The organism is Agrobacterium sp. fls2-241-TYG-188a, from assembly GCF_030209845.1.
The window spans coordinates 1-56,965 of the sequence record NZ_JARVRD010000002.1; the positions used below are offsets into that span (position 1 = coordinate 1).

General features: G+C 58.1%; 52 protein-coding genes and 2 tRNA genes. 24 read left to right on the plus strand and 30 right to left on the minus strand.

The features are described from left to right. Positions 1–2,191 precede the first annotated feature (2,191 nt). The 4 genes from cysK to QRN85_RS06860 all read right to left on the minus strand — a co-directional run bounded on the left by cysK (position 2,192) and on the right by QRN85_RS06860 (position 5,539). The gene (cysK, locus tag QRN85_RS06845) at positions 2,192–3,160 is read right to left on the minus strand and encodes a cysteine synthase A (protein ID WP_284757255.1); all 969 of its coding nucleotides are present in this window, start codon (positions 3,158–3,160) and stop codon (positions 2,192–2,194) included. A gap of 141 nt (positions 3,161–3,301) precedes the next feature. Next, positions 3,302–3,919 carry a LysE family translocator gene (locus QRN85_RS06850; protein ID WP_284757256.1) on the minus strand — a complete coding sequence of 206 codons (618 nt, stop codon included), beginning with the start codon at positions 3,917–3,919 and terminating at the stop codon, positions 3,302–3,304. 191 nt (positions 3,920–4,110) lie between these two features. Continuing rightward, positions 4,111–4,716 carry an EF-hand domain-containing protein gene (locus QRN85_RS06855; RefSeq protein ID WP_284757257.1) on the minus strand — a complete coding sequence of 202 codons (606 nt, stop codon included), beginning with the start codon at positions 4,714–4,716 and terminating at the stop codon, positions 4,111–4,113. A 103-nt stretch (positions 4,717–4,819) separates the two neighbouring features. Next, positions 4,820–5,539 carry a pyrimidine 5'-nucleotidase gene (locus tag QRN85_RS06860; RefSeq protein WP_062587169.1) on the minus strand — a complete coding sequence of 240 codons (720 nt, stop codon included), beginning with the start codon at positions 5,537–5,539 and terminating at the stop codon, positions 4,820–4,822. 104 nt (positions 5,540–5,643) lie between these two features. Between QRN85_RS06860 and QRN85_RS06865 the strand changes: the two genes are divergently transcribed. Continuing rightward, the gene (locus QRN85_RS06865) at positions 5,644–6,546 is read left to right on the plus strand and encodes a DMT family transporter (protein ID WP_284757258.1); all 903 of its coding nucleotides are present in this window, start codon (positions 5,644–5,646) and stop codon (positions 6,544–6,546) included. Positions 6,547–6,597: 51 nt separating this feature from the next. Here QRN85_RS06865 and argB read toward each other — a convergent pair whose 3' ends face one another. Next, on the minus strand, positions 6,598–7,482 hold the full coding sequence (gene argB / locus QRN85_RS06870; protein ID WP_062586293.1) for an acetylglutamate kinase: 885 nt from the start codon (positions 7,480–7,482) through the stop codon (positions 6,598–6,600). Positions 7,483–7,718: 236 nt separating this feature from the next. Here argB and QRN85_RS06875 point away from each other — a divergent pair, with 236 nt between their 5' ends. After that, positions 7,719–8,096, plus strand: coding sequence for a hypothetical protein (locus QRN85_RS06875; RefSeq protein WP_062586295.1), 378 nt, complete (start codon positions 7,719–7,721; stop codon positions 8,094–8,096). Positions 8,097–8,173: 77 nt separating this feature from the next. Here the strand turns inward: QRN85_RS06875 and yihA are convergent, their stop codons facing one another. The 4 genes from yihA to rpmH are packed head-to-tail and all read right to left on the minus strand — an operon-like array spanning position 8,174 to position 11,207. Beyond that, positions 8,174–8,842, minus strand: a complete 669-nt coding sequence (gene yihA / locus QRN85_RS06880) for a ribosome biogenesis GTP-binding protein YihA/YsxC (protein ID WP_062586296.1) — start codon at positions 8,840–8,842, stop codon at positions 8,174–8,176. Then, positions 8,839–10,656 carry a membrane protein insertase YidC gene (gene yidC / locus QRN85_RS06885; protein ID WP_112962029.1) on the minus strand — a complete coding sequence of 606 codons (1,818 nt, stop codon included), beginning with the start codon at positions 10,654–10,656 and terminating at the stop codon, positions 8,839–8,841. The genes yihA and yidC overlap by 4 nt, the downstream gene beginning before the upstream one ends. After that, positions 10,656–11,039: a ribonuclease P protein component gene (rnpA, locus tag QRN85_RS06890; protein WP_284757259.1), complete on the minus strand. Its 384-nt coding sequence runs from the start codon at positions 11,037–11,039 to the stop codon at positions 10,656–10,658. Before rnpA ends, yidC begins: the two co-directional genes overlap by 1 nt. Positions 11,040–11,069: 30 nt before the next feature. Next, on the minus strand, positions 11,070–11,207 hold the full coding sequence (gene rpmH, locus QRN85_RS06895) for a 50S ribosomal protein L34 (RefSeq protein ID WP_010972613.1): 138 nt from the start codon (positions 11,205–11,207) through the stop codon (positions 11,070–11,072). A 374-nt stretch (positions 11,208–11,581) separates the two neighbouring features. Here rpmH and QRN85_RS06900 point away from each other — a divergent pair, with 374 nt between their 5' ends. The 3 genes from QRN85_RS06900 (at position 11,582) to QRN85_RS06910 (ending at position 15,566) form a co-directional block, all read left to right on the plus strand. Beyond that, positions 11,582–13,609 (plus strand): HAMP domain-containing methyl-accepting chemotaxis protein, encoded by a 2,028-nt coding sequence (locus QRN85_RS06900; protein WP_284757260.1) that lies wholly within the window; start codon positions 11,582–11,584, stop codon positions 13,607–13,609. Between the two features lie 237 nt (positions 13,610–13,846). After that, positions 13,847–15,253: an ATP-binding protein gene (locus QRN85_RS06905; RefSeq protein WP_502870771.1), complete on the plus strand. Its 1,407-nt coding sequence runs from the start codon at positions 13,847–13,849 to the stop codon at positions 15,251–15,253. Between the two features lie 236 nt (positions 15,254–15,489). Next, positions 15,490–15,566, plus strand: a tRNA-Arg gene (locus QRN85_RS06910). Positions 15,567–16,111: 545 nt separating this feature from the next. Here QRN85_RS06910 and QRN85_RS06915 read toward each other — a convergent pair. The 4 genes from QRN85_RS06915 to QRN85_RS06930 all read right to left on the minus strand — a co-directional run bounded on the left by QRN85_RS06915 (position 16,112) and on the right by QRN85_RS06930 (position 19,705). Beyond that, the gene (locus QRN85_RS06915; protein ID WP_284757261.1) at positions 16,112–17,167 is read right to left on the minus strand and encodes a glycosyltransferase family protein; all 1,056 of its coding nucleotides are present in this window, start codon (positions 17,165–17,167) and stop codon (positions 16,112–16,114) included. A 28-nt stretch (positions 17,168–17,195) separates the two neighbouring features. Further along, positions 17,196–18,104 carry a phosphotransferase gene (locus QRN85_RS06920; protein ID WP_113092836.1) on the minus strand — a complete coding sequence of 303 codons (909 nt, stop codon included), beginning with the start codon at positions 18,102–18,104 and terminating at the stop codon, positions 17,196–17,198. Continuing rightward, positions 18,104–18,748, minus strand: a complete 645-nt coding sequence (locus QRN85_RS06925; protein ID WP_284757262.1) for an HAD family hydrolase — start codon at positions 18,746–18,748, stop codon at positions 18,104–18,106. Before QRN85_RS06925 ends, QRN85_RS06920 begins: the two co-directional genes overlap by 1 nt. A 252-nt stretch (positions 18,749–19,000) precedes the next feature. Further along, positions 19,001–19,705, minus strand: coding sequence for a hypothetical protein (locus QRN85_RS06930; protein ID WP_156462004.1), 705 nt, complete (start codon positions 19,703–19,705; stop codon positions 19,001–19,003). Between the two features lie 301 nt (positions 19,706–20,006). Here QRN85_RS06930 and QRN85_RS06935 point away from each other — a divergent pair, with 301 nt between their 5' ends. The 5 genes from QRN85_RS06935 (at position 20,007) to QRN85_RS06955 (ending at position 25,647) form a co-directional block, all read left to right on the plus strand. After that, positions 20,007–21,338 carry an alpha/beta hydrolase gene (locus QRN85_RS06935; RefSeq protein ID WP_284757263.1) on the plus strand — a complete coding sequence of 444 codons (1,332 nt, stop codon included), beginning with the start codon at positions 20,007–20,009 and terminating at the stop codon, positions 21,336–21,338. Between the two features lie 71 nt (positions 21,339–21,409). Then, positions 21,410–22,447 (plus strand): 4-hydroxyproline epimerase, encoded by a 1,038-nt coding sequence (locus QRN85_RS06940; RefSeq protein WP_113171123.1) that lies wholly within the window; start codon positions 21,410–21,412, stop codon positions 22,445–22,447. A 369-nt stretch (positions 22,448–22,816) separates the two neighbouring features. Beyond that, a complete protein-coding gene (gene pyrC, locus QRN85_RS06945; protein WP_284757264.1) occupies positions 22,817–23,854 on the plus strand; it encodes a dihydroorotase in 1,038 nt (345 codons plus the stop codon). A gap of 71 nt (positions 23,855–23,925) precedes the next feature. Continuing rightward, on the plus strand, positions 23,926–24,624 hold the full coding sequence (locus tag QRN85_RS06950) for an orotate phosphoribosyltransferase (protein ID WP_113092842.1): 699 nt from the start codon (positions 23,926–23,928) through the stop codon (positions 24,622–24,624). A gap of 96 nt (positions 24,625–24,720) precedes the next feature. Then, on the plus strand, positions 24,721–25,647 hold the full coding sequence (locus tag QRN85_RS06955; RefSeq protein ID WP_284757265.1) for a carbohydrate kinase family protein: 927 nt from the start codon (positions 24,721–24,723) through the stop codon (positions 25,645–25,647). Positions 25,648–25,666: 19 nt separating this feature from the next. Here the strand turns inward: QRN85_RS06955 and QRN85_RS06960 are convergent, their stop codons facing one another. Beyond that, entirely contained in the window at positions 25,667–26,557 is an 891-nt protein-coding gene (locus QRN85_RS06960; RefSeq protein WP_284757266.1) for a LysR family transcriptional regulator, read from the minus strand. 88 nt (positions 26,558–26,645) lie between these two features. Between QRN85_RS06960 and QRN85_RS06965 the strand changes: the two genes are divergently transcribed. The 3 genes from QRN85_RS06965 to QRN85_RS06975 all read left to right on the plus strand — a co-directional run bounded on the left by QRN85_RS06965 (position 26,646) and on the right by QRN85_RS06975 (position 28,440). Beyond that, positions 26,646–27,572: a DMT family transporter gene (locus QRN85_RS06965; protein WP_284757267.1), complete on the plus strand. Its 927-nt coding sequence runs from the start codon at positions 26,646–26,648 to the stop codon at positions 27,570–27,572. A 132-nt stretch (positions 27,573–27,704) separates the two neighbouring features. Continuing rightward, complete coding sequence (locus QRN85_RS06970) at positions 27,705–27,962, plus strand: hypothetical protein (RefSeq protein WP_284757268.1); 258 nt, start codon at positions 27,705–27,707, stop codon at positions 27,960–27,962. A gap of 19 nt (positions 27,963–27,981) precedes the next feature. Continuing rightward, the gene (locus QRN85_RS06975; protein ID WP_284757269.1) at positions 27,982–28,440 is read left to right on the plus strand and encodes a hypothetical protein; all 459 of its coding nucleotides are present in this window, start codon (positions 27,982–27,984) and stop codon (positions 28,438–28,440) included. Here QRN85_RS06975 and QRN85_RS06980 read toward each other — a convergent pair. Further along, positions 28,437–29,072: a CatB-related O-acetyltransferase gene (locus tag QRN85_RS06980; protein ID WP_284758793.1), complete on the minus strand. Its 636-nt coding sequence runs from the start codon at positions 29,070–29,072 to the stop codon at positions 28,437–28,439. The genes QRN85_RS06975 and QRN85_RS06980 overlap by 4 nt on opposite strands. Before the next feature lie 283 nt (positions 29,073–29,355). Here QRN85_RS06980 and QRN85_RS06985 point away from each other — a divergent pair, with 283 nt between their 5' ends. Further along, on the plus strand, positions 29,356–30,708 hold the full coding sequence (locus QRN85_RS06985) for a dicarboxylate/amino acid:cation symporter (RefSeq protein WP_284757270.1): 1,353 nt from the start codon (positions 29,356–29,358) through the stop codon (positions 30,706–30,708). A gap of 212 nt (positions 30,709–30,920) precedes the next feature. Here the strand turns inward: QRN85_RS06985 and pgi are convergent, their stop codons facing one another. Together pgi and QRN85_RS06995 are read right to left on the minus strand one after the other, a co-directional pair. Further along, a complete protein-coding gene (gene pgi / locus QRN85_RS06990; RefSeq protein ID WP_284757271.1) occupies positions 30,921–32,546 on the minus strand; it encodes a glucose-6-phosphate isomerase in 1,626 nt (541 codons plus the stop codon). A 107-nt stretch (positions 32,547–32,653) separates the two neighbouring features. Then, positions 32,654–34,366 (minus strand): long-chain-fatty-acid--CoA ligase, encoded by a 1,713-nt coding sequence (locus tag QRN85_RS06995; RefSeq protein ID WP_284757272.1) that lies wholly within the window; start codon positions 34,364–34,366, stop codon positions 32,654–32,656. Between the two features lie 280 nt (positions 34,367–34,646). Here QRN85_RS06995 and QRN85_RS07000 point away from each other — a divergent pair, with 280 nt between their 5' ends. The 4 genes from QRN85_RS07000 to QRN85_RS07015 all read left to right on the plus strand — a co-directional run bounded on the left by QRN85_RS07000 (position 34,647) and on the right by QRN85_RS07015 (position 39,261). Beyond that, positions 34,647–35,699, plus strand: coding sequence for an ABC transporter ATP-binding protein (locus QRN85_RS07000; protein WP_284757273.1), 1,053 nt, complete (start codon positions 34,647–34,649; stop codon positions 35,697–35,699). A gap of 162 nt (positions 35,700–35,861) precedes the next feature. After that, positions 35,862–36,866: a Fe(3+) ABC transporter substrate-binding protein gene (locus tag QRN85_RS07005; protein WP_162238071.1), complete on the plus strand. Its 1,005-nt coding sequence runs from the start codon at positions 35,862–35,864 to the stop codon at positions 36,864–36,866. A gap of 231 nt (positions 36,867–37,097) precedes the next feature. Beyond that, positions 37,098–38,774: an ABC transporter permease gene (locus QRN85_RS07010; RefSeq protein ID WP_284757275.1), complete on the plus strand. Its 1,677-nt coding sequence runs from the start codon at positions 37,098–37,100 to the stop codon at positions 38,772–38,774. A gap of 94 nt (positions 38,775–38,868) precedes the next feature. Continuing rightward, positions 38,869–39,261: a PRC-barrel domain-containing protein gene (locus QRN85_RS07015; RefSeq protein ID WP_113100078.1), complete on the plus strand. Its 393-nt coding sequence runs from the start codon at positions 38,869–38,871 to the stop codon at positions 39,259–39,261. A 69-nt stretch (positions 39,262–39,330) separates the two neighbouring features. Here the strand turns inward: QRN85_RS07015 and QRN85_RS07020 are convergent, their stop codons facing one another. From QRN85_RS07020 to QRN85_RS07035, 4 genes are all read right to left on the minus strand, one after another. Next, positions 39,331–39,576: a DUF982 domain-containing protein gene (locus tag QRN85_RS07020; RefSeq protein WP_062586329.1), complete on the minus strand. Its 246-nt coding sequence runs from the start codon at positions 39,574–39,576 to the stop codon at positions 39,331–39,333. Positions 39,577–39,946: 370 nt separating this feature from the next. Continuing rightward, positions 39,947–41,167 (minus strand): SAM-dependent methyltransferase, encoded by a 1,221-nt coding sequence (locus QRN85_RS07025; RefSeq protein WP_284757276.1) that lies wholly within the window; start codon positions 41,165–41,167, stop codon positions 39,947–39,949. Beyond that, a complete protein-coding gene (locus tag QRN85_RS07030; protein WP_062586332.1) occupies positions 41,154–41,993 on the minus strand; it encodes a DUF1365 domain-containing protein in 840 nt (279 codons plus the stop codon). Before QRN85_RS07030 ends, QRN85_RS07025 begins: the two co-directional genes overlap by 14 nt. Further along, on the minus strand, positions 41,990–43,351 hold the full coding sequence (locus QRN85_RS07035; RefSeq protein ID WP_284757277.1) for an NAD(P)/FAD-dependent oxidoreductase: 1,362 nt from the start codon (positions 43,349–43,351) through the stop codon (positions 41,990–41,992). Before QRN85_RS07035 ends, QRN85_RS07030 begins: the two co-directional genes overlap by 4 nt. Before the next feature lie 225 nt (positions 43,352–43,576). Between QRN85_RS07035 and QRN85_RS07040 the strand changes: the two genes are divergently transcribed. From QRN85_RS07040 to QRN85_RS07050, 3 genes are read left to right on the plus strand one after another with little or no spacing between them, the layout of a single operon-like run. Continuing rightward, positions 43,577–44,146, plus strand: a complete 570-nt coding sequence (locus QRN85_RS07040; RefSeq protein ID WP_062586335.1) for a sigma-70 family RNA polymerase sigma factor — start codon at positions 43,577–43,579, stop codon at positions 44,144–44,146. Next, entirely contained in the window at positions 44,143–44,820 is a 678-nt protein-coding gene (locus QRN85_RS07045; protein ID WP_113219196.1) for a ChrR family anti-sigma-E factor, read from the plus strand. The genes QRN85_RS07040 and QRN85_RS07045 overlap by 4 nt, the downstream gene beginning before the upstream one ends. A 15-nt stretch (positions 44,821–44,835) precedes the next feature. Further along, positions 44,836–45,234, plus strand: coding sequence for a DUF2177 family protein (locus QRN85_RS07050; RefSeq protein WP_062586339.1), 399 nt, complete (start codon positions 44,836–44,838; stop codon positions 45,232–45,234). Here the strand turns inward: QRN85_RS07050 and QRN85_RS07055 are convergent. The 7 genes from QRN85_RS07055 to QRN85_RS07085 all read right to left on the minus strand — a co-directional run bounded on the left by QRN85_RS07055 (position 45,219) and on the right by QRN85_RS07085 (position 52,575). Next, entirely contained in the window at positions 45,219–46,601 is a 1,383-nt protein-coding gene (locus QRN85_RS07055) for an FGGY-family carbohydrate kinase (protein WP_284757278.1), read from the minus strand. The genes QRN85_RS07050 and QRN85_RS07055 overlap by 16 nt on opposite strands. Then, a complete protein-coding gene (rhaM, locus tag QRN85_RS07060; protein WP_284757279.1) occupies positions 46,598–46,921 on the minus strand; it encodes an L-rhamnose mutarotase in 324 nt (107 codons plus the stop codon). The genes QRN85_RS07055 and rhaM overlap by 4 nt, the downstream gene beginning before the upstream one ends. Positions 46,922–46,924: 3 nt before the next feature. Next, complete coding sequence (locus QRN85_RS07065; RefSeq protein WP_284757280.1) at positions 46,925–47,932, minus strand: ABC transporter permease; 1,008 nt, start codon at positions 47,930–47,932, stop codon at positions 46,925–46,927. Further along, positions 47,929–48,930 (minus strand): ABC transporter permease, encoded by a 1,002-nt coding sequence (locus tag QRN85_RS07070; protein WP_113100073.1) that lies wholly within the window; start codon positions 48,928–48,930, stop codon positions 47,929–47,931. Before QRN85_RS07070 ends, QRN85_RS07065 begins: the two co-directional genes overlap by 4 nt. Before the next feature lie 13 nt (positions 48,931–48,943). Then, the gene (locus QRN85_RS07075) at positions 48,944–50,440 is read right to left on the minus strand and encodes a sugar ABC transporter ATP-binding protein (protein ID WP_284758795.1); all 1,497 of its coding nucleotides are present in this window, start codon (positions 50,438–50,440) and stop codon (positions 48,944–48,946) included. Positions 50,441–50,687: 247 nt separating this feature from the next. After that, a complete protein-coding gene (gene rhaS, locus QRN85_RS07080) occupies positions 50,688–51,698 on the minus strand; it encodes a rhamnose ABC transporter substrate-binding protein (RefSeq protein ID WP_284757281.1) in 1,011 nt (336 codons plus the stop codon). Positions 51,699–51,744: 46 nt separating this feature from the next. Then, positions 51,745–52,575 carry a DeoR/GlpR family DNA-binding transcription regulator gene (locus tag QRN85_RS07085; protein ID WP_122070418.1) on the minus strand — a complete coding sequence of 277 codons (831 nt, stop codon included), beginning with the start codon at positions 52,573–52,575 and terminating at the stop codon, positions 51,745–51,747. Positions 52,576–52,777: 202 nt separating this feature from the next. On the opposite strand from QRN85_RS07085, the gene QRN85_RS07090 reads away from it, so the two are divergent. Then, positions 52,778–54,871, plus strand: coding sequence for a bifunctional rhamnulose-1-phosphate aldolase/short-chain dehydrogenase (locus QRN85_RS07090; protein ID WP_284757282.1), 2,094 nt, complete (start codon positions 52,778–52,780; stop codon positions 54,869–54,871). A 19-nt stretch (positions 54,872–54,890) separates the two neighbouring features. Here the strand turns inward: QRN85_RS07090 and QRN85_RS07095 are convergent, their stop codons facing one another. Beyond that, on the minus strand, positions 54,891–55,049 hold the full coding sequence (locus QRN85_RS07095) for a YqaE/Pmp3 family membrane protein (RefSeq protein ID WP_082469676.1): 159 nt from the start codon (positions 55,047–55,049) through the stop codon (positions 54,891–54,893). A 91-nt stretch (positions 55,050–55,140) separates the two neighbouring features. Here QRN85_RS07095 and rhaI point away from each other — a divergent pair, with 91 nt between their 5' ends. Together rhaI and QRN85_RS07105 are read left to right on the plus strand one after the other, a co-directional pair. Continuing rightward, a complete protein-coding gene (gene rhaI, locus QRN85_RS07100) occupies positions 55,141–56,433 on the plus strand; it encodes an L-rhamnose catabolism isomerase (RefSeq protein ID WP_284757283.1) in 1,293 nt (430 codons plus the stop codon). Between the two features lie 142 nt (positions 56,434–56,575). Then, entirely contained in the window at positions 56,576–56,743 is a 168-nt protein-coding gene (locus QRN85_RS07105; RefSeq protein ID WP_202905914.1) for a hypothetical protein, read from the plus strand. Between the two features lie 58 nt (positions 56,744–56,801). Here the strand turns inward: QRN85_RS07105 and QRN85_RS07110 are convergent. After that, positions 56,802–56,877, minus strand: a tRNA-Thr gene (locus QRN85_RS07110). Between the last annotated feature and the right edge of the window lie 88 nt (positions 56,878–56,965).

Here is a 56,965-nt window from a genome sequence, read left to right on the forward strand (position 1 = left end):
GCGCGCAGACGCGCGCCTGCTGGACCCCGGATCAAGTCCGGGGTGACGGAGGGTGCGGCGGGCGCGGCGGTGTTCGGTTGAGGTCGCCGTACTAGGCATTTGGCTATTTGCAGCAATGACCGCTCCTGCGCAATGACCCCTCTATGCCTTGTAGGGCGCCATCGGCAATCTTTCCGCGTCCCCGCTTCCTCTCAGCACCCGGATAACCCTCTGCCTCAATCAACCGCCACGGAATACTCTCGTCATCACCAAAGGCATCCACCTTCCGGTCTCCAAGGCCCGTCTCTATTACCGACCTGCCACCCGGTCTCCTATCGTCCGTCGCACCGGGACACTTGCCATCCATCAACGACCCGGCAACTCCCTTCCGTCGGCATCTTGAGGCACCACTTCTCCCCGTCATCCCGGACGTGATCCGGGATCCAGCCGCCTTGCGTCTGCAAGGCGAGAGGACTCCAACCACGGGGCGGTCATACGAATACTTCTCCCGGCGCGCAGACGCGCGCCTGCTGGACCCCGGATCAAGTCCGGGGTGACGGAGGGTGGGGCGGGCGCGGCGGTAAAATAGCTAGCGCGGACGCGCCAATTCCTGACCGGACCGCACTTTCACAATCACCCCTGTATGCTTTGAAGAGTACTCGCGTCCTCTCTCTCAACTACCCGGATAACCCTCTGCCTCAATCAACCGCCACGGAATACTCTCGTCATTACCAAAGGCACCCGCCTTCCGCGTGTCTCCACGGCCCATCTCTCGTCTCAACCTTTCATCCGGTCTCCTATCGTCCGTCGCAACGGGACACTTGCCCTCCATCAACCACCCGGCCACTCCCTTCCGTCGGCGTCCCGAACGCACCCCCTTTCCCCCGTCATCCCGGACTTGATCCGGGATCCAGCCGCCTTGCGTCTGCAAGGCGAGAGGACTCCAACCACGGGGCCGGCGGAAGAAAACGTCCCCCGGCGCGCAGACGCGCGCCTGCTGGACCCCGGATCAAGTCCGGGGTGACGGAGGGTGGGGTGGGCGCAGCGGCTTTCAAACGAGGTCTACGTACGAAGGCATCGCAGCAGTGAGCAGGAGGCAGGAGGTAGGAGGTAGGGCAAAACGCAAGAAATAATCTCGATAAATCAACGCCTTATCTATTGCTCCGCAAAAACCCTCAAAATTCTTTCTGCATTTCATTCACACACTCTGCACCTGAAGCACAATTCTCCCGTTCCGCCCTCGGATACACCGCAAGGCGTTGCGGCGAGGCGGGATCGGCGCTGGTGGGTAAGAGGCTACGCATCCTCTCCCCCATCGGGGTCGAGCAGCAATCCCCCCGGCGGCAACGGGAGGAGGGTGGCGCGGTTTCGGACCGGCCGTGTCATCTTCCCGATGCCCGACCTGGTTGCGTGGATGGCGTCGTCAGGCTGAACCACAGTCTGAAGTTGCCCTTCCCTGTGCCAGGAGCCTCGTCGCCGGGTGTACCGACAGCTCATCGTCCTCTGGTCGAACGCGACCATCAGGGATTGAAGCGAAAGTCAGGCGGTACACAGGAAGACGCTGCATCTGCCCCGCCCGTTCATTGAGACGGTGCGGACGGATCGCGAGGGATGCATCTGGCCGGGGCTGGCGGGTGCGGATCTTGCGGGAGACGGGTCGTTCCGGTCCGCGCCTTGATTTTTCGGCGCGGGCAGGGATGAAGGCAGGTGTGGCTGAACTGGCAGGGTGCCTTTCCGCAAGGGATGGCACCACCCGGATGGGAAGGGTCGGGCCTTGGCAATGTCCGACCGGCTCTCCGGCAAGGTTTTACCCTTGCCATCCGGTGTCTGCCATCCGTGGCAAGAGGATTGCTGTTTGGCCAAAAGAGCCGAACGGGGCGCTGAAAGGTGCCACTTATAGACTACCCAACGAGGCAGCTTGCAGCGCCCCGTCCGACATACCCATGGCCGCAAATGGTCATGGGGCCAGAGAAGGAAGCATACCACGGGCAGCCTCTGCCGCGTGAACGGCGAAGCTTGGAATGAAGCTTGCCGGGTTTTTTGACATCACGAACAAGATGACGGGTGCGCTTTGCGACGGATGCATCCAGATGGCGGCTCCCGGCGCGAAAACGGAAAACGGTGTGGACATGCCAGACAAGTCACGCCTTTTCAGGCGAGGGGTCTGCACCATGCCCGGAGCAAACCCCTGTCAGGCCGGAACTGGCAGCCTTTAGAGACCCAGACCCTCGAAGAGTGCTGTGGACAAATAGCGTTCAGCAAAGGACGGGATGATGACGACAACAGTCTTTCCGGCATTTTCTTCCCGCGCGCCGACCTTGAGCGCTGCCGATAGGGCAGCACCTGAGGAAATGCCGACCGGAACGCCTTCCAGCCGGGCAACCTCGCGGGCAGTTTCAAACGCTTCGTCATTGGTAATGGCGACGATTTCGTCATAGATCTGCGTGTCCAGAACGGCGGGTGCAAAGCCTGCGCCGATGCCCTGGATCTTGTGCGGGCCGGGATTGCCGCCTGAGAGAACCGGGCTGTCGGCGGGCTCGACGGCCACCACCTTGAGGTCCGGCTTGCGCGACTTCAGCACCTGGCCGGTACCGGTAATCGTGCCGCCGGTGCCAATCCCTGAGACGAAGATATCGACATTGCCCTGCGTGTCGTTCCAGATTTCCTCCGCCGTTGTCTTGCGGTGAATTTCGGGGTTGGCAGGGTTCTCGAACTGCTGCGGAATGACGGCATTTGGAATGGTTTCCGCCAGCTCATGCGCCTTGGCAATGGCGCCCTTCATGCCCTTCGGGCCCTCGGTCAGCACCAGCTCGGCACCCAGAAGTGCCAGCATCTTGCGACGCTCGGTCGACATCGTCTCAGGCATGGTCAGGATCAGCTTGTAGCCCTTGGCGGCAGCCGCAAAGGCAAGCGCGATGCCTGTGTTGCCGGAGGTCGGTTCAACCAGCGTTGTGGTTCCGGGCGTTATCCGGCCCTGCGCTTCCAGCGCCTCGATCATGGCAACGCCGATACGGTCCTTGACAGACGCAATCGGGTTAAAGAACTCCAGCTTGGCCAGGATTGTCGCCTTGACGTTATGCTCCTTCGCCAGCTTGTCGAGGCGCACCAGCGGCGTGTCGCCGATTGTCTCGGTGATCGAGGAATAAATCCGCCCGCGTCCGGGTTTTCTGGCTTCAGACATCACGTGCTCCCATGGTGCAAATGCAAGGTTTTTTGCAGAATAGGAGGAATGGCGCGCCGATGCCAGAGGATCGACATGCGTAAATTCCTGCCATCGGAGTATGTCGTTCTCATTTCAGGGCCAAACCCCGAAAGAATGACCTCAGCTTGTCCGCGTCGCAATCATTGCTGCGGTGGCCGCCAGAATTCCGGCCGCTGTCCGGTTGAGAATGGTCAGCGCCGACGGGCGCTTCAGAAGCAGTCGGGCCTTGGAGGCCAGCAGAATGTAGGGCAGCAGAACCGCCATCAGCACCGAAAATGTCACCGCCAGCAGCATCACATATTGCGTGGTGCCGATTGTGCGAATGTCAATCAGCGTGGGAACCAGCGCCACATAAAACAGCATCGTTTTGGGGTTTCCGAGCGTGATGAACAGGCCGGAAAGGAAGGACATGGTCATGCTGGTGCTTTTTCTGGCCTCCAGGTCTTGCGGCAGAAGCCCTGCCGTCCACAGTTTCCAGGCGATGTAAAGAAGATATGCGGCGCCGGCGAATTTCAGCACCATGAAGGCTTCCTGAAACGTCTGTGCCACGAAGGCAAGGCCAAGGATGACAGCCGTGAGGTAGACCATGTCGCCCAGCACGAGGCCGAGCCCCATGAAAAAAGTTTCCCGAAAGCCGGATCCCAGCGCGCGTGCGACGATAGCCGTCATGCCCGGGCCGGGAATGGCGGCTGCGATGAAAAGGGCGGCAGCATAGGCGAGAAGTGTGGCGATGCTCACGGAACGGTCCTGTCGAAATGCTAAGATGCGGTGCGGGGCGTCCGGCTAGGTAACTGGGACCGCAAGGGTGTCATTCGCCGCCGGATCGTGCAAATCTAGCACCGTCGCATGGCGCTCGCAAATACTGTTTGCGCACCAAAAAAAGCCCGCCATGGCGGGCGGGCTTCGCTTTGGTCATCGCTCAGATGCGATTACAGGAATGGACGGGCAGGCATGTCGTCAATATTGATGGCGCCATCCTTGTTCGTGTCCATCCGGGCGAACATCTTTTCTCCGGCGGCGGTGAACTCAGCCTTGCTGATCTGGCCGTTTCCGTCGGTGTCGGCCATGGCGAACATGCCGCCAAACCTGCCGCCGTGGCGACCCTTTCCGCCTTCCATTCTGGCTTCGTCCTTGCGGCCTTCATGGCGTTTGCCGTCGCGTTCCGCGTGTTCAGGACCACCCTTGCCCTCAGGGCCCTTGGCATCCGCCCGTTCTGGCCGTGGGTTGGCGGCGCGGAACTCTTCCATTTTCGCCCGGCGATAATCGCGCATTTCCTTGGGCGTAATGGATCCGTCCTTGCTCTGGTCGATGTCCGTAAACAGCGCGTCCTGGCGTGCCGCGAACTCTTCCTTGGTGATCTTGCCATCCTTGTTGGTGTCGGCAACCTTCAGCAGGTAGACGAAAGCCGCTTCGGGACGCATGCGTGGGCCATCCCGGTCTGGACCGCCGCGCGGGGCGGCCATCGTCATCGGGGCTGTGGTTGCCAGCAACAGGGCCGCGCCAAGAGCCGTAAGGGCGATTTTTCGTGTCGTCATTGTCGATACCTTTCAAATATGTCCCTGATTGAAAAGGTAGCGGCCCGCCTGTCTTTCCACCACTTAAAGATCAGTAATGTGGATGACAAATCGGTAACGTCGATCACTTTGCGGTCGTGGTCACACCCTGCAGGAAGGCCGTGAGGTCGTCGGTGATGAAGTCGATATGCTCGTCAGTCTCGGCAGGAATTTCCCACCTTTCCATGACGATGCCTTCGAGATTGCGCGGCACCAGAAGCACGGTCTTCATGCCCAGCGCCTTCGGTGCGGCGAGGTTGCGCGGCAGGTCTTCAAACATGGCCGCCTGCTTCGTATCCAGCTTGGCCAGTGCCGCAAATTTCTCGTAGGTCGCGCTGGCAGGCTTGGGCAGGAAGTCAGCCGCCACGATGTCGAAGATATCCTCGAAATGGTCGAGAATGCCCAGAGCACCGGCGGCGGCCTGCGCGTGCGGCACGCTGCCATTGGTCAGAATGAACTTGCGACCGGGCAGGGCCTTGATCGCTTCTCCCAGTTCGGGGTTGGGCGACAGCATCGAATAGTCGATGGCGTGAGCGCGCTCCAGAAATGCATTGGGGTCGATGCCGTAATGGATCATCAGCCCCTGAAGCGTGGTTCCGTGCTCGTGATAATAGCGCTTCTGCAAGGCGCGCGCCTCGTCCGGCTCCAGTTGCAGGAGTTCCGCGACATAGGCGGTCATGTTCCTGTCGATCTGCGAAAACAGGTTCACCTCATGGGGGTAAAGCGTATTGTCGAGATCGAAGACCCATTCGGTTACATGGGAGAAATCGTCCGGCGTCGGTGCAGTCTGCGGTATCATTTTCATGTTGCTGTTATGCCCTTTTGTCAGCGTAAAGAAAATCGAAAAGGCGACTGTCTTCTCCTTTTCCGACCTTGGGCGGCAGGGCCGCGGCATGGTACCCCATGGGCATGGAACTCTGGATCCCCATCACCATCGCCGCTGCCTTCATGCAGAACCTGCGATCTGCCTTGCAAAAACATCTGCAGGGATCGCTCGGGACGCGTGGCGCAAGCTTCGTGCGCTTCGGCTACGGATTTCCGATCGCCATTCTCTACGTGCTGTTCCTGCATCTTGGCGCAGGGCAGGGCTTCCCCGACTTCAGCGGCGCCTTCTTCATCTGGGTGGTGGTAGGCGGTCTGGCGCAGATTTTTGCGACCATGCTGCTCGTCCACCTGTTTTCGCTGCGCAATTTTGCGGTCGGTACCGCCTACTCGAAGACAGAGCCGGTCCAGGCCGCACTTTTCGGCTTCCTCCTTCTCGGCGAAAAGCTGACGTCGGGCGCGGTAATCGCCATACTGGTCGGCGTTGCCGGTGTGATGATGATCTCCATGGCGCGGATGCCCTTGTCATGGCGCAACATGGTCGCCGCCATGACCAGCCGCACCGCCCTTATCGGTATCGCATCCGGCGGCATCTTCGGCATATCGGCGGTGGCCTATCGAAGCGCTTCGCTGGCGCTTGATGGCACGGGTCCCATCATGTCGGCGGCGGTTACGCTGGCATGTGTCACCAGTTTTCAAACCGTTTTCATGCTGGTGTGGATGGCGTGGAAGGACAAGCGGGAAATCGTGCAGGTGCTCGTCACCTGGCGCTCGTCGTCGCTGGTGGGCATCGCGGGAATTCTGGGTTCCGCCTGCTGGTTTACGGCCATGACGCTGCAGCAGGTGGCCTATGTGCGTGCGCTTGGGCAAATCGAGTTGATCTTCACCTTCATCGCGTCATGGTTTCTGTTCCGCGAAAAGACCAATCCCATGGAGCTGGCGGGCTGTCTGCTGATTGTCAGCGGCATTCTGGGGTTGCTGTTCTGGTAGGTGCACCCGGACGCGCAAGGCCGGGTGCAAAAAACAGGCTGACCTCAGCGATCAGGGAACGATGAGCGTGCCTGCGCCTTCGGTGAAGATTTCCAGAAGAACCGAATGCGGCGTCTTGCCGTTGAGGATGACAACGCCCTGAACACCCGCCTTGATGGCGTCGATGCAGGTCTCGACCTTGGGGATCATGCCGCCGGAGATGGTGCCATCCTTGATCAGGGCGCGGGCCTGCGACACCGTCAATTCCTTGATCAGTTCCTTGTTCTTGTCGAGAACGCCCTCAACATCGGTCAGGAACAGAAGGCGGCTGGCATGGAGCGCACCGGCGATGGCACCGGCAAAGGTGTCGGCATTGATGTTGTAGGTCGCGCCGTCACGACCGGGGGCGACCGGTGCGATGACCGGGATCATTTCGGATTTGGCCAACAGATCGAGCAGGGTCCGGTCGACTTCCACCACTTCGCCGACGAAGCCAAGATCGAGAACGCGCTCGATATTGCTGTCGGGATCGATGACGGTCTTCTTCGCCTTTTCGGCAAAGACCATGTTGCCGTCCTTGCCGCACAGGCCGATGGCCCATTCGCCCGTCTGGTTGATGAGGGCGACAATCTCCTTGTTGATCGAACCGGCCAGAACCATCTCGACAATCTCGACGGTTTTGGCATCGGTGACACGAAGACCGCCTTCGAATTTGGACTCGATGCCCATCTTGCCCAGCATGGCACCGATCTGCGGGCCGCCGCCATGGACAACGATGGGGTTGATACCGGATTGCTTGAGCAGGGCGATGTCTTCTGCGAAAGCCTTGCCGAGGCTGCTGTCTCCCATGGCGTGGCCGCCATATTTCACGACGATGGTCTTGTTTTCATATTTCTGCATGAAAGGCAGGGCTTGCGCCAGAAGCCGGGCCTGCATTTCGCTTTCGGAAGTCGCCATGGGAAATAACCTCGTCATTGATTGCCGCGCTTTTAACCCAAGTTTTTGACAGATGAAACAAGCTAGGGATCCATCACGCGCAGAAATTTCAAACGTGATCGCGCAGACCCGCCCTGTCGGATTGACATATGGGCGCAATCGGACCAGCTTTGTCTGCGGGAGTGCGCGCGTCGTCCCGTTGGGCTGGCAGATCGTTTTGGAGGCGATGGCGCACAATGCCAGGAGTTTAGGGACGAATGACCTTGCCGGATCGGGAAAAGCGAAGCGGTTTGAAAGACGAGGTGCTTGCGGGCGAATATGTGCTCGGAGCGTTGAGCCCCGATGCCAGCGCCGAACTTGCCAAGCGGGTAAAAACCGATCGCCAGTTCGCGGCCATGGTTCGCCGCTGGCAGGAAAACCTCGCTGATGGAAACCGAAGCGACCAACGGACATTTTCCTCCTATGTCGATGCATCCATGGACCATGCCCTGCGTCGATCCAATGACCGGCTGCATCGCAGCATCTACGGGCGGTTCGCCATTGTTTCGGCTTTATGGAATTCGGTGCGCTTCTGGCGCCTGACGACGTCGGCGGCGCTGCTATGGGCAGCTGTCCTGCTCTTTTCTGCTTACTGAAAGCGGGATGCGCAAGGCCGGGACAGACTGTTTAGGGCCGGATGCAAAACGAGGCGGCGTGAGCCACCTCGCAACAATCAGCTGATACCGACAGTCTTGCAGATTTCCGCACGCACCAGATCGAGCCCTGCGGATTTTTCGGATGACGTCGCCAGAACCTCGGGATAGGCAGCTGGACGCTTGCGAATTTTTTCAAGTGTCTCGTTGACGAGGCGCGGGACGCCCGCTTCCTTGATCTTGTCCGTCTTGGTCAAAATGATTTGGTAGGAGACGGCCGCCTTGTCCAATAGCGACAGGACGTCTTCGTCATTCTTCTTGATGCCATGGCGGGAGTCGATCAGCACATAGACGCGCTTGAGCGTGGCGCGACCGCGAAGATAATCGAATACCAGCTTGGTCCAGGCATCGACCTGATCCTTGGGCGCCTGCGCGTAACCATAGCCCGGCATATCGACAAGTGCCATCGGCGGAAGATCGCCCGCCTCGCCGGAGTAGCCCTCGGGAACGAAGTAATTCAGCTCCTGGGTACGGCCCGGCGTGTTCGACGTGCGCGCCAGCCCGCGATGGCCGACGAGCGCGTTGATGAGCGAGGACTTGCCGACATTCGAGCGTCCGGCAAAGGCGATCTCGGGCGGACCTTCAGGCGGCAGGAACTTCATGGCGGGAACACCGCGAATGAAGATCCAGGGCCTTCCGAAGAGCGGCTTTTCCGTTGCCGGTTCGCCGCCTTTGATATCGCTGGTCATTTGGTTTCCACCGGCTTTCGCTTGAACAAGCCCTTGAGGTTGTCAAACAGCTCGATCTTGGCACCGTGGCGCTTCATGATGAGAGCCTGCTGCGTGATGGACAACGTGTTGTTCCATGCCCAGTAGATCACGAGACCTGCGGGGAAGGACGCCAGCATGAAGGTGAAGACGAGCGGCATCCAGGTGAAGATCAGCGCCTGTGTCGGATCTGGAGGCGTCGGGTTCATACGCATCTGCATGAACATGGTGATGCCCATGATGATTGGCCAGACGCCGATCATCAATGCGTGCGGGACGTCATAGGGCAGAAGCCCGAACAGATTGAACAGAGACGTTGGATCCGGCGCAGACAGGTCGTGAATCCAGCCAAAGAACGGCGCGTGGCGCATTTCGATGGTGACGTAGATGACCTTGTAGAGCGCGAAGAAGACCGGAATCTGCAGCAGCATCGGCCAGCAGCCAGCCACCGGATTGATCTTCTCTTCCTTGTAGAGCGCCATCATTGCCTGCTGCATGGCCATGCGGTCATCGCCATGCTTGGCTTTCAGCTCTTCCATCTTCGGCTGAACGCGCTTCATGTTGGCCATGGACGCATATTGCTTGCTGGCCAGCGGGAAGAACAGCAGCTTGACGACGATTGTGGTCAGCAGGATGGCCACGCCGAAGTTGCCAAAGTAACGGAAGAAGAAATCCATCAGTTTGAACATCGGCTTGGTGATGAAGTAGAACCAGCCCCAATCGATCAGGAGATCGAATTTTGGAATGCTGTACTCAGCCTCGTAACGGTCAACCAGCGGCACTTCCTTTGCACCGGCAAAGACGAGGTTCTTCAGCTCAACCGACTGGCCGGGCGCAACGGTAACGGCGTCGCCGCGATAATCGGCCTGATACCGTGGCTGGCCATCCGTGAAATGGGAGTAGCGGGCTTCAACAGGAAGGGTCTGCGGCGGCACAATGGCGGCAGCCCAGTACTTGTCGGTAATGCCAAGCCATCCGCCGGTCGCCTTTGGTGTCGAGAAAGGCTTTTCCTCGATGTTCTTGTAGGACTCTTCCGTCAGGCTTCCATCGGTACCGGCAACGCCCAGAAAGCCTTCATGAATAACGAAGACGGCGGGTGTTGCGGGCTTGTTGTTGCGGGTGATGCGGCCATAGGTCGAAAACGACACCGGCTCCTGGCCAGGGTTCTCGATCTTGTCGGTGACCGAGATCATGTAATGTTCGTCAATCGCAAGCGTACGATTGAAAACAATGCCCTTTTCGTTGGTGAAAGACAGCGTGACCGGGGTTTTCTCGGTCAGCTTGGCGCCTTCAGGAGCGGTCCAGACGGTGGAGGGGCCAGGAACGGTGCCCACAGCATCACCGGCAATGAAGCCAAGCTCGGTAAAATAGCCATCCTTCGTATCGGAAGGAGAGAACAGGGTGATGATCGGGCTCGAGTCATCCACGGTCTCGCGGTAATCCTTGAGACGGATATCGTCGAGGCGCGCACCGTTGAGGTTGATGGAACCTGCAACCGCATTCGTTTCGATCTGGACGCGCTGAGACCTGCCAAGCGCTTCGTCACGCGAAACGGTCGCGGCCTGCTGGCTGGTGGAGCCGGGAAGGCTGCCTGCGGGTGCCGTCGAGCCGGGTGATGTCGTGCCAGGTGCGGGCGTCTGCGCCGTCTGGCTCTGCTGCGTCGCCTGCTGCGCCTGACGTGCCTCTTCGGCGCGGCGCTGCTGTTCGATGCGCGGGTTCATGTAAAGGAACTGCCAGGCTAGTACGATGACAACCGAAAGGCCTATCGCGATAAAGTAGTTGCGGTTTTTTTCCATCATTCTTTCCTGGAGCGGGTCTCCCGGGGGCGTCCGGATTTCGCGCGTCCCTCGATCCGCTCTATGAGCAAGTGTTCCAGTACGGCGAATTCGGTGTTCAATGCGTCCCTTCGGGCGACAATCACATAGTCATGCCCGGGCTTCATTGCAAACCCGGCTGAAAGCCTGACGGCTTCCCTCAAGCGGCGACGCATACGATTGCGTTCGACCGCATTTCCCTGCCGCTTCGTGACAGTAAAACCAACGCGCGGCGCGGTTTCGGGTTGGCGACGGTCCAGCACTTCCAGAAGAAATTTGCTGCCACGTCTCTTTTCCCCTGCCTGAACAGCAAGAAACTCCGGTCGACTTTTCAACCGACCGGGTATTTTCTTCTCATGCGTCATTTGCCACGACTTTCATCGGGCTACGGCCAATCAGGCCGAAAGACGGGCGCGACCGCGTGCGCGGCGAGCAGCCAGAACCTTGCGACCGCCGGCAGTAGCCATGCGCGCGCGGAAACCATGACGACGCTTGCGAACAAGCTTGGATGGCTGGAAAGTACGCTTCGACATTTATTTAATACCGCGGGGTGCGGCCCTTCTTGACTTTGTTCCTTATGGAACAAGAGCGTTTCGATTAACGTCCGGACCTCAGCGCAAGCGGTGAGATGCCCGAACGTGCGGGCTTATAAGGGCTTAGGGCCTGCAAAGTCAATCGCTGAGGGCCAAAGCGGTCTCTCTGTATTTTTGATGAAAGTAAAATACAGCATATCTCGACCGGCTTTACGCTGGTTGGCGATGGCGTTTCTTCAAAATGGAAAACAGAAAAGGACTACACGCAGAAATTCTTTATTAAGGGAGCATCGCTAAAGATAGTTATGGATGAATGCTATTTTCGAATTGTCTCATATTGATGTGGGATAGGGCATTTTTAGGGGGCTAAGCAGTTGAGAATACGGGGAAAGATCAACCTTCTGGTGGGGCTTCTAAGCCTTGTCGCATGTACGATCGGTGGTCTGTCGATCTATGCGATCAAAGAATATCAGAACCAGACGGTCGCGCTTGACATGATTGCCGATCGCGCGCGCCGTGGCGAGGCGCTGAACCGGCTCGTAACCGCTGTCGTTATGGAGGCGCGTGGTATCTACGCCGCCAAGGACAAGGAAGCCGCTGGCAAGTTTGCTGAAGGCCTGTTGAAGAACCTCAAGGATATGGATGCTCTTTTGAAAGAGTGGAAGCCACAGGTTCCTGCAGACCAGGCAGCCCAGTTCGCCAATCTCGAGAAACGTTTCGAGGAATTCCGTACATTCCGGACCGAGACTGCGCGCCTGGGTCGCGAAGTCAGCCCGCAGGATGCAAACGCGCAAGGCAACAACGAAGCCAACCGTGAGAACCGCAAGGCATATCAGGCTGAAATCGATGCCGTCGTGAAGGCCGACCTCAAGCAACTTTCCGAGTTCAAGGTTCATGTCGAAAACTTCGGACATACCATTTTCCTCGTCGTGGTGATTGTTACCGCAGCCGGTGTGATTGCAGGTATGCTGCTTGGTCTCTATATGGCTTCCAAGGAGCTGAGCGGTCCTATCCTCAAGCTGTCCGGCTCCATGAATGCCGTAGCGGAAGGTGATCTTGAGGCAGAGGTACCCTATCTTGGCCGCAAGGATGAAATCGGCGAGATGGCTGATGCCGTCCAGGTGTTCAAGCGCAACGGGCTGGAAGTCCGGCGGATGAATGCGCAGGAAGCCGCCATGCGTGCCAAGAGCGACGATCTGCAGGCTGGCATGGCCGAGGTCGTCAGCGCAGCAGCGGCCGGCGATTTTACCGCCCGCATCACCAAGGATTACGGCGACGACAACCTCAACCGCTTTGCGGCCAACATCAATTCGCTTCTGACCAGCGTCGACAACGGCGTGACGGAAACAGGACGGGTGATTGCAACGCTTGCAAATGGCGATCTGACGCAGACGATGAATGGCAGCTACCACGGCGTCTTCGCACAGCTGCAGTCGAATGTGAACGAGACGCTCTACAAGCTCAAGGGCACCATGTCCGAGGTTCGCGGAAGCACCGAGGGCATCAGCGGCAATGCCAACGAGCTTCGCTCTGCTGCTGATGATCTTTCCCGCCGCACCGAGCAGCAGGCTGCAGCACTGGAGCAAACCTCCGCCGCGCTTGACGAGATCACCGCTGTCGTCCGCAACTCAACCGACCGTGCGCAGGAAGCAAGCGTCATGGTCTCGGATACCAAGGAAAAGACGGCGCATTCCGCCAAGGTCGTGCGCGAAGCCGTTTCCGCCATGGGTCGTATCGAGCAGGCATCGCGCGAAATCAGCCAGATCATCAACGTCATCGATGAGATCGCTTTCCAGACCAATCTGCTGGCGCTGAATGCCGGCGTTGAGGCGGCGCGTGCCGGAGAGGCGGGCAAGGGCTTTGCGGTTGTTGCGCAGGAAGTTCGCGAACTGGCGCAACGTTCGGCCAACGCCGCCAAGGACATCAAGGCCTTGATCACCAAATCCGGCGAGGAAGTCGGCCATGGTGTGACACTGGTGCAGCGCACCGGCGAAGCCCTTGACGAAATCGAAAAGCGTGTGCTTGGCATCAACGACCACATCCACTCGATCGCAACGGCTGCAAAGGAGCAATCGACCGGCCTGCAGGAAGTCAACACGGCTATCAACCAGATGGACCAGGTGACGCAACGCAATGCCGCAATGGTCGAAGAGACGTCTGCTGCTACCCACAAGCTCAGCGCCGAAACGCAGAACCTGGTGGCGCTGGTTGGCCGCTTCAGGCTCGGCAACGATATGGCCGCCGCTCCGTCCTACGCGGCAGCACCTTCCAGACCGGCAGCCGCAACGTCGCGCTCTGCGCCCGTTTCGTCACCTGCCCGCAAGATGATGGGAAGCGTCGCCAAGGCCTTCAACGGCTCGGCAGCGGTTGCCCAGGTCAAGGATGACTGGCAGGAATTCTAAGCCTGTCAGGGCATGATCACCTCAGTTAACGCCGCCGCTTTTGGCGGCGTTTTCGTTCGTTCCGGCGCAAGAGTTTTCGTATCTCCTTGAAAATCTGGCCGAAGACCTCATTATAGCTTGGAATTCTGTCCCAGCGCCGATATGAAACCAGAGGCCCACGTATCAACAGGAACAGGCCTGGTGTTTTCGACAGTCATAAACAGGACCGATCGCGAGGATGCGGATCCGCAGAGCGAAGTGCCTGCCTTGACGAAGGGCTTGTCCGGCCGCCTGCTGCTGTTGACGGTGATCTTCGTGATGATCGCCGAAGTGCTGATCTTCGTCCCGTCCGTTGCGAATATGCGTCTCTCCTGGCTGCGCGACCGGCTGAACACGGCCGCAGCTGCCGGCGTGGTGATCGATGGCTTGCAGACGGAACTGCCCAGAAGCGTCCAGAACGATACGCTGCTGGCCACCGGCGCCAAGCTCATCGCCCTGAAGAAGGATGGGACATCCACGCTTCTCGCCGCCACCGAAGTGCCGCCGAGTGTAGACGACCAATACGACCTTTCCGACGTCTCGCAACTGGCCGCCGTGCGCGATGCTTTTTCCGTGCTCCTGTTTGGCGGCAACCGCGTCATCCGGGTGTTCGACGTCATCGGTGACAGCAACATGATCATCGAAATCGTCATCGGCGAGCATAAGCTCAGGGCCGCGATGATTGCCTATGCCGGAAATGTGCTGATGATTTCGGTCGCGCTGTCGCTGATCACCGCAAGTCTGATCTTCGTCTCCATCAATCGCATTCTGATCAGGCCCATACGAAGGCTGACGCTCGGTATGCAGGGATTTTCCGAGCAGCCGGACGATCCCGCGCGGGTGTTCAGGCCGGAGGATGGAAGCGATGAGCTGGCGGTGGCTGGCCGGCATCTGGCAGACATGCAGACGCAGCTGCAGAAAACGCTTCGGCAGCAGAAGAATCTGGCCGATCTGGGACTTGCCGTATCCAAGATCAATCATGACATGCGCAACATCCTGTCGTCGGCCCAACTCATGTCGGACAGGCTTGTGGATGTCGAAGATCCAATGGTGCGCAGTTTCGCGCCCAAGCTGCTTCGCACCATAGACCGGGCCGTGGGTTATACCAGCGAGGTTCTGGCCTACGGGCAGGCCACGGAGGGCGCGCCTAAAAGGCGAATGATCGACCTGGATGAGCTGGTGCAGGATGTGAAGGATATCCTGGCGATCGATCCTGCTGGCGGCATCAATTTCATCGATAACGTGCCTCCCGGCTTGCGGATCGATGCGGACAGCGAGCAGCTGTTCCGCGTGCTCTACAATCTCTGTCGCAACAGCGTTCAGGCGCTGCAGCAGGCAAGTGACGAGGACTTCCCCGACAAGCGGCTGACGATAGCCGCGCAGCGCAACGGCCAGGTCGTGAGCATCGTGATTGACGATAACGGTCCGGGTATGCCGCAAAAGGCCAGAGAAAACCTCTTCTCGGCGTTCCGCGGTTCGGCGCGCTCCGGCGGTACCGGGCTTGGCCTCGTCATCGCCCGGGAGCTCGTCCTGTCGCACAAGGGCACGATTGCGCTCGTCGAAAAGGCCGGGCTGGGCACGCAGTTTCGAATCGAGATCGCAGACCGCGCCGATCTCGATTCGTAAGCGCATCTGCAGGCGAAGTTAACCGCCGTCTTGTTGCCAGCGTTAAACAGCAGGTCTAACGGCCTTTTCCAATGCGTGCGGTTTCGCGGTCATTCGGAAAATTGGAAAAACCAACATTTTCAATGGTTTGTAAAATTCATTGCAGGAAAATGACAAATTTCCAGCAAAATCGCTTGCATTCAACATGAGGACGTTTTAGAGGATCGCCACGCCAACGGAACATGTTTCTGCGGCACGCACCCGTAGCTCAGCTGGATAGAGCACCAGACTACGAATCTGGGGGTCAGGAGTTCGAATCTCTTCGGGTGCGCCATTCCATCTCTTTGATGGATAACAATAATCTGACTTCATGATAAATTGGCCGCTGCTTTTGAGACATAAAGCTGCGTCAACTGCCGATGACGTCCGTCCCCCACCAAACATCCTTTACAGGCATCCGCCGGCTGGACAGCCTTGCTCTGACGCAATCGACGGATTGCCTCCATGGCAAAAGGGCAGAACAAAACTGAGGGGCGTGTTTTGGAGTCTATGCTCATGTGACGTACGAGCGCAGCGCTGCATCTTTCGATTTTCTTCACATGGCGAAAACTGGCTCAGCGGCGGTCAGTGACCCACTTTCGCAGCATAACCTTCTTGGCGCCAACAATGGCCCTGTCCAAGGGGGCGTCATAGCGTTGTCTTTTGAGAAGCCAGCCCCGAGCCGGCAATTGCGCTCTGTAGCGGACGGGTGACCATCCGATACAGGTGATTGATGACTTGGGGCTTTATCCTGCCCAAGTCAGGACAAAGCCGAGCTGCAGCGCGGTCTCAAGAGCATGTCTGTTCTTCAGGAGAGAGGCGTCCTCTCGCCGGCCTGATTTAATCATCGAACCGCATCCTCATTGCCAGGCGGGGTTCGCTTGGGTCCACTTCAAGACTGTTTGCGCTGGTGAAGGGAACGGTGGGATGTGGCGCGCTGATGACGCTGTATCGGCCGATCGGCATGTCGAACAGGATGTCCCCTGCTGGCAGTCCAAGTGCCGCCAGCTGCTGTTCGGTTTCCTGACGTGCGCTTTCGGGACGAATCGAAATGAAGACGACACGATGTCCTTCCGCGATCAGCTCCCGCGTTACGGAGACGGCCTCCTCGTTGGCTGCCACATCGGCAAAGCGGGGGGAAAAGTGCGCATTGCCTCTTTCCAGTATGAAGCCGTCGAGCAGGATGAAATAGCTGCCCTTTTGCTGCAGGTTCCGGCGCCACTCCTTCAATGTTCCCCAATCCTGATAATCGGTGACGCGGCAGGAGGAGAAGGGTTCGCCATCAAGGATCATGCCCGCGATGATGTCGGAGGTGTAGAGCTCGCGCTGCCAGGTGGCGCGTTCCTCTTTCAGCTTCTCATAAAGAGCGACATACTGGGCGGGGTTGCGAAAGAAATAACCGCCGACGGAGAAGAGATCGGAGATCACCTCCTTCTCGCGGATGGCCATGATAACCCCGGAATCGTCCGTCTTGATATAGCTCTTGTTGCGCGGATTGATGGCGTCAAAACTATTCAAGGATTCGCAGGCGACATAGTTGTATGGGCGATCAATATCCGACAGGGCAAAGCTGTTGTCGCTGTCCTTGACGAGGAAGGGCTCCGACAGTCCCGTGGCCTGCAAGGTGCGTGTGACCGTCTCCGGCTGGCTTGCCGTTGGTTCGTCCAGGACGACGATTTCCACCGCCTTGCCGAATGTCGCACGCAGACCCGCGCGCGCGTCATACTTCTCGTCGTGTTCCTTCAGGATCGTAATGATAAGATCGTCATGGTTGACGTCGAGCTTGCTGACGGCCTCTGCTATCATGGGGCGTCCATTGTTCGATGGCAGCGACCATTTCGGCGGCATGCCCGGGTAGCGCGAGGACCTTCCGCCGCAGGGAACGATGACTTTCATGCAATGGGAACCTTCTTTAATAGTCGATCTAAATCTGTTTTGCGAGCAACTGCTCTAGACGGTCGAGAACGAAGCTGCGGTCTTCGTGCGTCCTGGTATAGGGCAGTATCCGGGCAAGATGGACACAGAGGACGATCGGGAGTAACTCGGGTGAGTCCTTCAGGCGCCTGCTTGCAAGCGCGGCAAGTGCCTGGCGGAAGTAGGACACGACGCTGAGAGGCAGAGGTTCGGCCTTTCGCATGTACCATCCGGCCCGCAGATCCTGTTCGAGCTTGCCGACATCCGCGATCCAATGGCTGAGAAACGTATCCAGAAAATCGATGAACACGACGTCGCCTGCTTCAGTTACCACGATGTTCTCAAGCGTCAGGTCGCCGTGGCAGGCGGTTACGGCCAACTCTTCCGGTATCTTTGCATCTTCGAGGATGCCAATCAGGCCGAGCACAGCGTTTCGCGCCCGAACATCTTCCCGTGGAATGGCCGAGAGGATTTCGTGGCATTTCGTCAGTGAGTTCTGCCGTGGCGAAAAGAGCTGCTGCGGATTCTCCAGATTCGCAAAGCGCTCGATGGCCATCAGTAGCTTGTCGAGGAATCGTGCGATCGCAGGGAAGCTGGCCGTCCGCAGATAGCTGATGCCGTCGAGCCCCTTGATGTATTCCATGTCGAAATAGTAGAGCCCGTCGATGTAGCCTTCATCGAGTATTCTTGGAGTTGTCGCGCAACCGATCAACTGACTGGCCGTGAGCCGCTGCTTGATGGCCTGCGCCTGGAGCCTGGAATTTCCGCTGGCCGTGCCGGAAATCTTGCGGATAAAGGCAGGGCTGCCCCCTTCGCGAATGAGCAGAATCCTTGCCCCCGAGAAGCCGGACAGTTCAATTTCTGTCCGCGGTAGCTGGAGGTCGTGCCGCAGCGCGTTGCTGGAATTCATCGAGAGCATCAGGCCACCCGTGTTACGCTGTGATCAAGCTCGGTGCGCCATGCTGGCAGTGTTTTCCGGACGTCGAAAACCTGCATTCCGGCGGCCCTGGCTGCGGCCACGCCATCATCCATGTCCTCGAATACGAGGCATTCTTCTGGAACTGCGCCAAGAGCGCGCGCACCCTTCAGGTACCCTTCCGGATCGGGCTTGCCCTTCTGGACATCGTCACCGGTAATGACCACTTGAAAAACGGAGCTCCAGCCCATTGAGGCGAGGGTGGTCTCGACGCTTTTGCGTGAGCCGGAGGAGACAAGTCCAATCGGAAACGTGGCCGCGAGTGCCGGAAGCAGCATGGCGCAGGGGAGCCTGGATGGCGGGCTTTCCGAAAAAAGCTGCTCTGCCCTTGCTACCTTGCGACGATGGATTTCCTCCACCGGGAGGGCGCAAACGTTCCCCGCCAGAAGACGCGGGATCGTCTCTCTGGCAGCGCCACCCGATGCAGCCATGAAGGTTGTGAAGGAGAGAGAGATGCCAAGGTCGGCAAGAACGTCCCTATATGCCTGGAAATGCAGAGGCATGGTGTCGACAAGTGTCCCATCGAGGTCAAAGAGCATTGCCCTCGGCATCGAGCCACCGATCGGCTGAAAATGGTCACTCGACATTTCTAGGTTGCCTCCTGGGTATTCTTCTAGGCTAGGGTTAAATATCGAACCTTGCATGGGGCTTGTTGATGCACCCCTGAGCGGTGGGACAGAGAGAGATTTCGGCGTCACCGTTCAACAGCTTGCGGCATGATCGTTGTCGCGAAGCTTCATGTGGATGAAGAGCAGCGTGACCCGAACCCGAAGGTGGCACGGGGTCGTTCGTGACGCCTTCGACAAGGGACAGGGCGCCGCAGCGGCGCCCTGTCACTCTCAGGCGCGGATTTCCGGAATGAAGACCGTATCACCGCTGCTGTGCTGGGCAATATGTGGCCGATTGTGAATTTCGTAGAGCGGATTTCTACACTCGGGATTGCCAAACATCGTATTGGAATCCCAATATCCGTCTTCTATGAACCTGAGGTCGTTGTGCATGATCCGCAGGTGATAATACAGAAGATGCAGGTGCTTGCGGCCGGACAGCTGGCTCATGATGAGGCTGTCGTAGAAGGGTGACATGGCATTCTTGCCGACGACGTGGACGGCGTCGCCGACGCGGAAGTGGTCACGCCAGTGGTTGCGATACTCGCGCCAGGGGAAGTATATCGCATTCTCGTCAAGCTGCACGTCCCAGGCATCGAAGCTTTTCTTGAATTCGAGATCGAAGCGCGAGACGATGAGCACATCGGTTTTGCCATGTTCGAAAACACGGCGCACACCGGCCTTGTAGGTTTCGGCCTGCGTGCTGCCTGCCGCGTCCAGCAGGATGGTTTCGCATTTTCCGATTTTTGCCTGAATTTCTGCAAGTGCCGGGCTGTCGTAGGTCGCAAGGTAAATATTGGCCTCGGGATCCTTCCTGCGAACAGGGTCGATCAGCTTTTCAATCAATGAATCAATGTTGTTTCGAGCGTCCATGGATAACCCGAAGCGGTCAGCTTCGAGGAAGTTGTTACCTCTTATAAGTATAGAGAGTCTCATTTCACTTTTCTCCGAAATAATAATGCGACCTCTGCAATCGTTCCTGACGCTCTTCGATGAGGTGCTTGAGATCGCATCACGTCTATTTGACGTAGCAGTCGCCAAGCTTGCCTTTTGTTTGGTGACGCATCGGCGGGAGCGCTAGGTTGAGGCGCCTGCGTCACACATCACCGGAAAGGCACGCCGGACCCGGGCCAGAAGGCTGGCTAACGACAAGTCCTTCTGCGATAAGCATGGCTTGAGTTTGCATGGCGAAGGGACAGGCTGAGTGTCCCGGTGGCTTTTGCGGGGAGTATCTGGAATGGCCGCAAGGCTCGTAGCAATCGTGACCATGTTGGCCATCTTGGCAGGCTGCGGCGGAAGGCCTATCGGTGTGATGACACCGACCGGTCAGTTGATGCAGGGGACTTCGCCGGTCAATCTTCTGGTCGCAACCACGCGCGCGCCTTCCGATGACAAGGCCATTCTGTTCGGCGGGGAACGCGGAACGGGGCTGAAGGTCGATGCCATCACCGTGTCCATTCCGCCCGCAGCAAACCGCACCGTCGGCCAGGTGCAGTGGCCGAAGAAACTGCCTGCCGATCCGCTGAAGAATTTCACCACGGTTTCCGTCGAGCCCATTACCAGCGAAGCGGAAAGTCGCAGCTGGATCAAGAGCCATAGCTTCAAGAGCAAGCGGGTGCTGGTTTTCGTCCACGGCTTCAACAACCGCTACGAGGAATCGGTCTATCGCTTTGCGCAGATCGTTCACGATTCCGGCTCCGATGTGATGCCGGTTGTCTTTACATGGCCATCGCGCGCCAGCGTGTTCGATTATAATTACGACAAGGAAAGCACCAATTATTCTCGCGATGCGCTGGAAGAAACGCTGACGCGGCTGGCCAAGGATGGCTCTGTCAACGACGTCACCATCATGGCGCATTCCATGGGCACCTGGCTTGCGGTGGAGGCTCTGCGCCAGATGGCGATCCGCCATGGCCGCGTCTATCCCAAGATCAACAATGTCATTCTGGCCGCACCCGATCTCGATGTGGATGTGTTCGCCCGCCAATATGCAAGCCTTGGCAAGGAGAGGCCGAAATTCACGCTCTTCGTCTCGCAGGATGACAGGGCGCTCAGCCTTTCGCGCCGCATTTCCGGCAATGTCGACCGCCTCGGCCAGATCGACCCTTCCGCAGAGCCCTATCGCTGCCAGCTGGAAAGCGCCGGTATCACAGTTCTTGACCTGACCAAGCTGAAGTCCGGAGACAATCTCAACCACGGCAAGTTCGCCGAGAGCCCCGAGGTCGTGCGCCTTATCGGCGACCGGCTGATTGCCGGGCAGACGGTGACGGATTCGGACGTGGGCCTTGGCGAAGCCATCGGCGCGGTTGGCATCGGTGCGGCACAGACGGTCGGCACTGCGGCAAGCGTTGTCGTCAGCGCGCCAATTGCCGTGTTCGATCCCCGCACCCGCGAAAACTACGGGCGGCAGGTGGAGCGCCTTGGCCGCTCCGTTGGCAATACCGTCGGTTCGGTTGGAGACACCGCAACCAGCGTCGTTGATCCTCAAGCGCTGGGAACCGGTTCTGGCGGCGGCACGGACTGCACGGTGGCCGGTAACCGCGGGAAATCAGAATGCCGGGATCGCTAGAGCTGAATATACAAACAGTATTTTATCGGATATGACCGGCCTCATATAATCCCCTTTCCGGAGTGGCCCCCATGCGGTTCAAACGTACCCTTCAGCTTCTCGATGTCCATTGCGAAGGTGAAATCGGGCGTGTGGCCACCGGCGGCGTTCCGAAAATTCCGGGCAGTACGGTGGCCGAACAGCTGAATTGGCTCAACACCGATCCAAAGGGCGAGGAGCTCCGGCGCTTCCTGACGCTGGAGCCGCGCGGCGCGCCCATCGGCTCCGTTAACCTTCTGCTGCCGCCCAAGCACCCGGATGCGGATGCCGCTTTCGTCATTCTCCAGCCGGATCAGGCACATGCGAGCTCCGGCTCCAACTCCATCTGTGCCACGACGGCGCTTCTGGAAAGCGGCATGGTGGAGATGAAGGAGCCGGAAACCATCGTCATGCTGGAAACGGCGGCCGGTCTGGTCAAGGCCACCGCCACCTGCCGCGATGGGCGCTGCGAAAAGGTGAAACTCACCATGGTGCCATCCTTCGTGCATGAGCTGGACGTGGAGATCGACACGCCGGACTGGGGTCGCATCCGCATGGATATCGCCTATGGCGGCATCTTCTATGCCCTCGTTGACGTGGGCCAGATTGGGCTGACCATCGACAAGGCCAATGCGGCAAAGCTGGTGGCGGCGGGCATGGTGCTGAAGGATATCGTCAACCGCGAAATTCCTGTCGCGCACCCGGAAATCCCGGCCATCTCGGGCGTCGCCTATGTCATGTTCCGCGATACCGAGACCGATGGCACCATCCGCACATGCACCACCATGTGGCCGGGCCGGGCGGATCGCTCGCCCTGCGGCACGGGCAATTCCGCCAATCTCGCCACGCTGCATGCGCGCGGCAAGGTCAAGGTTGGCGATAGCTACACCTCCCGCTCCATTATCGGCACGCAGTTCGAGGTGGGGTTGTCAGCCGTGACCGAGGTGGCTGGCAAGGCAGCGGTCATTCCCACCATTGCCGGGCGCGGCTTTACCTTCGGCATGCATCAGGTCTGGCTTGATCCCAATGATCCGCTGGCGGATGGTTTTGCCATGACGGATGTTTGGGGTCCGCAGGCGGGCGCGATCTAGAGCGCTTCCTTGTTAAATGGAAGCGATTCTGTTGGTTCAAACGGGATCGACTGATTGTCCGGATGGCGCGTGCCGTAGCCTCAGCATACGGCCAAGCCATCCGGGCAAGCAGACGGGCCGTTTCAACCAACCCGCAGGGCCGGGCATATTTCCGCCAGGGCAAAGGCGATTGGCTCGACCGTACCTTTGGGTATGCCCTTCGCCAATCGCCTTTGCCCTGACGAAAATCTGTTCCAGCAGAACGCTTCCATTTAACAAGGAAGCGATTTGACGCCAGCTTTTGCGCTGAAAAAGTGGTTTTTGGCGCTGTCTTCTCGCGCAGAATGGTGTTAAACGGGCGCAATTCCAGCAAGCTCCGAGGCTAAAACGATGAAGTCGATCACCCTTCGCCGCCCTGATGACTGGCACCTACATTTGCGCGATGGTGCGATGCTGGAAGGCGTGATTGGCGATACCAGCCGCCATTTCGCCCGCGCCATCATCATGCCGAACCTCGTTCCGCCTGTTGTCACGACAGCAGATGCCATCGCCTATAAGGAGCGCATCACCAAGGCTATTCCCGCAGGTGACCGCTTCCAGCCGCTGATGACGCTGTATCTGACTGAGCATACCAGCGCCGATGATGTGGAACAGGGCAAGACGAGCGGCCTCATCCATGCGGTCAAGCTTTACCCTGCCGGTGCCACCACCAATTCCCACGGTGGCGTCAGGGATATGGACAAGGCCATGCCGGTGCTGGAGCGCATGGCCAAGATTGGCCTGCCGCTTTGCGTTCATGGTGAAGTTACGACGCCTGAAGTCGATATTTTCGACCGCGAGAAGGTCTTTATCGAGACGGTTCTGGAGCCGCTGCGAAAGCGCCTGCCCGAGTTGAAGGTGACGATGGAGCATGTGACGACACAAGACGGCGTGGATTACATCAAGTCATCCAAGGCCAATCTGGCAGGCACCATCACCACCCATCACCTCATCATCAACCGCAACGCCATTCTGGTGGGCGGTATCAAGCCGCATTATTACTGCCTGCCGGTTGCCAAGCGCGAAGAACACCGTTTGGCGCTGCGCGCTGCCGCGACTTCAGGCGACAGCAGATTTTTCCTCGGCACGGATTCGGCCCCGCATGTGGACCCGTTGAAGGAATGCGCCTGTGGTTGCGCGGGCATCTACACCTCCATCAACACCATGAGCTGCCTTGCCCATGTCTTCGAGCAGGACAATGCGCTGGATAGACTGGAAGCCTTCACCTCGCTCAGCGGCCCCGCCTGGTATGGCCTTGCGCCGAACGAGGACACCATCACGCTCATCAAGCGCGATGAGCCGGTCAGCTTCCCGGAGAAGATCGAGACGGGTGCAGGCCCGGTTACGGTGTTTGACCCCATGTTCCCGTTGCATTGGGATGTCGCCTGAATTTTTCAAATCACTGCCGGTTCGTCCGGCAGTTTTTCTATGTAGCACCCGGATCAAAGAGGAAACGCCCGATGTCCACATTCACATTCACGGATCGCGCCCTGGTGGCAGAACTTGTCGCGAAGATGCTGTGGGAGATCAAGGCGGTTCATTTCAATTCCGAAAGCCCCTATACCTTCGCATCGGGCATGAAGAGCCCCGTCTATATCGACATGCGCAAGCTGATTTCCTATCCGCGCATTCGCTCCACCGTCATGGATTTCGCTGCGGCGAAAATCGTCGCTGATGCCGGTTTTGAAAAGTTCGATTGCGTGGCCGGTGGCGAAACCGCAGGCATTCCCTTCGCAGCCTTCCTGGCAGAACGCCTTGGTTTGCCGATGATATACTGCCGCAAGAAGCCCAAGGGCCATGGCCGCAATGCGCAGATTGAGGGCCACATGCCTGAAGGCGCGCGCGTGCTTGTGATCGAAGATCTGACGACCGCTGGCGGCTCGATGTTCACCTTCATCGATGCCATCCGCGCAGCGGGTGGTATTGTCGATCACGGTATCGCACTGTTCTATTACGGTATCTTCCCGGAGGCAGAGGCCCGCTTTGCCAACGGAAATGTGAAGCTGCATTACCTGAGCACATGGCGCAATGTTCTGGCCGTTGCCCGCTCCGAAAAGCTGTTCGATGACAAGACCCTGTCGGAAGTCGAAGCCTTCCTTGACAATCCGCTGCCATGGTCTGCCGCACGCGGCGGGGTCAGCGAATTGCCGCAATCCTGATCTTGGTTAGGCATGGAATTTTCGATTGGTAGACATCTGGCCAATTCAGGCGAAGTTGTTTAAATCGATTTAGTTTTTGATACGGAGGAGAACCGGATGATCCTGTGTTGTGGTGAAGCCCTGATCGACATGCTGCCGCGTGAAACCACGAAAGGCGAAGCCGGTTTTGCGCCCTATGCGGGCGGCGCGGTCTTCAACACGGCGATTGCGCTAGGTCGTCTCGGCGTTCCCTCCGCCTTCTTCTGCGGCATCGCCGATGACATGATGGGCGAGATCCTGAAAGATACGTTGAAGGCCAGCAATGTCGATTACAGCCTCTGCGCCTTCTCGCACCGCCCCTCCACCATCGCCTTCGTGAAACTGGTCGATGGTCACGCAACCTACGCCTTTTACGATGAAGGTACGGCGCTGCGGATGCTGTCTGAAAGCGATCTGCCCAATATCGGAGCCGATTGCGAAGCCATGCATTTCGGCGCGATAAGCCTCATTCCTGAGCCCTGCGGCGGCACCTATGAGGCGCTTCTGATGCGCGAACACGACAAGCGCGTCATCTCGCTCGACCCCAACATCCGCCCCGGTTTCATCAAGGACAAGCAGAAGCATCTTGAGCGCATCAACCGCATGGCCGCCAAGTCCGATATCGTGAAGTTCTCGGATGAGGATCTGGCATGGTTCGGTCTGGAAGGCGATGAAGACACGCTCGCCCGCCACTGGCTTCACCACGGCGCCAAGCTCGTTGTCGTCACCCGCGGCGCAGAAGGCGCGGTCGGCTACACGTCGAACCTTCGCGTGGAAGTGCCGAGCGAGCGCGTCGATGTCGTCGACACCGTTGGCGCAGGCGACACCTTCGACGCCGGCATCCTCGCCTCGCTGAAACTGCAGGGCCTGCTCACCAAGCCACAAGTCGCGGCGCTGACCGAAGAGCAGATTGCCAAGGCACTAACGCTCGGCGCAAAAGCTGCTGCCGTGACGGTGTCACGTGCGGGGGCGAACCCGCCATGGGCGAATGAGATCGGCTTGTAAGCTGAAATCCGGAAACGCTCTAAATGCTGTTTTGCCGCAGGTTGAGCATTTCTGATGCCATCCAGCTGCAAAATTGTCGGGCCACTTTTGCTTGCGACAAACGCTGGTAACGATATGATCCTATTTCGATAGGCTGGTATCCGGGCAAGGCTACCAGTGCGCCGGATCGTGTTTCTCTATCGGTCAGTATCGGCGGGGAAAGCGCGATGCCAAGCCCGGCAATGCACGCATGCAGAGCTGCATCGTCCGTATCAAATTCATGGACGAAAGTCAGGTCCGTCAGAGGAAGTCCAACTTTTTCGCACCAAAGCTTCCAATCCCAGTTACCAGCCGCGCATTGAAGCGCGGGCACGTCCGTAATTGGGATATTGCCGCTTTCGCCGTGTTTTTCCAGCAGCCTTGGAGAGATGACAGGACGACTTATGTCGGCTTCGAGCAACTCCCAGCCTTCTGCCGACTGACCTGCCCGAAAGTAGCGAATGACGACATCGCAAACCGGCTGCACCCCTAAAGCTGGCGCCGAAACAGTTTCCACCCGGACGCGGACTTGCGGGTAAATGGCGCGAAACCGATCCAACGATGGTATGAGCCAGCGCAATGCAAGTGAGGTGGATGCCTGGACGGTAAGTTCGGCCTCATGTCGATAATGCGCTTCGACCGACCGCTCGATCACAGCCACTGCCGGTGCCACCTCCTGATAAAAACGCTCTCCAGCATTGGTCAGGGTAACGGAGTTATTGCCCCGGCGGAAAAAGCTGACGCCAAGTTCATCCTCAAGCTTTTTCAGTTGGTGGCTCACCGCGCTTGAGGTCACATTGAGTTCCAGGCCAGCTGCGGTCAGGCTTCCGGTGCGTGCAACCGTCACAAACATTCGGATGGCATTGAGCGAAATACGGCGCTTTTTCTGCATGAGATTTTCTCATTCACCCCTAGATCTACTCGTTTGCTGGTGATGCGAACATCAATCATAAAGTGCAGATTAGCTGAATGGAAGCACGATGAAATCAAGCCAGTCTCTGATCAACGCCAAAGCCATCGCCTGGGTCACTGCCGGGACAGCATTATTTTCCTTAATCTTTTCATCCGGAAAATTTGCTGACGGAATGGCGAGCACCCCGCAAATTCTGTTCTTTCGCTATATCGGCGGTTTGGCAACCTTGCTGCTCATCGTCTGGCTGCGACGAGAAAGAGTATCTGCCTATCGTAGCCCCCGCCCCCTGTCCCATTTCATGCGCGCAGTCTTCGGCGCCTCGGGCGGTGGCGCGTTGATCTATGCATCTGCCAACATGCCGATCGTGGATGCCACGGCTATAGGCCTGCTCTACGTCGTCTTCGTTATCCCGCTCGGCGTTCTGGTTCTGAAAGAGCGGGTCAACTGGCTGCATCTGGCCGCAATCGCTATTTGTTGCACCGGCGCAGCGACGGTAATGGCATCGCGTGGCGCATTCACGCAATTTCACTCGGCGTATATTTTTCCTGCGGGTATAGCGGTTCTCGGTGCCGCGCTGCTGGCAGTGGAAGGTTTGATGATCAAGGTGCTTTCGCATTCTGATCGAGCGATGACGGTGCTGCTTCATGTCAACATGTTCGGAATCCTGCTGATGGCCGCTCCTGCTATCATCCAATGGGCGCCCCTCTCTTTGAAAGGGGTTTTATCCTGTTTCCTTCTCGGTCCTCTTGCGGTATCCGCACAATATTGCATCGTCCAAGGATACCGCCTTGCACCGCTGACAATTGTAGGTCCCGTCGACTACACTTGGCTGATCTTTGCGGGACTTATCGGTTTTCAGTTTTTTGGTGAGCAACCGACATCAGGCGTGATAGCGGGTTGCGCGATTATCACGGCAGGCGGCATCATGCTCGCCCTCATCAAATCACCCTCAAGCGAGGTGGAATGCATGACGCCGACGTCTTCGCAGTCCTGAGACTGGGGCTCGCGCCACCAATGACGACACGCATCAAGGGGATGAACCTATCGCGCCACTTTTCCCAATTTCTTCGCTCGACAAACTTGGCTCTGCCTTTCTTCGGCCAAAACACTCTCCCTATAAGCAACCATGGAAATCCTTAAGACCTACATCCCTGAAGACATCGCTTCGATTCTTATGATGGCCGTTTTTGCGGTCATCGCCATCTGGTTGGTGATGTTCGTCGTGCGCAAGCTGATCGGGATTGCGCTGGTGGCCGCTGTCGTCATCGGCGGGTTTATGGTCTGGCAGAACCCATCCATGCTGTTGACCGCGCAGGACACTGCCACGCGTTATTATGAACAGTGGCATGATGGCGGCATATCCAACGGAGACCAGCAGCGCTAGTCATCACTTCGATTGCATAATGCTTAGCCAGTTTGCGACGGGACTGGAAAAGCGGTTGATCGCCTTTGCAACCCATGGTAGTTTAGCTGGGATGTATTCAAAATGGATTTTTGCGCCGATCCTCGCGCTGTTCATGGCTTTTTCCGCATGGGGAGCAGAGACATTTGTTCAGCACGAAGACCCATCTGCCGTTTGTCACAATAAGGATGTGATCCTCTCCATTTGGCAAGGTCAGAGCCTGATCCTATCAGTGGACTACAACCGCAAACCTGCCGTGTTGACGGTTGACGGAAGACGTTGGCTCAAACTTTCTTCCAACATTCAGACATCCATTGCATTTTCCGCATATTGCCGTCTCGAAGCAACAGATGGCGTCGGCACTTTGGAAGTCCGTGACCAGGGAGAACGGCTTTTCGGCACGGTCAGCAGAGGGCGATGGCAAAATCGACTGACCGGGGAGACACTAGGTAAGCCCTAGGAATGCTTTTTCAGTTCGGCGATGTCGCCACTATTGAGTGCTTCGAGATTGGCTTCGATCTTACGGAGAGGCCAGTCCCACCAGGCGATGCTTAGCAGGTCTTCAATCACCTCTTGCGAATACCGCATGCGGATAATCCCGGCGGGGTTTCCTCCGACAATTGCATAAGGCGGCACGTTGCGGGTGACCACCGATGCGGCGGCGATGATGGCGCCGCTGCCGATATGGACCCCCGGCATGATGGCCGCGTTCTGGCCGATCCACACATCGTGATCCACAATCGTGTCTTTGAAGGGCAAATCCTTGTATCCGAATGTCTCCGGTTTGAAGATGCGAAACGGATAGGTGGTGAAGCCAGTCATGGGGTGGTTGGCAGAGCTCGTGATGAAGTAGCTGCCTCTGGCGATCTGCACGAATTTGCCGATGACCAACCGCTCCCGGACGTCATGACCAAGGAAGGGTGCCAGAATAGCAACCGTGTCCTCAAGCTTTCCTGAGTGTGTGTAATAGCTGAACTCACCGACCTCCATCCGCGGATGATCGATGACATTCTTGAGATAGACGGTTTCATCATAGACCCGCCCATCGGGGAGGGTAATGGGGTGAATAGCGGTCGCATCGAGAAGCGGCATCTGGCGAAGACCTGATAAAGATGAGGTTTCGCCAAGGCTAGGCGCTTCTTTTTGCTTTATCCACCTGCCGGGACGGATCGATCTCATGAATTGTTTTGATCCGTAAACGAGCGGCGATTTGCTCAAGCCATGCCCGGTTACTCTATAAACGAAATTTCTAATGAATCGCCCGGGCGAGCAATTCCGTTCGTTGATGTTGTGGACAAGAAGCAGAGAATAGAACCTTCTCATCATTTCCACGTTAGACGGTAGCCATCGTCTTTTCGTTTTCACGGAATTCAAAATGTCAGCTCAATCCACCACAAGGGCGCCCAAGCCCTTTTACGCGTCTTTCGGTTTTCAGGTCTTTGCGGCGATGGTCGTCGGCCTTGTGCTCGGCTACATCGCCCGGCAGATGGGTGCCACGGAGGCGGGGCCGAACTGGCTGGTTCAGACGCTGGCCACCATCGGCACCATCTTCGTGCAGCTTCTGCGCGCCCTAGTGCCGCTGCTGATCTTTACCGCCATTGTTGCCTCCATCGCCAATCTGCGGGAGTTGAACAATGCAGCGCGGCTTGTGTGGCAGACGCTGTTGTGGTTTGCGATTACGGCTTTGATTGCGGTGCTCATCGGTATCGCCCTTGGCCTCCTCATCCAGCCCGGCATAAATTCCGGCGTTGCGGCCACGGCGGCTGCGGCACCATCCAGCACCGGTTCCTGGCTTGATTTTCTCAAAGGGCTGATCCCGGCCAACCTGCTTGGCCTTCAGGCATCGACCAAGGTCACTCCGGGTGGTGCGACCACTGCGCTGAACTTCAATGTGCTGCAGATACTGGTCATTTCCATTGCCGTCGGTATCGCTGCCTTGCAGGTGGGTGAGAAGGCTGAGCCGTTTCTGGCGTTCAACCGCTCGCTTCTGGCCATCACCCGCAAGATCCTCTGGTGGGTCATTCGTCTGACGCCCATCGGCACGATTGGTCTTCTGGGCAATGCTGTTGCCGTCTATGGCTGGGAAGCTTTGGCTTCGCTCGGCTGGTACTCGGCAGCGATCTATATCGGTCTCGCCATCGTTCTCTTCGTGGTCTATCCCGTTATTCTTACCGCAAACGGTCTGAACCCGATCCGCTTTTTCTCCGGCGCATGGCCTGCCATCCAGCTTGCTTTTGTTTCGCGCTCATCGATCGGCACCTTGCCGTTGACGGAGCAGGTCACGGAACGCAATCTCGGTGTGCCCCGTGAATATGCGGCCTTTGCCGTGCCGCTGGGTGCTACGACGAAGATGGACGGCTGCGCTGCCATCTATCCGGCAATCTCGGCCATTTTCGTAGCCCAGTTCTACGGCGTGCCGCTCGGCATTCAGGAGTATGTGCTGATCGCTTTTGTCTCGGTTCTGGGCTCTGCGGCAACGGCGGGTCTGACGGGCGCGACGGTGATGCTGACACTGACGCTGTCTACGCTCGGCCTGCCACTGCAAGGCGTCGGCCTGTTGCTGGCGGTTGACCCGATCCTTGATATGGGTCGCACGGCGGTCAATGTGGCCGGTCAGGCGCTGATCCCCACCATCGTCGCCAAGCGTCAGGGCATTCTCGATCAGGCCGCCTATGACCGTCAGGAAGGGATTGATGCGCTCGACCCTACCATGGCGCCTGCTGAGTAAGGCTGTTTCCCTGCGTCAACCCGGACTCGGTCCGGGGTGCGTTGCGACCAAGTGCTTGATGAAAGGACTCTTACGCGCCGCAGACGCGGCGCTGCTGGATTCCGGCTCAAGGCCGGAATGACGGAGGGGAAGTCGTCGGCTTGAGCGGATGGTCTGCATAAAAAACCCGCCGGGAGACCGGCGGGTTTTGTCGTTTTATGGGGGGTGATTGGTTACTTCGCCAGACCCGAGAGTGCCTTGACCAGACCCTGCGTCGAGCTGTCGTGGTCTTCGGCGCTTTCCTTGCCTTCCACGACAGGCAGAAGGCCGGTTGCCAGTTCCTTGCCCAATTCCACGCCCCACTGGTCAAAGGAATTGATGCGGAACAGGACGCCTTCCACGAAGACGCGGTGTTCGTAAAGCGCAATCAGGCGGCCAAGCGCAAAGGGCGTGAGCTTGTCATAGACGAATGTGATGGACGGGCGGTTGCCGGTGAAGACGCGGTGTGGAGCGATGAAGTCGGCTTTTTTGTCGTCCATGCCCTTGGACGTCAGCTGCTCCTTGGCTTCGGAGAGGGTGCGGCCCTTCATCAGCGCTTCGGATTGCGCAAGGCAATTTGCGATGAGCAGCTGGTGCTGGTGGCGCAGATCAGGCTCGAAGCCATTGGCGGCAATCATGAATTCGGCAGGGATGACGCTCGTGCCCTGATGGATGAGCTGGTAGAAGGCGTGCTGACCGTTGGTGCCGGGCTCACCCCAAACGACAGGGCCGGACTGGCCTTCGACCGGCGTGCCGTCAATGGTGACGCCCTTGCCGTTGGATTCCATGTCGAGCTGCTGGAGATAGGCGGGGAAGCGCGACAGGCGCTGGTCATAGGGCAGGATGGCGCGGGTTGGGTAGTCCAGCACATTGCGGTGGTAAAAGCCGATGAGGCCGAGCAGCATGGGCAGGTTCTGGCGCACCGGCGCTTCCCGGAAATGCGTATCCATGGCGTGCGCGCCATCCAGGAACTTGCCGAAATTTTCAGGGCCGATGGCAATCATCAGCGGCAGGCCGATGGCCGACCAGATGGAGTAGCGACCGCCGACCCAATCCCAGAAACCGAACACACGGTCGCTATTGATGCCGAATTTGGCCACCTTGTCGAGCGCGGTGGAAACGGCGCAGAAGTGGTGGCCGACGGCGTCTTCGCCCAGCTTGTCGGCAATGAATGCGCGTGCCGTGGCGGCATTGGTCATCGTCTCGATGGTGGTAAAGGTCTTGGAGGCGATGATGAAGAGCGATGTTTCCGGGTCGATCTGCTTCAGCGTATCGGCAATATGAGCGGCATCGATATTGGAAACGAAGTGCGCGCGTGGGCCATCATGGAAAGGTGCAAGCGCCAGCGTTGCCATGACCGGGCCAAGGTCGGAACCGCCAATGCCGATATTGACGACATCGGTGATTTTCTTGCCGGTCGCGCCCTTCAGCGCGCCGGAGCGAATGGCATCGGCAAACTTGCCCATGGCGGCAAGCACGCCGTTCACGTCAGGCATCACATCCTTGCCATCGACCAGCACGGGCGTGTTCGACCGGTTGCGCAGTGCCGTGTGCAGAACGGCGCGGCCTTCGGTGAAGTTGATCTCCTTGCCAGAGAACATCTCGTCGCGCTTCGTCTCGACGCCACCTTCGAGGGCGAGCTTTTCGAGAAGCGCCAACACCTCGTCATTCACGGCGCATTTGGAGTAATCCATCAACAAATCGTCGAAGCGCACGCTGAATTGCTCGAACCGATTGGCGTTGGCGGCAAAAGCGGCGCGAAGATCGGTGGCTGCGGTCTTGGCAGCGGTGGATTTCAGATTTTCGACGATAGCCTGCATGGAATACTCCTCATGCTCCGGGAAAGGATGAGGAAACTATTCTTTTTCATCAGGCTAAATCAAGGCGCGATCGACTAAATCGATTGAAATATTATGAAGCGCACCAATCAGTTAGCCAGCTTTCGAAGTTCACGCCGCAGGATCTTGCCGACATTGGTCTTCGGAAGTTCTGTCAGAAACGCAATGTGCTTCGGCCGCTTGTAGTTGGTCAGGCTCTTGGCGCAGAATTCGCGCAAATCCTCGGCGGTCAGGTCAGGGTCTTTCTTGACCACATAGAGCTTCACGGCCTCGCCGGAATGGTCGTCCGGCACGCCAACGGCAGCGCATTCCTGCACGCCGGGATGGGCTGCCGCCACTTCCTCGATTTCATTGGGATAGACGTTGAAGCCGGAAACCAGGATCATGTCCTTCTTGCGGTCAACGATCTTGGTATAGCCGCGCTCATCCATGAAGCCCATGTCGCCGGAACGGAAGAAACCATCCGGCGTCATCACCTTGGCCGTTTCATCCGGGCGCTGCCAGTAGCCCGGCATGACCTGTGGGCCGCGGATACAGATTTCGCCGACTTCGCCAAGCGGCAGGCTGTTGCCGTCATCATCGCGGATGTCGACATCCGTGGATGGCACGGGAAGCCCGATCGTGCCGCTGAAATCGGACTGGCCAAGCGGGTTGACGGTGGCAACGGGCGAGGTTTCGGAAAGTCCATAGCCTTCACAGATATGGGTGCCTGTAACGGCGGCCCAGCGTTCGGCAACAGGCCGCTGCACCGACATGCCGCCACCCATGACCAGCACCAGCGAAGACAGGTCCAGCTTCGCGAAATCCTTGTTGTTCAACAGCGCGTTGAATAGGGTGTTGATGGCTGGAAAGACATGCGGCGTGTAGTTGGAAAGCTCCTTGACGAAGCCGGGAATATCGCGCGGATTTGCGATCAGCAGGTTGTGACCGCCAAGCGCGATGCCCATCAGCGAATTCACCGTCAGCGCAAAAATATGGTAGAGCGGCAAGGCGCAGACGAAGTTCATCACCTCTGGCCGCTTCTTGTTAAGGAACACCGCGTCCATCCAGAGCGAAATCTGCGCCTTGTTTGCAAGCAGGTTCGCGTGGGTCAGAATGGCGCCCTTGGAGATGCCCGTGGTTCCGCCGGTATATTGCAGGAAGGCGATATCGTCGCGCATGATTGGCGCCGTCTTCAGGTCCATCTGCCGGGATTGCGACAGAACCTGTTTAAAGCCGACAGCCTTGGGCAGATCGTAGGCCGGCACCATTTTCTTGACCTTGCGCACCACGAAATTGACGACGTGGCCCTTCAGGCCCAGGAGGTCTCCCATCGTCGTGACGATGACATGCTCAACATCGGTTTTGGACAGGGCCTGTTGGACGACATGCGCGAAATTTTCCAGCACGAACAGGGCTTTTGCGCCTGAATCCTTGAGCTGATGCTCCAATTCGCGGGGCGTATAAAGCGGGTTGACGTTGACCACCGTCATGCCTGCTCTGAGGATCGCATAGGTCGCCACCGGGTTCTGCAGGATGTTGGGCATCATGACCGCAACCCGGTCGCCCTTCTTCAGGCCCAGACTTTGCAGCCATGCGCCCACGCGTCGTGTCAGCTCCTCCAGGTGCCTGTAGGTCAGCGATTTGCCCATGGAGGAAAACGCCTTGCGCTCGGCATAGCGCTCGCAATTCTTCTCCACGAGTTCAGCCAGGGAATTGTAACCCAGATCGGGAAGCTCGGCGGGAACGCCTGGAGGATAGGAAGCAAGCCATGGCTTTTCACGGCTATGCGTTTGCTGATGGCCCAGATTCGTATTGCTCATGAAATTCCTCCCCATGCTGGCATTCGCAAGCACTGCTGAACCAATTTTCCCGTCTGCTCCTCAGCTGGACAGGCGTGTGCTGGCACGTGCTTGCAAGCGTAGATGAAGCCTCCAAAACCATCCACTCACATCAGCGTATTTAACTCTAACGTAAACGTCAACTGCGCACATCAAATACACGATAGGACAGTGTGGCTACACGCGTTCAACAACGAGCTTTTGACATTAAAGCTGATTTGCGCGATCAACAAACCGCAGCGAAAACACACGGAATTCGGACATGTCTGGCATTGAGGCACTCAAACTCGGCACAATCGGCAAGCGTTTCGGCGAAACGACTGTGCTCGAGGATGTCAGCCTGACCGTGGACCGCGGCGAAATCATCTGTCTCGTCGGTCGTTCCGGATGTGGAAAATCCACGCTGTTGCGGATCATCGCCGGTGTGGAAACACCCGATACGGGATCGGTGTGGATGCATGGGCGCGAAATTGCCGGGCCAACCACCTTCATGGAGCCGGAAAAACGGCGGATCGGCTTCGTGTTTCAGGACTATGCGCTGTTTCCCCATCTGACGGTGGAGCAGAATGTACTGTTCGGGCTGAAGGGATTGCCGAGGGCCGAGGCGAAGGTGCGCAGTGCCGACATGATCGAGCATGTCCGCCTGGCTGATCTGGCCGGGCGCTATCCGCATACATTATCGGGCGGTGAGCAGCAGCGTGTCGCGCTCGCTCGCGCCTTGGCCCCGAAGCCCGATATTCTGCTGATGGACGAGCCCTTCTCCAATCTCGATCGCGGCCTGCGCGACAGCGTTCGCGAAGAAACGCTGGGCCTGCTGCGACGTCTGGACACCACCGTCATCATGGTGACCCACGATCCCGAAGAGGCGCTGTCGGCGGGCGATCGTGTGGTGTTGATGCAAAAGGGAAGGGTCGTCCAGACGGGAACCGGCTATGACCTGCACGACAATCCGGGCAGTCGCTACGCGGCGGATTTCTTCTGCGCCTTCAACAAGGTCGAAGGCGTCATGCGGGGTGGCCAGCTTGAAACGCCCGTTGGCAAGTTCTCGTCGAACCTCGCCCTGCGTGAGGGTGACAAGGGTCTCGCTTATATCCGCCCCAGCGCCATCAGCATCACCCCTGCGGGAACCGACACGACCACGCAGGGCCGCATTACCAACCGCGTCTTCATGGGCGAGATAGAACAGCTGTCCATCCGGGTTGACGGTCTTGTCGGGGATCTGCGCGTTCGTGGCATGAAGAGGGTCCCGCCGCATCTGCAGGATGTCGGCCTTTCGATTGCACCAGACAGCGTCCTGACCTTTACTGCAGATTGAATTCCGGAGTTTTTCCGTCCGAATAAGGCTGCCTTTCAACTCAAAGTGAGAAGAGAGGCGCGCAATTTAGCAAACTTAACTTGATTTCATTGATCATGTATGGTGATGCATTTCCCCACTCAATCATGATCAAGGGGGACAGACGTGACATTATCCAAGGCTTTGAAAACTGCGTTTCTGGCTGCAAGTGTCGCCTTTCCGGCTGGCGCTGTGGGCGCTGCCGAACTCAACATCTACACGACGCGCGAGCCCGCTTTGATCCAGCCTCTGCTTGACGCTTTCACCACGGATAGCGGCATCAAGGTCAACACGGTTTTCCTGAAAGACGGTCTTGCCGAGCGTGTGCTGAGCGAAGGCGCAAGCTCGCCTGCCGACGTACTGATGACGGTGGATGCCGGAAACCTCGTTGATCTCGTGGAAAAAGGCGTTACCCAGCCGGTTCAGTCGGACGTGCTGACAAAGAACATTCCAGCCGAACTGCGTGATGCCAAGGGCAACTGGTTTGCCCTGTCGATGCGCGCCCGCGTTCTCTATGCGTCCAAGGACGTCGACCTGTCCGCCTTCAACTACGAGGATCTCGCCGATCCCAAGTGGAAGGGCAAGGTTTGCATTCGTTCTGGTCAGCACCCCTATAACACCGCGCTCTTTGCCGATTACATCGCCCATCACGGCGTAGAGGCTACCGAAAAGTGGCTTGCGGGCGTCAAGGACAATCTGGCCCGCAAGGCTGGCGGCGGCGACCGCGATGTTGCCAAGGACATTCTCGGCGGCATTTGCGATATCGGCATCGCCAACTCCTATTATGTCGGGCTGATGCGCTCCGGCAAGGGCGGCGAAGAGCAGGTAAAGTGGGGCGAAGCCATCAAGGTCATTCTGCCGACGTTCAAGGATGGCGGAACGCAGGTCAACGTATCCGGCGCGGCTGTTGCCAAGAACGCCCCCAACCGGGATGAGGCCGTCAAGCTGCTGGAATATCTGGCATCGGGCGCCGCGCAGAAGATCTATGCCGAGGCCAATTACGAATATCCGGTCAACAAGAGCGCCGAGGTCGATCAGATCATCGCTTCCTTTGGTGAGCTGAAGATCGACAGCAAGCCGCTGACGGAAATCGTTTCTCACCGCAAGCAGGCAAGCGAGCTGGTCGATAAGGTCGGCTTCGACAACTGAGACTGATCCGCTCGTAAAATGTGGCGAGCCGGGATTGCCCGGCTTGGCCGCAATATCAAGCCAGTCTCGGGCCGGGTTCGAATGCCTGCCCCGGGACTGCCATGTCTGCGAACCTTGCCATCACGCTTCGTCTGGCGGATGGCGGGTGATTCGGATATGGAGTGACCGGTCCGGCAGGGACTGTTGCAAGATCCTCATCGGCAGCCCCATACACACAAAGCGCGTTTCCGAATGTTTTCAAGCCGTGACACCGCAGCCCTTGCAAGACCCAGATCGCGGATCACGTCCTCATTCTATTGGCTGGCGGTCTCCTGTCTGATCGCCGCACTCGCCACACTGCCCGTCATCGCACTTCTGTCGGAGGCGGTGCGGGGATCTGAGGGCCTTTGGGATCATCTTCGCGAAACCGTACTGGCAACGGCGCTGTCCCAGACGATCATCCTTCTGGCCGGCGTCGGTCTGCTCGCAGGCTGTCTGGGTACGCTCAGCGCGTGGCTGGTCAGCGCCTATGATTTTCGCGGTCGGCGGCTGCTGGAATGGGCCTTGCTGCTGCCGCTTGCAATGCCGACCTATATCGTGGCTTACGCCTATCTCGATATCCTGCATCCGCTGGGGCCGGTCCAAGGTTTCCTTCGATGGTTGCTGGGTTATTCCAGCCCCCGCGATTTCCGGTTGCCGGACATACGTTCGATGACCGGGTGCATTCTTCTGCTCGGCTTTGTTCTTTATCCCTATGTCTATATCCCGGTCAGGGCGATGTTTCTGACGCAGGCTGGCAATCTGCTGGATGCTGCGCGGATGCTCGGCACCTCGCGCCATGCCCTGTTTACAAGGGTTGCGGTGCCGCTTGCCCGTCCAGCAATTGCTGTCGGCACCAGCCTGGCCCTCATGGAGGCGCTCAACGATATCGGTGCGTCGGAATTTCTGGGCGTCCGCACGCTGACCGTTTCCATCTACACGACCTGGGTGACGAAGTCGGATCTGCCGGGTGCGGCGCAGATTGCGCTGTCCATGCTGTTTCTCGTCGTGGCGCTGGTGGCAATAGAGCAATGGGCGCGCCGCAGGCAACGCTATTCGGGTTCTGCGCAGAAGAGCACGCTGCTGACGCCGACCCGGCTTTGCGGCATACGCGGTCTTCTCGCGCTCTCTTTCGGACTGCTGCCGATCATCATCGGCTTTGTCGCCCCGGCGCTCTATCTGATTGTCGAAGCATGGCGGCGTCTGCAATTTCGAGGCATTTCAGCAGGCTTTGCATCGGAGGCGCTGAACACCATCCTGTTTTCCGCAACCGCAACGCTGGTCACGGTCGCAGCCGGGCTGGTGGTGGCCTACGCCATGAGAATAGCACCGGGAAGGACGTCGCTATGGTCTTACCGGCTGGCGACAATCGGCTATGCGGCGCCGGGCACGGTCATCGCCATCGGTGTGTTGATCGCACTTGGCGGCTTCGACAGATTTGTGGACCAGACGATGCAGCGATGGTTTGGCGTATCGACCGGTCTTCTGCTGATCGGTAGCGGCTCGGCCTTGATCTTCGCCTATGCGGCGCGCTTTCTCACCATTGCAGGAGGCGGGATCGATGCGGGGCTGAGCCGCATTCCCTCATCCTTCGATCAGGCATCACGCAGTCTGGGTCGCACACCTGCGGCCACCTTCACGGCCATTCATCTGCCGCTTTCAAAGGCCGCAATGGCCGCCGCCGCCTTGCTGGTCTTCGTGGATTGCGTCAAGGAGCTTCCGGCAACCCTTTTGCTGCGGCCTTTGAACTTCGAGACCTTCTCGACGCACCTCTACGGTGAGGCCGCCCGCGGGACCTATGAGGAAGCATCCATAGCGGCGCTTGCCATCGTGCTTATCGGCATTTTGCCCGTCATCCTGCTTGCACGCATCGGCCGCGTGCGGCGGTAGTGCCATGTGCTTGAGGTCATCTTTGGCGGAACGATTTTTTGGCCGCCGGGTTTACAAACCATAACGACAATCAATCCTAAGGAGGAAAGACGTTATGGTACATCACGAACCCCGCGCCGGTCAGGACCCTTATGTCAAGGACACGCCGAGCTTCATTGCCAGCGACAAGGTTGAAGGCACCAGCGTTTACGGTGCCGACGGCAAGAAGATCGGATCCATCCAGCGAATCATCCTCGAAAAACGTGGCGGTCGCGTTGCCTATGCCGTCCTCAGCTTTGGTGGCTTCATGGGCATCGGCGACGATTACTACCCGCTGCCATGGGAGAAGCTGCATTACGACGATGAGCTCGACGGATACCGTATCGACCTCACAAAAGAGCAGATCGACAATGCGCCGAAGTTCGCAAACCGAGACGATGAGAGCTTCCTCGGTCGTGATGACCGCAAGGTCTATGATTACTACGGCGTACCTCCCTACTGGATGTGACCGCAACGAGAAATGGCCCCGGAAGGGGCCATTTTTTGGAGCGAACCATGAGGTGAACTCATGCAGCCTTTAGTGAGACTTGAGTTTCTTTGCCTCATAGACCGCGTCCTCGAAGCACTTCCGCGCCTCTTCGGCGGATTTGCGCCCGTCGAGTGCAGCGCGGCAGGCGCTGCGGGCTCTGACGAAGGTTAGACCACGCGTGTGGGGCCAGTTCTCCGTCAATAGCGCAAGTGCATCAAAAGGTCCTGAAATAACATTTATCGAGCTTGTATCGAAGTTCACTTCGACAGGCTCTGTCCATACAGTCTGCTTCATCGAAAACCTCCCTAACCGCCCATGTCAACGATGGTCTCGCCGACATGGTTCCCATCGGAAAGAATATTTACAAAGCCTGATTTTTACAACTGCAAATTTATGCTCACCGGAAGCCGAAAAACGACAGGATGGCGAGTACGATGACGACCAAGCCGACGATGTAAATGATCTGGTTCATGAATATTCTCCACGTTTAGGATCGAACGCAAGCGGGTAGATGGTGCAAGGCGCGTTCGATGTTTCGACAAAAGACACTCACCGTAACGTGACTATCCGCGTGAAGTTCCATGAATATGAGAATTTCATTGTGCACGACAAAATTGCCCATGGTCGTGCAGGGGTGGCTGTCGATTGACACGGTAGCCGACGTCTATGACGCCGGAACCAGCTTGAACTGCACGACGTCGATGCGGCCTGCCCGGAATCCGGCGGAGCAATAGTGAAGGTAATATTGCCACATGCGCCGGAAGCGCTCGTCAAATCCTAGGGGTTCGATGCGGTGCCAGTTGCTGATGAAGGCGCGGTCCCATTGCATCAGCGTGCGATCGTAATCCTTGCCGAAGCGCAGCAGATCGGGAACGGCAAAGCCCTGGGTTGCTGCGGCGTCCTTGAAGGCGGTGATCGAGGGAAGCATGCCGCCCGGAAAGATATAGGTCTGGATGAAGTCAGCCGTTCTGCGATATTCGTCAAAACGTTCCTCATCAATCGTGATGACCTGCACCATTGCTTCTCCGCCCTGCGCCAGCAGCGTGCGCAGGCGCTGGAAATAGGTTGGCCAGTTTTCTTCTCCAACAGCTTCGAACATTTCGATGGAAACGATCTTCGAATATTGGCCCTGGCAATCGCGGTAATCTTCAAGACGAATATCCGAGCGGTTTGCAAAACCGGCAGCGTCGAGCCGTTTTCTGGCGAAATCGGCCTGTTCACGCGAAAGGGTCAATCCGGTCACGCGGCAGCCCGTCTTGCGGATGGCATATTCGGCAAAGCCGCCCCAGCCGCAGCCCACTTCCAGCACATGATCGTCGGGGCCGATCTGCAACTGCTCGACGATGCGGTCATATTTGGCGTTCTGGGCATCGGCGAGCGTCTGCCCCGGCTTTTCAAAAAGAGCCGAGGAATAGGTCATGGTCTCGTCCAGCCATGCCGAATAGAAGCGGTTTCCAAGATCGTAATGGAATGCGATGTTGCGGCGGCTTCCGGCCTTGGAATTGCGGCGCAGGCGGTGGCGCAGCAAGGCAAGAGCGGAGATGAAACGGGATGGTTCCGACACGGCTTTCCAGCTGTCTTCATTTGCAATCGCCAGTTCCAGAAGCGTCGCTAGATCGGGGCTGTCCCAATCGCCATCCATATAGGATTGGGCAAAGCCGAGGCTGCCGCCCGTCACCAGTCTGCGCACGACGCGGCCGCGATTGAGGCACAGAACGCCGTGCGGGCCGGGCTGCTGGCCGTTGATCACATATTCCGAGCCACCCGGGAAAACCAATGTCAGCCGACCATGCGTCATGTTGTTGACCCGGCGGCAGATCATCTTCTGCCACAGCGGCGCACGATCCAATATCAGGGAGAGGTTTTCTCGCTCAGCGTGGCTCATTCTTCATTCCTCCCATTGGTGCAACTCGCACTGTCGCGTCTGTCACGCTGACGGAGCTGGCTATTGGATTGCTTGCGGTCTTATGTCGGTAGATCGGATTGCCCTTGGCCCATAGAAGCAGGGCCTCCCAGTGAATGGCCCCCATGATTTTCAGTGTCATCAGCGGATAGGACACAAGCGCCTTTATCAGCGCATTGCCGCCAAGCGCACGGCGCTTGCCCGCAAATGACGCAAACAGCAGCTCCCCCTCGCCATCGCGCTCGTTGATCGCAACGAGAACCTTGTCCGCAGGCGGTTGAATGCGAAACTCGTAGGTGCAGTCCATCGGCACGAAGGGCGATACGTACATTTCCTTGGCGCAGGAGTGCTGAACGCTGCCATTGGCACCCGGTGTCGCCGGAATGATGTAGGTGTGGCGCTCGTGAAACGTGTTGCAGACTTCGTAGAGTATGGCGACCAGCCGGTCATCGTCCTGCCTGTCATGGCAGAAATAGACGGTGAGTGGATTGAAGACGTAGCCGAACATGCGGGGATAACACAGCATCTCCACACGCAGCCGCTCTTGCGAAATGACGATATCCGCTTGCCCAAGATGCCGGGCGACCCATTTCTTCAGACCGCCTCTCTCGCCCACGCCGTGATCGCTGTCGTGAAAGCTCATGGCCGCGCGGCGGTTATAGCCGAACAGGCGCAGGCCCTTGTCGAGCAGCGGAAGTTCGTCCAGATCGAGCAGCAGGGAAAACACGCGGTAGCGCATTTTGTGCGCATGCGGGCGATGGCGCGCATGGAAGACGTGTCCGGCATAGAGGGCGGAGTTCAAGCTCATGATGCCATGGCCTGCCGAGGGGCGAGGAAGATGCGCCCCGACTCGTTCTTGACGCTCCAGGGCCTCTTCATCCCGCCCAGCGCCTCTGCGACGGCAAGACCGGATTGCAGACCATCCTCGTGGAAACCGCTTCCGAAATGCGCACCGCAGAACCATGTATTCTTGCGGCCCTGCAGGTTCCAGAGCAATTTCTGCGCCTCAAGCGCCTTGGCGTCGAAAAGTGGGTGGGCGTAGTCGAAGGTGGCTATGGATTTTTGCGGGGCGACCGGACGGGACGGGTTGAGCGTCACAAACAGCGGCGTCGCGTCGTCGATGTTTTGCAGCCGGTTCATCCAATAGGTCACGCACAGCTGCTCCGTGCCGCTGGAGTTTTCTTCGCTCAGATAATTCCAGCTGGACCACACATTGCGGCGCTTTGGCATAAGCGCCTCGTCCGAATGCAGCACGGCGGTGTTGCGGGTATAGTCGAAGGCCCCCAGAACGGCACGTTCATCCGGGTCGGCATCGGCCAGCAGGGCAAGAGCCTGATCGGCATGGGTGGCAATCACGACGTCATCGAATATCGTCATGTGACCGGAACGGTCCAGCACTTTCACGCCATCCTCACCGCGCCTGATGCCCGCAATCTTGCTGTTCAGGACGACCTTGCCCTTGAACTGCGCCATGATGCGCGAGACATATTCGCGGCTGCCGCCCTTGACGGTCCGCCACTGAGGCCTGCCCGACAATTGGACGAGGCCGTGATTGACGAAGAACCGGATAAAGGCCTGCAGCGGATAGGCGCGCATGTCGGCTGAGGTGGTGGACCAGATTGCAGCACCCATGGGAAGAAGATGGTCATCGACGAAGCAAGGCGAGTAACCCTTTGCATCGAGATAGCTGCCAAGGCTCACGCCTTCGAGGGATCGATCGTCAAGAAGCGCGGGAGCCTCCTTGTAAAAGCGCAGCACGTCGCGCACCATTCCCCAGAATTGCGGACGCAACAGGTTGGACCTTTGCCCAAACAGACCGGAAAGGCCGGAACCGGAATATTCCAGCCTGCCTGCGCGCAGCGATGCGGCAAAGGACATGTCCGACGCATCGGTCGCAACGCCCAGATGCGCAAACAGCGCCACGAGATTTGGATAGTTCAACTCGTTATAGACGATAAAGCCGGTATCGACGGCGATGGGTGCCTTACCGGGCATTTCCACGTCGAAGGTGTTGGCGTGCCCGCCAAGACGGCTGTCGGCCTCATACAGGGTAACATCGGCCGTCTTGTCCAGCAGCCATGCTGCGGACAAGCCCGACACGCCTGATCCAATGACGGCAATCCTGCGTCTTGCCTGTCGATTATTGTTGGCCGTCGTGAAATCCATGATACCTGTCCGTTTCGATCTTTCACACAATACGCATGGTCGTGCCAAATGGATTGCCGATGGTCCATTTTTTTATGAGCGGTGATCCGGTTGAAAGCGGCTGGCGTAGTCGCATTCATGACAATAAACGTTTCCATAGACGGCCCCGCGTGCCACTATATTCCCAAAAGCCGGGTCGCACCGGCCATGGGAAAACCGTATGGAAGCGGAAAGAAGCCGATCCGCATGAATGAAACCTCCAAGAATGACATTGAAAGCGAATGTCCGGCACTTTTGAAAGCCGTGGCTGCCGAACGCAGCGTTGAAGCGTTCGAAGTTCTCTTTCGTTATTACGGGCCGCGCGTGCGGATCTACATGTTACGGCAAGTGCGCGATGCGCAGGCCGCTGAGGAACTGATGCAAGAAACCATGATGACGGTGTGGAACAAGGCCACACTTTTCGACCCGGCGAGGGGAAATGCTTCCGCCTGGATTTTCCGGATTGCCCGAAACCTGCGTATCGACGCCCACAGGAAAGACAAGCGCCCGGAATTCGATGTAAACGATCCCGCTTTCGTCAAGGACGATGCCCCTGCTGCCGATGAGCAGATGCAGGAGGTGCAGGATGCACAAAGACTGCACAAGGCGCTGGCGCAACTGCCGAAAGAGCAGCTTGATCTTTTGAAGCGCTCGTTTTTTGACGAGGCCTCGCACAGCACGATTGCCGCGCAACTCGGCCTGCCGATTGGAACCGTCAAATCGCGTATTCGGCTCGCCTTCGCCAAGCTGCGCGCTGCCCTGGAGGACCGGACATGAGCGTACGGCATCGTGTCAGTGATGAATTGCTGCTGGATTATGCGTCGGGAAGCCTGGGTGAAAGCTGGAGCCTTGCGGTTTCAACCCACCTGGCGCTGTGTCCCGAAAGCCGCCAGCGGCTCAAGACGCTTGAGATGGCGGGTGGAGCCCTGTTGCAGGATATCGAGCCTGCCCAAAGCCAGGAGATTTCTGACGACCAGTGGACGCAGATCCGCAAGCTGCTGAAACCCAATGCGGCTACCGGGCTTTCCCCCCAGACGGCACCACAGTCAACACCTCAGCCGACCGGCGCGGTCTTGCCGGAGCCTCTCCGCTCCTATGCCGGTGGTGACGTGGATGCGTTGAAATGGAAACAGCTCGGCCCCGGCGCCTACCATTTCCCCATTCGCACACGCGATGGCGAGGCCAATGTCCGCCTGCTGCGCATACCGGCTGGAAAGCCGGTGCCGGAACATACCCATGGCGGGCGGGAACTTACGGTCGTTCTTTCGGGTTACTTCAAGGACGGTGACGATGTGTTCCGACGTGGGGATTTCGAGGAAGCCGATGAAGATCTGACCCACCAGCCGATTGCGGGTGAGGGGGAAGACTGCATCTGCCTCGCCGTAACCGACGCGCCGTTGAAGTTCAAAAGTTGGCTGGTTCGGCTGGTTCAGCCCGTTCTCGGCATCTAAAAGGGAGAGTGGACGATGGAATACCTCGTCGCCTATATCGGCACCGCCATCGTCTTCTTCGGTCTGGATTTCATCTGGCTGTCGAAGCTTGCGGTAAACTTCTACAAGCGTGAAATCGGTCCGCTGATGTTGCCGAAACCCAATTTCGCGGCGGCGGGGATTTTCTATCTCTTCTATATCGCCGGTATCGTCTACTTTGCCGTCATTCCTGCCCTGGATGGAGGCACGTGGCAATCGGCGCTGCTCTCGGGCGCGATCCTCGGTTTCATCGCTTACGGCACCTATGACATGACCAATCTTTCGACGCTGAAGGGATGGTCGATAAAGGTCTGCGTGGCCGATATTCTCTGGGGCACCGTGCTGACGGGCGTTGCTGCGGTTGGCGGATTTGCGCTTGTTCAGGCGATAGGCTGAAGCCCCTCACGCCATGATCGATAGTGTTCCGTAACCCCATTTAAAGGCGTGACCGGATGGTATGACTGCCGTGGGGCGTTTCGCGTAGCCAGCAGCGTTGCCCCAAGGCCGGTGCCGGAGGGGCTGTTCCCATCCGTGACCAGGACCTGTCCACCGGTGATGGCGGCCAGTGCTTTCGTGAAGGACAGATTACCCGCGAAGGGACCTTCCACGATGATCGTCCCCGCATTGCCAATCAGGTCGAGACAGGTCGCGGTCATCATGGCAGCATATAACGAGGCCGCGACATGGCGCTCGGCATCATCGGCGGGTTCGTTCATCCAATGTCCGCGCTGGTCCGGGAAAGGCCCCGAGCCTTCTACCGCACTGGGCAGATAGGCGACCTTGCCTGCCAGAACGCGCATAGTCGCCCGCTCCAGTGCTTCTGGAGGTAGCCGGGTTATGCCGTGCGTTAAAATTTCGAACTCCCGACCACCCATGAAACGCGCTGACGGGACTGGCTTTCCGAAGGCATCGACATTGACCAGCGTATCGCGTGCGGGGGCAAGCTTTTCGACGGCAGCGCCCACTCCGAAGCAGACGACCCATGTGCCGGTCGATACCACCGCGAAAGGCCCTTTGCGCGCCATGAGATGCGGAAGCAGCGAAGCGTTGGAATCATGTAACCCGCAATAGACGGGCAAGTCGCTGCTGCAGCCAATGACATCCGCAACCTCCGGCAAAACCGGTCCCAGCGCATCGAAAGCAGAGCGGACCGCGGGAAACAGATGGGCGATATCAAGCGTCTGCGGCAGGCTGGAGAAGCAACCCTTGTCCGGTTGCCAGAGATCCGTATGGCAGCCCAGCGATGTGGCTTCGTTGGCCTTTATGCCGGTGAGGCGATAGGCCCAATATTGCGGATAGGTTACGATATCCGTGACCTGCGCAAAGTCTGAGGGAAACACGGTTTTCTGATAATGCAGTTGCGCGCCGAGATTGAGGCCGATGGGCAACGCCGGTGAGAAGGTTTCCTCAAAGGGCGGACGCAGCGCCGCATAGGCTGTTTGAATATGCTCGGGATAGCCATGTTCATAATCCAGAACCGGCATGGCCAGGTCACCCCTGATGTTCAGGAGTGCCGCACTCGCCCCGTGGGTGGTGATGGAAATCGCTTGATATCCCGGCTCTTCTTGAAATGCCGAGAGCCCCTCCATCATAAATGTCCACAGGGTCTCGATATCATAATGCGGATAGGGCGGCGCACTCAGAACCCGGTTGGCGATTTTGCGGGAGGCGATTTCCTCTCCGCTTTCGCCATCGACCACGATCAGCTTGGCGTGCGTCTTGCCGATATCGATGACGGCGATGTGGCGGATCGGCTCGCTCATGGCAGGTGAAACAGCGTGACGAGGTCGCTCGCCTTTGGAGAGTTGTCGGGGTTGCTCTCCATGATATCGGCCATATGCGCCCACCACTTTTTCATAACGGGGTGGTCCGGTAGCGCCGCCATCGTGTGGTTCTTCGGGCGGGTCAGCACGCCGAAGAGAATGTTGGTCTCGGGGTCTAGGTGGATGGAATAATCGCGCACACCCGCCTCATGCAGAAGCGCAACCAGCTCCGGCCAGATCTCGTCATGGCGTTTGCGGTACTCGGCTTCCATGCCGGGAAAGAGCTTCATCTTGAAGGCGTGTTTTTCAAACTCTGGCATGGTCTACCTCATGACGCGCAGACGGCGCACGACGATGGGAATGGCGATGGTGATGATGAGGAGGAGGCCTACGAAGATGGACATGACGATGCCCGGAACGTTCAACAGGCCAAGCCCGAAGGTGACGAGGCCCATGACGAAGGCCGCAATGACAACGCCGCCGATGGTGCCGGAACCGCCCAGAATGGAAACGCCGCCCAGAACCACCATCGTTACCACTTCCAGTTCCCAGCCTTGCGCGATGGAGGGGCGGGTGGAGCCGAGGCGCGAGGTGAGGCAGACGGCGGCGATGCCGCTCATGAGGCCGGTCAGCAGGAAGAGGATGAACTTCACCCGCTCCACCGGGATGCCGGAAAAGCGCGCCGCAAAGGGGTTGGTGCCGATGACGAAGACCTGACGGCCGAAATTGGTGGCGTGCAGCAGAATGGCGAAAACGACGGCCATGAAAACGAACAGCACGAATTCGAAGGATATGACCCAGAACACATAGCCTTGGCCGAAATATGCGAAGCTTTCAGGATATTTGCCGAATGCCTGATCGCCCAGAACCAAATAGGAAATACCGCGAAACAGGCTCATCGTGCCGATGGTGACGACGATGGAGGGCAGCTTCAGCCCGGCCACCAGAAAGCCGTTGAAGGCACCGCAGGCAAGGCCGGTGCCGATGCCGAGCGCGACAAGGCCAGGAGTACCAACACCCATCTGCACCGCATAACCCATGACGGTGGAGGCAAGCGCGATGATGGCGGCAACCGAAAGATCGATCTCGCCCGCGATGATCAAAAGCGCCATGGCAAAGGCGATCAGCGCCTTTTCTGTAAAGTTGAAGGTGGCGTCCGAGAGGTTATAGGCATCGAGAAAATAGGGCGATGCGAAGGAGTTGACGATGAAGATCAGGATCGCAACGCCCAACAGCAGAACTTCCCAGCTGGCCATGATGCGCTTGAATGGCGTGCCGAGCTTGTCCGGGATGATGCGGGGCGTTGAGGTTTCGGGTGCAGCCGTGCTCATGCTGATGCCTCCTTGGTGATTTCGGTTGCCGCCCTGTCACGCAGGATAATGCGGCCCTTCTTGGCTTCGGCGCGGGCGTTGAAGACAACGGCGAGCACGATGACGACGCCGGAAATCGCCATTTGCGCGAAGGGCGAAATACCGATGACGGGCAGGGCGTTCTTGATGACGCCGAGGAACAACGCCCCCAGCACAGCACCGGCCACCGAGCCGATGCCACCGGCAATCGATATGCCCCCGATGACATTGGCGGCAACGCTATCCAATTCAAAGCCGGATGCGATATCCACATAGGCCACGGCATAGCGCGAAACCCAGAGGTAGCTTGCAAGCCCCGCCAGCGCGCCCGAGAGAACAAAGGCCAGAAAGCGGGTGCGGCCCACATCGATGCCCGCATAGACCGCAGCTCCCGGATTGCCACCAGAGGCATAGGCCGAGCGCCCGAAGGAGGTGCGCGTCAGGACCAGCCATGCGCCCGCGACGATCAGGATCGCGACCCATGACAAGACCGGCATTCCCATGACCGGCGTGCGTGGCACGTTGAGAAAGGTCGGCGACATCTGGTGTGCATTCACCCACGCGCCGCCCGAGAGGACAAAGGCCATGCCGCGATAGATCGTCAATGTTCCCAATGTGACGACAATGGAGGGCAGACCGAGCCACCAGACGAGAATGCCGTTGATCGACCCCAGAAGCGCACCGATGACGACTGCCATGGCGATGAGGAAGGGCAGGGGTATCGAGGGAAAGGCCGCATTTGTCATGGCCACGGCCATGCCGGTAAAGGCAAGGTTGGCGGCCACCGAGAGATCGATGGATTTCGTCAGGATCACCGCCATCTGGCCCAGCGCCAGAATGATGAGGATGGATGTGTCGTTGAAGATATTGACCAGATTTCCGGGGCGCTCAAAGCCGGGAGAGCGCATCGAAAAGCCTGCGATCAGGGCGATGATGATGCCTGCCAGCAGCCATTCACGGTTTTTAAGAAGTCTTTTCATGGCGTTGGTCCTCTCACGCGTTTCCTGTGGCGGCACGCACAAGCTTTTCGGCTGAAAAATCCGATCGTTCGAACATGCCTGCCATCAGGCCCTCGCGCATGACGATGGCGCGGTCCGACATGCCGAGAATTTCCGGCAGCTCGGATGAAATCATGATGATCGATAGCCCTTCGGCGGCCAGTTCGCTGATGAAGCCGTGAACGGCGGCCTTGGAGCCGATATCGATGCCCTTGGTCGGCTCGTCCAGAATGATGACCTTGGGCTGAGTGGCCAGCCACTTGCCGATGACGACCTTCTGCTGGTTGCCACCAGAGAGTGTGCCGACCGGAACGGAGAGGGCGGCAGCGCGCAGATCGAGACGCGAGGCATATTTGCGGGCTAGCGCAAACTCGTTGGCAGCGGCCAGAAACCCCTTGCGCGATGTGCGTGCCAGCGATGGCAGCGACATGTTCTGATAGATCGGCAGATCGAGCGCCAGCCCGTGCCGCCCGCGCTCTTCCGGCACATAGACGATGCCAGCCGCAATCGCATCTTGCGGGCTGCGGATGGAAATCTGCTGACCATCAAGCGTCAGGGTGCCGGACGCGGGACGGGTGATGCCGAACAGCGACTGGCACAGTTCCGAACGCCCGGCACCAATCAAGCCGTACAGCCCAAGGATTTCGCCCTTGCGCAGATCAAAGGAAATATCGCGAAACTCGGTATCATGGCAGTAGCGCTGCACCGATAGCGTGGTCGTGCCGATATTGACCGCCTGTTTCGGAAAGGCGTCCTTCACATCACGCCCCACCATTAGCCGCACGATTTCGTCCTGTGGTGTCTGCGCGAGTTCGCCTGAGCCGACCATCTTGCCATCGCGGAAAACGGCGTAGCTTTCGGCGATCTCATAAACCTCATCGAATTTGTGGCTGATGAACAGGATCGCCTTGCCCTGTCGTTTCAGGTTCTCGACAATGCGGAAGAGATCGTCGATTTCCTTGCGCGAAAGGGCCGCTGTCGGCTCGTCCATGATGACGATGCGGGCCTCGACAGACAGCGCCCGCGCAATCGCCACCAGATGGCGCTGCGCAATGGACAGGTCTTTGAGCCGGATGGTGGGGTCGATCTTGCTTTCCAGCCGCTCCAGCAGCGCCCGCGACCGTTCATTGATGGTCTTCCAGTCAATCAGCCCGAAGCGCCCCTTTGGCGCATGGCCGAGAAAAATGTTCTCACCCACGGAAAGCTCGTCAAACAGCACGGTTTCCTGATGAATGGCGGTCACACCCGCATCGATGGCGTCTTGCGCGCTTTGAAACGTCACGGGCTGGCCGTCCAGCAGGATTTCACCCTCATTGGGGCGGTAAATGCCCGTGAGGATTTTGACGAGGGTCGATTTGCCCGCGCCATTTTCACCGATCAGCGCCGTGACCTTGCCAGGATAGAGCCGGATATTGACGCCATCGAGAGCTTTGACGCCAGGGAAAATCTGGCTGATGCCCCGCATTTCGAGAATGGGAGCTGAACTTCCCATAGCCTGTGCGTGTGGCGCTGTCGCGTCGGTGATTTTCTCTACAGCCATTGTCATTGTCAGAATTCCGAACGCTCATTGTGGAGCAGGGGCGACCCACACCCTCGACGTCATCCTCGGGCTTGTCCCGAGGATCTAACCACGTTCGATGTCGGGGTTCGTTAGATACTCGGGACAAGCCCTGATATGACGTAGAGTACGGGGTTAGGAAGGTTGCCCCGCTGACATGGCCAGCGAGGCAAGCATCACATCAGAAAATCTTTGAGAACTGATCGATATTGGACGAGTTGTAGACGAATGGATCAGCCATGGCGGCTTCACTGTTCTCGCCGACCTTGATCTTGCCCATGCGTCCGGCTTCGATTTCGCTGCCAGGTTTGCCATCCGCATCACCCTTCACAAGGTGATATGCGAGCTGGGTGGCGGAATAGCCGAGGTCGATCGGGTTCCAGATGGCAAATTCCTTTGTCGCGCCGGACTTTATGGCGCCAGCCATTTCCGATGGAAGGCCAAGGCCTGTCACGAAGACCTGACCGATCTTGCCCGCATCTTTTACTGCCTGCGATGCGGCCAGTACGCCAACGGTTGTTGGGGCAACGATAACCTTCACATTGGGCTGCGAGGTGAGGAGGCCCTGCGCTTCGCGGTAGCTCTTGTCGGCAAGGTCATCACCGTAAACTGTGGTAACGAGATTGAGGCCGGGGAAGTCCTTCAGCTGCTTCTTCATCTCATCGATCCAGATGTTCTGGTTCGTGGATGTCGTGGTGGCAGAGAGGATCGCAAAGTCACCCTTGCCGCCTTCCAGATGCGAGGCTGCGAGCTGCAGGCACATCTTGCCGATCAGCGCGTTGGAAGATGGGTTGAGCTGGAGAATGCGGCCTGCCGGTGCAACGCCGCTATCCCAGGAGATAACCTTGATGCCGCGCTGTGCCGCCTTTTTCAGTGCTGGCACAACCGCATCCGGATCATTGGCGGAAATGGCAATGGCGTCCACGCCCTGCGCGATCAGCGAGTTGATGACCTCGATCTGGCCTTCGGCTGTGGTCGTGGTCGGGCCGGTATAGATGATCTCGACGCCGCCCAGTTCCTTGGCTGCTTCCTGCGCGCCCTTGTTGGCGGCTTCAAAAAAGCCGTTGCCCAGAGACTTCACGACAAGCGCAATCTTCATGTCTTTCGCCTGCGCCATGCCGCCAAAACCGGCAACGCCGATGGCAACGCTGAGTGCCAGGGCTTGGCTTAATTTTCTACGTGACAGTTTCATGTTAGTTCTCCTCCCGATTGAACATCATTCTCCGCCGCGGTGCTCCTCAAGCAACCGAAGCGGAATCCTCTTCGTCTGGCGGTGGCGAAGCTTGCGTCGCCGCAACGGCGCCGGTAACCACCAGCGTAACGCCCGCCGCCTCCACCATTTTTGCTGCCTCGTCGGAAATCCCGTCATCGGTAATGATGGTGGACACGTTTTCCAGCGGGCAGAGAATAAGGCTTGAGCGTTTGCGGAATTTGGACGAGTCGATCATCACGATCAGCTCTTCCGCCTGCCGCATCAATTTCTGTTCGCTCTGAATGACAAGCGCGTCTGACTCCATGATGCCGAGAGCGCCGACACCCTGCGCGCCGATGAAGATTCGTCGCGCATAAAAATTGCGGATCGCGTCATTTTCAAAGGGTGACAGGATCAGGCTCTGGTCGCGGTAGATCGCGCCGCCGGGAACGCTGACATTGCACTTGGAATGCTTGACCAGATGCTCGGCAATGGCGAAGGAATTGGTCATGACCTGCAAACGGCGCGCCGACATGTAATGCACCATCTGGAAGGTCGTGGTGCCACCATTGATGATGATGGCATCGCCTTCCTCGCAGAGATCCACCGCCTTGCGCGCAATTGATCGTTTCTTGTCGATATTGACCGATTCCGACACGCGAAATGGTCGTGCTGCCAGATTGCCCAGCTGCGGTGGATGCACCGCTTCAGCCCCGCCGCGCACCCGCCGCAACTTTCCCTGAACGTGCAGAGAGGCGATATCGCGCCGGATCGTCGCTTCGGAAGCGTCCGTCAATTCGGCAATATCCTGCACCGTCACAACAGGCTTTTCCTGTATGGCGCTCAAGATGATGCGATGGCGTTCGCTTTCGTGCATGGGGTCCTCCTGATGGTCAGTTATTCGTAAAGATCCGGCGTTGTCAATCAAGTTCAATCAAAATAAACAATGCTGCGATGCAACATGAAAATATATGATCGTTTATGATTGACATTGTCGTTTTGAATGCGCGATACCTGCCTGCATTGGGAGGCGGGCCGGTGTTCAGGGTCTGCGATAAACGACATGGGAGGATATTGCGATGGGCCAGACGGGTCTTCTCGAAAACCGCTGGGATGATGCCTATGCGGCAACACTCGATGAGCCGGGCAAGCTGCTCTATCGTTCCAATCTTTTGGGTGCAGACAAGCGCATCACCAATTATGGCGGTGGCAACACGTCGGCCAAGGTGCTGGAAACGGATCCTCTGACGGGCGAAAAGGTCCGCGTCATGTGGGTCAAGGGTTCGGGCGGCGATGTCGGCACCATCAAGCTGGATGGCTTCGCCACGCTTTATCTCGACAAACTGGAAGCCCTGAAAAGCATCTATAAGGGTGTGGAAGACGAAGACCGCATGGTCGGTTTCCTGCCCCATTGCACCTTCAATCTCAACCCGCGCGCCGCTTCCATCGATACGCCCCTGCACGGTTTCGTACCGTTTGCCCATGTCGATCACATGCACCCGGATGCGATCATCGCCATTGCCGCTTCAGTTAACTCCAAAGAGCTGACGCAACAGATTTTCGGGTCCGATATCGGCTGGCTGCCATGGCGCCGCCCCGGCTTCCAGCTCGGTCTGGACCTCGAAGCCTTCGTCGAGGCCAACCCCACCGCAAAGGGCGTGGTGCTGGAAAGCCATGGCCTGTTCACCTGGGATAATGATGCCAAGGCTTGCTACGAACTGACGCTTGAGATCATCAATAAGGCCATCACCTGGTTTGCCAGGGAAACCGAGGGCAAGATCATCTTTGGTGGCGCGGTTGCCAAGAGCCTGTCACCGCAGGAACGACGGGACATAGCTGCCCGCCTAATGCCGGAAATCCGTGGCCGTATCGGTCGTGATGAGCGCAAGCTCGGCCATTTCGATGATCAGGACGCCGTGCTCGAATTCGTCAATTCGAAGGATTTGAAGCCGCTTGGCGCGCTCGGCACATCCTGCCCCGACCATTTCCTGCGCACCAAAATCCGCCCGTTGATCCTCGATCTCGACACGGCGAACCCCGATGTGGATGCGCTGCTTGGCGGTCTTGATCAGGCGCTGGCCGATTACCGTGCTGATTACGTCAGATATTACGAGGCGTGCAAGCACGATAATTCACCAAAAATCAGAGATCCCAATCCGGTGATTTTCCTCATCCCCGGTGTTGGCCTTCTCTCCTTTGCCAAGGATAAGGCGACAGCCCGTATTGCCGGTGAGTTTTACGTCAACGCCATCAACGTCATGCGCGGCGCTTCGACGGTTTCGGAATATCAGGGCCTGCCGGAGCAGGAAGCCTTCGATATCGAATACTGGCTTCTGGAAGAGGCAAAGCTCCAGCGTATGCCAAAGCCGAAGAGCTTGGCTGGCCGCGTCGCCTTCATCACCGGCGGTGCCGGTGGTATCGGGCGTGCGACGGCGGAGCGTCTCGCAAATGAAGGCGCCTGCGTGGTGCTTGCGGATATTGACGAAGGCGCTCTGGAAGCCACCAAGGGTGATTTTGAAAAGCGGTTCAGCGCGGATGCCGTGCGCACCGTCAAACTCGACGTGACCGAGGAAGACGCGGTGCTGTCAGCCTTGGTTGAAGCCAGCGTTGAATTCGGCGGCGTTGATATTCTCGTCTCCAATGCCGGCATTGCCTCGTCTGCGCCTGTGGAAGACACCACGCTGGCCATGTGGAACAAGAATATCGATATTCTCGCAACCGGCTATTTCCTCGTCTCGCGAGAAGCTTTCCGGCTGTTCCGTCGTCAGAAGCTCGGAGGTAACGTGGTCTTCGTCGCGTCCAAGAACGGTCTTGCTTCATCGCCCAACGCCTCTGCCTATTGCACGGCAAAGGCTGCCGAAATTCATCTGGCGCGTTGCCTGGCGCTTGAGGGCGCTGATGCGGGAATCCGCGTCAACACGGTCAATCCGGATGCCGTTCTGCGCGGCTCGAAAATCTGGAATGGCGAGTGGAGGGAGCAGAGGGCTGCATCCTCAAAGATCGAAGTGACCGATCTTGAGGAGCATTATCGCAACCGCTCCATGCTGAAGCTCAATGTTTTCCCGGAGGATATTGCGGAAGCAATCTACTTCCTCACATCCGATGCTTCGGCCAAATCAACTGGCAACATCATCAATGTGGATGCCGGTAATGCGCAAAGTTTCACCCGCTAAGTGCGGGTGAGACGAGGGCTTACTTGCGCAGGATAACCCAGATGGCGTGGATGATGCCGGGGATGTAGCCGCACAGCGTCAAGAGAAGATTGAGCCAGAAATGCAGGCCAAGGCCAACCTGAAGAAACACGCCGACAGGCGGCAGGAAAATGGCAAGAAGAATGCGAATAACGTCCACGATTGAATATCCCGTCTGTTTGTTTTCAGCCACATAACGTGGGGAGCGCGGAATTGGTTTCACTTTTGGGCAAGCAAAGGGAGGAGCGGGCATGACCGAACTGAAAATAGCGGCCGATATCGTTGATCGCGAGAATGAGAAACGCCAGAGTGCTCACGCGGCAGATTACGAGGCGCTGGGCGCCCATCTTGCCCGTCGCAACATCGATATCGACGCCATCACGCAGAAGGTCTCGGAATTCTTCGTGGCCGTCCCGTCATGGGGCGTAGGCACCGGCGGCACGCGCTTTGCCCGCTTTCCCGGAAAGGGTGAGCCGCGCGGCATTTTTGACAAGCTGGATGATTGCGCCGTCATCAACCAGCTGACGAGGGCCACCCCCAATGTCTCCCTGCACATTCCCTGGGACAAACAGGACCCGAAGGTGCTCAAAGCCCATGCCGATGCCCTGGGTCTCGGCTTCGATGCGATGAACTCCAACACGTTTTCGGATGCGCCGGACCAGCCGCATTCCTATAAATACGGTTCCCTCAGCCACGCAGATGCTGCAACCCGTGCGCAGGCCGTGGAGCACAACATCGAATGTATCGAAATCGGCAACGCCCTCGGCTCCAAGGCGCTGACGGTGTGGGTGGGCGATGGCTCCAACTTCCCCGGCCAGAGCAATTTCACCAAAAGCTTCGAGCGATATCTCTCCGCCATGGCCGATATCTACAAGGCACTGCCGGATGATTGGCGCATCTTTTCCGAACACAAGATGTATGAGCCCGCCTTCTATTCGACCGTGGTGCAGGATTGGGGCACGAACTACCTCATCGCCAATACGCTGGGCGACAAGGCCTTCTGCCTTGTGGATCTCGGCCACCATGCGCCCAACACCAATATCGAAATGATCGTTGCCCGCCTCATCCAGTTCGGCAAGCTCGGCGGCTTCCATTTCAATGACAGCAAATATGGTGATGATGATCTGGATGCGGGCTCCATCGATCCCTACCGCCTGTTCCTTGTCTTTAACGAGCTTGTCGATGCAGACCATCGCGGCGTCGAAGGCTTCCACCCGGCCCACATGATCGACCAGTCGCACAATGTGACGGACCCGATTGAAAGCCTGATCTCCAGCGCCAACGAAATCCGCCGCGCCTATGCGCAGGCGCTGCTGGTGGACCGAGTGGCTCTGGATGGTTTCCAGCAGGACAATGACGCGCTGATGGCATCCGACACGCTGAAGCGCGCCTATCGCACCGATGTCGAGGCCATTCTCGCTGAAGCCCGCAGACTTTCCGGTGGCGCAATCGATCCCATCGCCACCTACCGCGCCAGCGGCTACCGTGCCAAGGTCGCGGGCGAACGACCGGAAACCAAAGGCGGCAGCGGCGGCATTATCTGACACGCCTTTCACAAGGCAAAAGGTTAATATGCGAAGGCGGGCTGGGTCCCGCCTTCATGCATTTGTAACCAAATATATCCAACTTTAAAGAAATGTGTCCCGCGCCCCATCATCTTCACATTCACGCTTATGTTAGCGAACCATGAAGAAGAAGCCCATAGACAGATCAGGCCTGATTTTCGTAGCGCTGCTGTGCGTGCTGGTTGGCATCGTGCTCAGCATAGCCTTCCTCAACGGCGACAGGCAACTCTCACCACAAAGCCAGGACGGGACGCTGATCCCGAGGACAACGGTGCAGCCGCAGCAATGATCAACGTACAACAGCTTCGCGGCGTCGCGCAGGTACAATCATAATCTTTTAAAGGAAATGGTGCCGCTTACGTGACTCGAACACGTGACCCCGTCATTACGAATGACGTGCTCTACCAACTGAGCTAAAGCGGCCTGCGAAGCGCCGAATATGTCTCGGCGCGGCGTATGGCGGGCTGATACAGGCAATGGGCAAGGATTTCAAGTCTTGAAATAGTCTTCA

Bases quoted from the DNA above. Each gene is read 5' to 3' on its own strand.
- cysK (WP_284757255.1), bottom strand. From the start codon at position 3,160: ATGTCTGAAGCCAGAAAACCCGGACGCGGGCGGATTTATTCCTCGATC.
- QRN85_RS06855 (WP_284757257.1), bottom strand. From the start codon at position 4,716: ATGACGACACGAAAAATCGCCCTTACGGCTCTTGGCGCGGCCCTGTTG.
- QRN85_RS06860 (WP_062587169.1), bottom strand. From the start codon at position 5,539: ATGAAAATGATACCGCAGACTGCACCGACGCCGGACGATTTCTCCCAT.
- QRN85_RS06865 (WP_284757258.1), top strand. From the start codon at position 5,644: ATGGAACTCTGGATCCCCATCACCATCGCCGCTGCCTTCATGCAGAAC.
- argB (WP_062586293.1), bottom strand. From the start codon at position 7,482: ATGGCGACTTCCGAAAGCGAAATGCAGGCCCGGCTTCTGGCGCAAGCC.
- QRN85_RS06875 (WP_062586295.1), top strand. From the start codon at position 7,719: ATGACCTTGCCGGATCGGGAAAAGCGAAGCGGTTTGAAAGACGAGGTG.
- yihA (WP_062586296.1), bottom strand. From the start codon at position 8,842: ATGACCAGCGATATCAAAGGCGGCGAACCGGCAACGGAAAAGCCGCTC.
- yidC (WP_112962029.1), bottom strand. From the start codon at position 10,656: ATGGAAAAAAACCGCAACTACTTTATCGCGATAGGCCTTTCGGTTGTC.
- rnpA (WP_284757259.1), bottom strand. From the start codon at position 11,039: ATGACGCATGAGAAGAAAATACCCGGTCGGTTGAAAAGTCGACCGGAG.
- rpmH (WP_010972613.1), bottom strand. From the start codon at position 11,207: ATGTCGAAGCGTACTTTCCAGCCATCCAAGCTTGTTCGCAAGCGTCGT.
- QRN85_RS06915 (WP_284757261.1), bottom strand. From the start codon at position 17,167: ATGAAAGTCATCGTTCCCTGCGGCGGAAGGTCCTCGCGCTACCCGGGC.
- QRN85_RS06920 (WP_113092836.1), bottom strand. From the start codon at position 18,104: ATGCTCTCGATGAATTCCAGCAACGCGCTGCGGCACGACCTCCAGCTA.
- QRN85_RS06925 (WP_284757262.1), bottom strand. From the start codon at position 18,748: ATGTCGAGTGACCATTTTCAGCCGATCGGTGGCTCGATGCCGAGGGCA.
- QRN85_RS06930 (WP_156462004.1), bottom strand. From the start codon at position 19,705: ATGAGACTCTCTATACTTATAAGAGGTAACAACTTCCTCGAAGCTGAC.
- QRN85_RS06935 (WP_284757263.1), top strand. From the start codon at position 20,007: ATGGCCGCAAGGCTCGTAGCAATCGTGACCATGTTGGCCATCTTGGCA.
- QRN85_RS06940 (WP_113171123.1), top strand. From the start codon at position 21,410: ATGCGGTTCAAACGTACCCTTCAGCTTCTCGATGTCCATTGCGAAGGT.
- pyrC (WP_284757264.1), top strand. From the start codon at position 22,817: ATGAAGTCGATCACCCTTCGCCGCCCTGATGACTGGCACCTACATTTG.
- QRN85_RS06950 (WP_113092842.1), top strand. From the start codon at position 23,926: ATGTCCACATTCACATTCACGGATCGCGCCCTGGTGGCAGAACTTGTC.
- QRN85_RS06955 (WP_284757265.1), top strand. From the start codon at position 24,721: ATGATCCTGTGTTGTGGTGAAGCCCTGATCGACATGCTGCCGCGTGAA.
- QRN85_RS06960 (WP_284757266.1), bottom strand. From the start codon at position 26,557: ATGCAGAAAAAGCGCCGTATTTCGCTCAATGCCATCCGAATGTTTGTG.
- QRN85_RS06965 (WP_284757267.1), top strand. From the start codon at position 26,646: ATGAAATCAAGCCAGTCTCTGATCAACGCCAAAGCCATCGCCTGGGTC.
- QRN85_RS06970 (WP_284757268.1), top strand. From the start codon at position 27,705: ATGGAAATCCTTAAGACCTACATCCCTGAAGACATCGCTTCGATTCTT.
- QRN85_RS06975 (WP_284757269.1), top strand. From the start codon at position 27,982: ATGCTTAGCCAGTTTGCGACGGGACTGGAAAAGCGGTTGATCGCCTTT.
- QRN85_RS06980 (WP_284758793.1), bottom strand. From the start codon at position 29,072: ATGCCGCTTCTCGATGCGACCGCTATTCACCCCATTACCCTCCCCGAT.
- QRN85_RS06985 (WP_284757270.1), top strand. From the start codon at position 29,356: ATGTCAGCTCAATCCACCACAAGGGCGCCCAAGCCCTTTTACGCGTCT.
- pgi (WP_284757271.1), bottom strand. From the start codon at position 32,546: ATGCAGGCTATCGTCGAAAATCTGAAATCCACCGCTGCCAAGACCGCA.
- QRN85_RS06995 (WP_284757272.1), bottom strand. From the start codon at position 34,366: ATGAGCAATACGAATCTGGGCCATCAGCAAACGCATAGCCGTGAAAAG.
- QRN85_RS07000 (WP_284757273.1), top strand. From the start codon at position 34,647: ATGTCTGGCATTGAGGCACTCAAACTCGGCACAATCGGCAAGCGTTTC.
- QRN85_RS07010 (WP_284757275.1), top strand. From the start codon at position 37,098: ATGTTTTCAAGCCGTGACACCGCAGCCCTTGCAAGACCCAGATCGCGG.
- QRN85_RS07015 (WP_113100078.1), top strand. From the start codon at position 38,869: ATGGTACATCACGAACCCCGCGCCGGTCAGGACCCTTATGTCAAGGAC.
- QRN85_RS07020 (WP_062586329.1), bottom strand. From the start codon at position 39,576: ATGAAGCAGACTGTATGGACAGAGCCTGTCGAAGTGAACTTCGATACA.
- QRN85_RS07025 (WP_284757276.1), bottom strand. From the start codon at position 41,167: ATGAGCCACGCTGAGCGAGAAAACCTCTCCCTGATATTGGATCGTGCG.
- QRN85_RS07030 (WP_062586332.1), bottom strand. From the start codon at position 41,993: ATGAGCTTGAACTCCGCCCTCTATGCCGGACACGTCTTCCATGCGCGC.
- QRN85_RS07035 (WP_284757277.1), bottom strand. From the start codon at position 43,351: ATGGATTTCACGACGGCCAACAATAATCGACAGGCAAGACGCAGGATT.
- QRN85_RS07040 (WP_062586335.1), top strand. From the start codon at position 43,577: ATGAATGAAACCTCCAAGAATGACATTGAAAGCGAATGTCCGGCACTT.
- QRN85_RS07045 (WP_113219196.1), top strand. From the start codon at position 44,143: ATGAGCGTACGGCATCGTGTCAGTGATGAATTGCTGCTGGATTATGCG.
- QRN85_RS07050 (WP_062586339.1), top strand. From the start codon at position 44,836: ATGGAATACCTCGTCGCCTATATCGGCACCGCCATCGTCTTCTTCGGT.
- QRN85_RS07055 (WP_284757278.1), bottom strand. From the start codon at position 46,601: ATGAGCGAGCCGATCCGCCACATCGCCGTCATCGATATCGGCAAGACG.
- rhaM (WP_284757279.1), bottom strand. From the start codon at position 46,921: ATGCCAGAGTTTGAAAAACACGCCTTCAAGATGAAGCTCTTTCCCGGC.
- QRN85_RS07065 (WP_284757280.1), bottom strand. From the start codon at position 47,932: ATGAGCACGGCTGCACCCGAAACCTCAACGCCCCGCATCATCCCGGAC.
- QRN85_RS07070 (WP_113100073.1), bottom strand. From the start codon at position 48,930: ATGAAAAGACTTCTTAAAAACCGTGAATGGCTGCTGGCAGGCATCATC.
- QRN85_RS07075 (WP_284758795.1), bottom strand. From the start codon at position 50,440: ATGGGAAGTTCAGCTCCCATTCTCGAAATGCGGGGCATCAGCCAGATT.
- rhaS (WP_284757281.1), bottom strand. From the start codon at position 51,698: ATGAAACTGTCACGTAGAAAATTAAGCCAAGCCCTGGCACTCAGCGTT.
- QRN85_RS07085 (WP_122070418.1), bottom strand. From the start codon at position 52,575: ATGCACGAAAGCGAACGCCATCGCATCATCTTGAGCGCCATACAGGAA.
- QRN85_RS07090 (WP_284757282.1), top strand. From the start codon at position 52,778: ATGGGCCAGACGGGTCTTCTCGAAAACCGCTGGGATGATGCCTATGCG.
- rhaI (WP_284757283.1), top strand. From the start codon at position 55,141: ATGACCGAACTGAAAATAGCGGCCGATATCGTTGATCGCGAGAATGAG.
- QRN85_RS07105 (WP_202905914.1), top strand. From the start codon at position 56,576: ATGAAGAAGAAGCCCATAGACAGATCAGGCCTGATTTTCGTAGCGCTG.